The organism is Streptomyces spiralis, assembly GCF_014654675.1.
Taxonomy (GTDB): domain Bacteria; phylum Actinomycetota; class Actinomycetes; order Streptomycetales; family Streptomycetaceae; genus Streptomyces; species Streptomyces spiralis.
Genome location: NZ_BNBC01000001.1, coordinates 309,815 through 367,485, shown reverse-complemented (window position 1 = coordinate 367,485; position 57,671 = coordinate 309,815). Strand labels below are relative to the sequence as shown.

The 57,671-nt window shown below is 72.8% G+C and carries 44 protein-coding genes (2 of these 44 running past the window's edge); 28 read left to right on the top strand and 16 right to left on the bottom strand.

Going from position 1 to position 57,671, the window contains the following annotated elements; translation table 11 throughout:
• The 7 genes from IE318_RS01650 to IE318_RS01620 form a co-directional block, all read left to right on the top strand.
• Window positions 1-1,654, top strand: partial view of a serine/threonine-protein kinase gene (locus IE318_RS01650; RefSeq protein ID WP_189895776.1) — the 3' portion only. 521 nt of this gene lie to the left of the window's left edge; the window shows 1,654 of its 2,175 coding nt (coding positions 522-2,175); its start codon lies off the left edge, out of view; its stop codon occupies window positions 1,652-1,654.
• A gap of 124 nt (window positions 1,655-1,778) precedes the next feature.
• Window positions 1,779-4,370 carry a serine/threonine kinase C-terminal domain-containing protein gene (locus IE318_RS01645; protein ID WP_229903276.1) on the top strand — a complete coding sequence of 864 codons (2,592 nt, stop codon included), beginning with the start codon at window positions 1,779-1,781 and terminating at the stop codon, window positions 4,368-4,370.
• A gap of 165 nt (window positions 4,371-4,535) precedes the next feature.
• Window positions 4,536-6,344, top strand: a complete 1,809-nt coding sequence (locus tag IE318_RS01640) for a serine/threonine-protein kinase (RefSeq protein WP_189895775.1) — start codon at window positions 4,536-4,538, stop codon at window positions 6,342-6,344.
• A 73-nt stretch (window positions 6,345-6,417) separates the two neighbouring features.
• The gene (locus tag IE318_RS01635) at window positions 6,418-8,250 is read left to right on the top strand and encodes a serine/threonine-protein kinase (RefSeq protein ID WP_189895682.1); all 1,833 of its coding nucleotides are present in this window, start codon (window positions 6,418-6,420) and stop codon (window positions 8,248-8,250) included.
• Between the two features lie 90 nt (window positions 8,251-8,340).
• The gene (locus IE318_RS01630; protein ID WP_189895681.1) at window positions 8,341-10,140 is read left to right on the top strand and encodes a serine/threonine-protein kinase; all 1,800 of its coding nucleotides are present in this window, start codon (window positions 8,341-8,343) and stop codon (window positions 10,138-10,140) included.
• A 153-nt stretch (window positions 10,141-10,293) separates the two neighbouring features.
• The gene (locus IE318_RS01625) at window positions 10,294-11,907 is read left to right on the top strand and encodes a succinic semialdehyde dehydrogenase (RefSeq protein ID WP_030174060.1); all 1,614 of its coding nucleotides are present in this window, start codon (window positions 10,294-10,296) and stop codon (window positions 11,905-11,907) included.
• 82 nt (window positions 11,908-11,989) lie between these two features.
• Complete coding sequence (locus IE318_RS01620; protein WP_189895680.1) at window positions 11,990-13,795, top strand: GMC family oxidoreductase N-terminal domain-containing protein; 1,806 nt, start codon at window positions 11,990-11,992, stop codon at window positions 13,793-13,795.
• Window positions 13,796-13,926: 131 nt separating this feature from the next.
• Here IE318_RS01620 and IE318_RS01615 read toward each other — a convergent pair whose 3' ends face one another.
• Window positions 13,927-14,700, bottom strand: a complete 774-nt coding sequence (locus tag IE318_RS01615; protein ID WP_189895679.1) for an LAETG motif-containing sortase-dependent surface protein — start codon at window positions 14,698-14,700, stop codon at window positions 13,927-13,929.
• Between IE318_RS01615 and IE318_RS01610 the strand changes: the two genes are divergently transcribed.
• The gene (locus IE318_RS01610) at window positions 14,681-15,043 is read left to right on the top strand and encodes a hypothetical protein (protein ID WP_159006996.1); all 363 of its coding nucleotides are present in this window, start codon (window positions 14,681-14,683) and stop codon (window positions 15,041-15,043) included. The two genes, IE318_RS01615 and IE318_RS01610, sit on opposite strands and share 20 nt — an antisense overlap.
• A gap of 436 nt (window positions 15,044-15,479) precedes the next feature.
• Here IE318_RS01610 and IE318_RS01605 read toward each other — a convergent pair whose 3' ends face one another.
• Window positions 15,480-15,767 (bottom strand): chorismate mutase, encoded by a 288-nt coding sequence (locus IE318_RS01605; RefSeq protein ID WP_030174069.1) that lies wholly within the window; start codon window positions 15,765-15,767, stop codon window positions 15,480-15,482.
• Between the two features lie 339 nt (window positions 15,768-16,106).
• Here IE318_RS01605 and guaA point away from each other — a divergent pair, with 339 nt between their 5' ends.
• Window positions 16,107-17,687: a glutamine-hydrolyzing GMP synthase gene (gene guaA, locus IE318_RS01600; RefSeq protein ID WP_030174072.1), complete on the top strand. Its 1,581-nt coding sequence runs from the start codon at window positions 16,107-16,109 to the stop codon at window positions 17,685-17,687.
• A gap of 19 nt (window positions 17,688-17,706) precedes the next feature.
• On the opposite strand, the gene IE318_RS01595 is transcribed toward guaA, so the two are convergent.
• Window positions 17,707-18,180 (bottom strand): pyridoxamine 5'-phosphate oxidase family protein, encoded by a 474-nt coding sequence (locus tag IE318_RS01595; protein WP_189895678.1) that lies wholly within the window; start codon window positions 18,178-18,180, stop codon window positions 17,707-17,709.
• Window positions 18,181-18,318: 138 nt separating this feature from the next.
• On the opposite strand from IE318_RS01595, the gene IE318_RS01590 reads away from it, so the two are divergent.
• On the top strand, window positions 18,319-19,113 hold the full coding sequence (locus tag IE318_RS01590) for a class II aldolase/adducin family protein (RefSeq protein WP_189895677.1): 795 nt from the start codon (window positions 18,319-18,321) through the stop codon (window positions 19,111-19,113).
• A gap of 75 nt (window positions 19,114-19,188) precedes the next feature.
• Here IE318_RS01590 and IE318_RS01585 read toward each other — a convergent pair whose 3' ends face one another.
• A complete protein-coding gene (locus IE318_RS01585) occupies window positions 19,189-20,073 on the bottom strand; it encodes a DUF4429 domain-containing protein (RefSeq protein ID WP_189895676.1) in 885 nt (294 codons plus the stop codon).
• Window positions 20,074-20,234: 161 nt separating this feature from the next.
• On the opposite strand from IE318_RS01585, the gene IE318_RS01580 reads away from it, so the two are divergent.
• Both IE318_RS01580 and IE318_RS01575 read left to right on the top strand, forming a co-directional pair.
• Entirely contained in the window at window positions 20,235-21,500 is a 1,266-nt protein-coding gene (locus tag IE318_RS01580) for a hypothetical protein (protein WP_189895675.1), read from the top strand.
• Between the two features lie 192 nt (window positions 21,501-21,692).
• Window positions 21,693-22,220, top strand: coding sequence for a DoxX family protein (locus tag IE318_RS01575; RefSeq protein WP_189895674.1), 528 nt, complete (start codon window positions 21,693-21,695; stop codon window positions 22,218-22,220).
• 67 nt (window positions 22,221-22,287) lie between these two features.
• On the opposite strand, the gene IE318_RS01570 is transcribed toward IE318_RS01575, so the two are convergent.
• Window positions 22,288-22,530 (bottom strand): hypothetical protein, encoded by a 243-nt coding sequence (locus IE318_RS01570; RefSeq protein WP_189895673.1) that lies wholly within the window; start codon window positions 22,528-22,530, stop codon window positions 22,288-22,290.
• Entirely contained in the window at window positions 22,517-24,172 is a 1,656-nt protein-coding gene (locus tag IE318_RS01565) for a PspC domain-containing protein (protein WP_229903275.1), read from the bottom strand. The genes IE318_RS01570 and IE318_RS01565 overlap by 14 nt, the downstream gene beginning before the upstream one ends.
• Before the next feature lie 299 nt (window positions 24,173-24,471).
• On the opposite strand from IE318_RS01565, the gene IE318_RS01560 reads away from it, so the two are divergent.
• Together IE318_RS01560 and IE318_RS01555 are read left to right on the top strand one after the other, a co-directional pair.
• On the top strand, window positions 24,472-25,761 hold the full coding sequence (locus IE318_RS01560; RefSeq protein ID WP_189895671.1) for an ATP-binding protein: 1,290 nt from the start codon (window positions 24,472-24,474) through the stop codon (window positions 25,759-25,761).
• Window positions 25,761-26,504: a LuxR C-terminal-related transcriptional regulator gene (locus IE318_RS01555; RefSeq protein ID WP_189895670.1), complete on the top strand. Its 744-nt coding sequence runs from the start codon at window positions 25,761-25,763 to the stop codon at window positions 26,502-26,504. The genes IE318_RS01560 and IE318_RS01555 overlap by 1 nt, the downstream gene beginning before the upstream one ends.
• A 24-nt stretch (window positions 26,505-26,528) precedes the next feature.
• Here the strand turns inward: IE318_RS01555 and IE318_RS01550 are convergent, their stop codons facing one another.
• On the bottom strand, window positions 26,529-27,587 hold the full coding sequence (locus IE318_RS01550; protein ID WP_189895774.1) for a C40 family peptidase: 1,059 nt from the start codon (window positions 27,585-27,587) through the stop codon (window positions 26,529-26,531).
• Between the two features lie 486 nt (window positions 27,588-28,073).
• Between IE318_RS01550 and IE318_RS01545 the strand changes: the two genes are divergently transcribed.
• Window positions 28,074-28,427, top strand: coding sequence for a hypothetical protein (locus IE318_RS01545; RefSeq protein WP_030174108.1), 354 nt, complete (start codon window positions 28,074-28,076; stop codon window positions 28,425-28,427).
• Here IE318_RS01545 and IE318_RS01540 read toward each other — a convergent pair.
• Both IE318_RS01540 and IE318_RS01535 read right to left on the bottom strand, forming a co-directional pair.
• Complete coding sequence (locus tag IE318_RS01540) at window positions 28,405-29,379, bottom strand: tellurite resistance/C4-dicarboxylate transporter family protein (RefSeq protein WP_189895669.1); 975 nt, start codon at window positions 29,377-29,379, stop codon at window positions 28,405-28,407. The genes IE318_RS01545 and IE318_RS01540 overlap by 23 nt on opposite strands.
• 79 nt (window positions 29,380-29,458) lie before the next feature.
• Complete coding sequence (locus IE318_RS01535; RefSeq protein WP_189895668.1) at window positions 29,459-30,514, bottom strand: C40 family peptidase; 1,056 nt, start codon at window positions 30,512-30,514, stop codon at window positions 29,459-29,461.
• A 218-nt stretch (window positions 30,515-30,732) separates the two neighbouring features.
• Between IE318_RS01535 and pcrA the strand changes: the two genes are divergently transcribed.
• Complete coding sequence (gene pcrA, locus IE318_RS01530; RefSeq protein ID WP_189895667.1) at window positions 30,733-33,225, top strand: DNA helicase PcrA; 2,493 nt, start codon at window positions 30,733-30,735, stop codon at window positions 33,223-33,225.
• 82 nt (window positions 33,226-33,307) lie between these two features.
• On the opposite strand, the gene IE318_RS01525 is transcribed toward pcrA, so the two are convergent.
• Window positions 33,308-34,885, bottom strand: coding sequence for a M23 family metallopeptidase (locus IE318_RS01525; RefSeq protein WP_229903274.1), 1,578 nt, complete (start codon window positions 34,883-34,885; stop codon window positions 33,308-33,310).
• A 195-nt stretch (window positions 34,886-35,080) separates the two neighbouring features.
• Window positions 35,081-35,947 (bottom strand): esterase/lipase family protein, encoded by an 867-nt coding sequence (locus tag IE318_RS01520; protein ID WP_030165365.1) that lies wholly within the window; start codon window positions 35,945-35,947, stop codon window positions 35,081-35,083.
• A 440-nt stretch (window positions 35,948-36,387) separates the two neighbouring features.
• On the opposite strand from IE318_RS01520, the gene icmB reads away from it, so the two are divergent.
• Window positions 36,388-36,804 carry a coenzyme B12-dependent isobutyryl CoA mutase small subunit gene (gene icmB / locus IE318_RS01515; RefSeq protein WP_030165367.1) on the top strand — a complete coding sequence of 139 codons (417 nt, stop codon included), beginning with the start codon at window positions 36,388-36,390 and terminating at the stop codon, window positions 36,802-36,804.
• A gap of 149 nt (window positions 36,805-36,953) precedes the next feature.
• Here icmB and IE318_RS01510 read toward each other — a convergent pair whose 3' ends face one another.
• Both IE318_RS01510 and IE318_RS01505 read right to left on the bottom strand, forming a co-directional pair.
• Window positions 36,954-38,582, bottom strand: coding sequence for a DUF5691 domain-containing protein (locus tag IE318_RS01510; RefSeq protein WP_189895665.1), 1,629 nt, complete (start codon window positions 38,580-38,582; stop codon window positions 36,954-36,956).
• Between the two features lie 246 nt (window positions 38,583-38,828).
• Window positions 38,829-40,184 carry an SWIM zinc finger family protein gene (locus IE318_RS01505; RefSeq protein WP_189895664.1) on the bottom strand — a complete coding sequence of 452 codons (1,356 nt, stop codon included), beginning with the start codon at window positions 40,182-40,184 and terminating at the stop codon, window positions 38,829-38,831.
• Window positions 40,185-40,317: 133 nt separating this feature from the next.
• Here IE318_RS01505 and IE318_RS01500 point away from each other — a divergent pair, with 133 nt between their 5' ends.
• From IE318_RS01500 to sucD, 6 genes are all read left to right on the top strand, one after another.
• Window positions 40,318-41,478 carry an ATP-binding protein gene (locus IE318_RS01500; protein WP_189895663.1) on the top strand — a complete coding sequence of 387 codons (1,161 nt, stop codon included), beginning with the start codon at window positions 40,318-40,320 and terminating at the stop codon, window positions 41,476-41,478.
• A gap of 110 nt (window positions 41,479-41,588) precedes the next feature.
• The gene (locus IE318_RS01495) at window positions 41,589-44,162 is read left to right on the top strand and encodes a DUF5682 family protein (protein WP_373311043.1); all 2,574 of its coding nucleotides are present in this window, start codon (window positions 41,589-41,591) and stop codon (window positions 44,160-44,162) included.
• Complete coding sequence (locus tag IE318_RS01490) at window positions 44,159-45,349, top strand: VWA domain-containing protein (RefSeq protein WP_189895662.1); 1,191 nt, start codon at window positions 44,159-44,161, stop codon at window positions 45,347-45,349. Before IE318_RS01495 ends, IE318_RS01490 begins: the two co-directional genes overlap by 4 nt.
• Window positions 45,350-45,576: 227 nt before the next feature.
• On the top strand, window positions 45,577-46,605 hold the full coding sequence (locus tag IE318_RS01485) for a hypothetical protein (protein WP_189895661.1): 1,029 nt from the start codon (window positions 45,577-45,579) through the stop codon (window positions 46,603-46,605).
• Between the two features lie 557 nt (window positions 46,606-47,162).
• A complete protein-coding gene (sucC, locus tag IE318_RS01480; protein ID WP_030165386.1) occupies window positions 47,163-48,341 on the top strand; it encodes an ADP-forming succinate--CoA ligase subunit beta in 1,179 nt (392 codons plus the stop codon).
• Window positions 48,342-48,369: 28 nt separating this feature from the next.
• Window positions 48,370-49,254, top strand: a complete 885-nt coding sequence (gene sucD / locus IE318_RS01475) for a succinate--CoA ligase subunit alpha (protein ID WP_030165389.1) — start codon at window positions 48,370-48,372, stop codon at window positions 49,252-49,254.
• Between the two features lie 93 nt (window positions 49,255-49,347).
• Here the strand turns inward: sucD and IE318_RS01470 are convergent, their stop codons facing one another.
• On the bottom strand, window positions 49,348-50,268 hold the full coding sequence (locus IE318_RS01470) for an RNA polymerase sigma factor (RefSeq protein WP_229903272.1): 921 nt from the start codon (window positions 50,266-50,268) through the stop codon (window positions 49,348-49,350).
• Between the two features lie 105 nt (window positions 50,269-50,373).
• Here IE318_RS01470 and IE318_RS01465 point away from each other — a divergent pair, with 105 nt between their 5' ends.
• The gene (locus tag IE318_RS01465) at window positions 50,374-52,251 is read left to right on the top strand and encodes a cell division protein PerM (RefSeq protein ID WP_373311036.1); all 1,878 of its coding nucleotides are present in this window, start codon (window positions 50,374-50,376) and stop codon (window positions 52,249-52,251) included.
• A 60-nt stretch (window positions 52,252-52,311) separates the two neighbouring features.
• Here IE318_RS01465 and IE318_RS01460 read toward each other — a convergent pair whose 3' ends face one another.
• Window positions 52,312-53,136 carry a hypothetical protein gene (locus IE318_RS01460; protein WP_189895660.1) on the bottom strand — a complete coding sequence of 275 codons (825 nt, stop codon included), beginning with the start codon at window positions 53,134-53,136 and terminating at the stop codon, window positions 52,312-52,314.
• A 295-nt stretch (window positions 53,137-53,431) separates the two neighbouring features.
• On the opposite strand from IE318_RS01460, the gene purN reads away from it, so the two are divergent.
• Window positions 53,432-54,061 (top strand): phosphoribosylglycinamide formyltransferase, encoded by a 630-nt coding sequence (gene purN / locus IE318_RS01455; protein ID WP_030165404.1) that lies wholly within the window; start codon window positions 53,432-53,434, stop codon window positions 54,059-54,061.
• Window positions 54,058-55,620, top strand: a complete 1,563-nt coding sequence (purH, locus tag IE318_RS01450) for a bifunctional phosphoribosylaminoimidazolecarboxamide formyltransferase/IMP cyclohydrolase (protein ID WP_189895659.1) — start codon at window positions 54,058-54,060, stop codon at window positions 55,618-55,620. Before purN ends, purH begins: the two co-directional genes overlap by 4 nt.
• A 145-nt stretch (window positions 55,621-55,765) precedes the next feature.
• Here purH and IE318_RS01445 read toward each other — a convergent pair whose 3' ends face one another.
• Complete coding sequence (locus IE318_RS01445) at window positions 55,766-56,329, bottom strand: hypothetical protein (RefSeq protein WP_189895658.1); 564 nt, start codon at window positions 56,327-56,329, stop codon at window positions 55,766-55,768.
• Between the two features lie 288 nt (window positions 56,330-56,617).
• Between IE318_RS01445 and IE318_RS01440 the strand changes: the two genes are divergently transcribed.
• Window positions 56,618-57,472 (top strand): bifunctional methylenetetrahydrofolate dehydrogenase/methenyltetrahydrofolate cyclohydrolase, encoded by an 855-nt coding sequence (locus tag IE318_RS01440; protein WP_030165413.1) that lies wholly within the window; start codon window positions 56,618-56,620, stop codon window positions 57,470-57,472.
• A gap of 49 nt (window positions 57,473-57,521) precedes the next feature.
• Window positions 57,522-57,671: the start of a DUF3017 domain-containing protein gene (locus IE318_RS01435; RefSeq protein WP_189895657.1), read on the top strand. Its footprint extends 342 nt past the window's final position; only the first 150 of its 492 coding nucleotides appear in the window; it begins with the start codon at window positions 57,522-57,524; its stop codon lies beyond the right edge, outside the window.

Genomic DNA, 57,671 nt, shown 5'->3' with positions numbered 1-57,671 from the left:
CATCGCCCAGGTCGAGGGCGACCCGTCCATCACCTCGACCGGCATGCTGGTCGGCGCCCCCTCCTACATCTCGCCGGAGCGGGCCCGCGGCCACAAGCCCGGCCCCGCGGCCGACCTGTGGTCGCTCGGCGGCCTGCTGTACGCCTCGGTCGAGGGTGCTCCGCCGTACGACAAGGGCTCGGCGATCGCCACGCTGACCGCGGTGATGACCGAGCCGCTGGAGGAACCCAAGAACGCCGGCCCGCTCAGGGACGTCATCTACGGCCTGCTCACCAAGGACCCGGCCGAGCGCCTGGACGACGCGGGCGCCCGGGCGATGCTCAACGCCGTCATCAACGCGCCCGAGCCGAAGGCGGCCGAGCCGGAACCGCCCGCCGACGCCACGAAGGTCGTCCCGCTGCCCGCGCAGCCGGACCGGCGCACGGGCAAGGGCGGCTCGGCGGCCTCCGGCGCCGGCAAGGGGTCCGGCTCCGGCTCCGGCAGCACGGGCAAGCGGGGCGAGGAGGCGGCCGACCGGCTGCGCGGCGCGCTGCGCTCCGTGCGCAAGGCCGCCGCGGCGGCCGGAGCGGCGACCTCGGCGGCCACGGCCCGCACCAAGCCGGCGACGGCCGACGCGGGTGCGGACCGGTCGGCGGGCGCCGCTTCGGGGCCGGCCTCGGATGCCGGGGCGGCCTCGGCTTCGGGCACCGGGACCGCAAGCGCCGGCACCGGAAGCAGAGCCGCGGCAGGGACCGGGACTGGTACCGGGAACGGTACCGGTACCGGGAACGGCAAGGGGAACGGTGCGCAGGCCGGGCGTAGCAGTTCCGGATGGCCGGTCGTGCCGCCGCCGGACATGGATCTGCCGCCGCGGCCGGTGCCCCGGGCGCCGCTCACCGATGTGGTGCCCAAGCGCACGCTGGTGATCGTCGCGGTGGTCGTGGTGCTCGCCGTGATCGGCACCGTGCTGGCCCTCACGCTCGGAGGCGGCGACGACAAGGGAGCCAAGGGCGGCGGCAAAGGCACCGGCTCCCATGCGTCGGCCAGTGCCGACGCGAAGGCCTCCGCCAAGGAGGACACCGGCGGCGGCACGGACGGCGGTACGGCGAACGGCGAGCAGGCCGACTCCACGACGGGCACGGCCGGTTCGGGCGATGCGAACGGTTCGCCCGCCGCGAGCTCCGGCACGGGCACGTCGGACGACAACTCCGGTTCCGGCTCGGGCTCCGCGAACTACGGCTCGGCGCCGCCGGTCTCGACGTACAAGGGCAGCCAGAAGTTCACCATCGGGCTGCCCAAGGGGTGGAAGTACACGCGCACCGACACCGCCGGGGCCCGTTTCACCGGCCCGGACGGGCAGAAGCTGCTGGTCGCCTGGACCTCGGAGCCCAAGGACGACCCCGTGGCCGACTGGCAGCGCCAGGAGGGCGACATGGTGCGGCCGGGGTACCACCGCATCCGGATCGAGAAGGTGGGCTACCGCGGCTGGAACGCGGCCGACTGGGAGTTCACCTACGCCGACGGCGGAAGCAGGTACCGGGTGATCGACCGCGGGTTCGTGGTCGACGACGATCACGGGTACGCCCTGATGTACACGGCGAAGGCAGTCAACTGGGGCACCGACCTGCGCAAGGACACCTGGCGGACGCTGACGAAGACTTTCGAACCCAAGTGAGATAAGGCATCCGTACTTTGCGGGTTGTCTCCGGCACGTATCGTGAGTGGTTGCGGACCGTAAGCATCGGGAACGGGACGCGTGGCGAACGGATTTGACCGACCGTGCGGCCGGGGGAGGCAACGTGGACGACTATGCGGGCCGGGTTCTCGCCGACCGCTACCGCCTGCCGCTGCCTCCGTCCGACGAGTACGAACTCACCGAGACCCGGGCCTTCGACACCTACAGCGGTCAGGAGGTCCTGCTCCGGCAGGTGCCGTTGCCGGAGGTCGTCGAGGCGGAGGTGCTCGACGCGGACGGGCTGCCCGAGGGCTTCACGGCGCGGGACGGCGCCCTGCGCGGCCCCGCGGCGCGCGGGGGACGGGCGGGAGGAGCGGGCCGTACGGCGGGGTCGACGCGAGCGGCCCGTACGGCCACGCGGCGGCCCACCGATCCCGCCGTACGGCGGGCGGTCGAGGCCGCTCAGGCCGCGGCGCGCATCCCCGACCACCCACGGCTCGACCAGGTCTTCGACGTGTTCGTGGAGGGCGGTTCGCTCTGGATCGCCAGTGAGCTGGTCGCCGCGCGGCCGCTGGCGGCGCTGCTGGCCGAGAAGCCGCTGACGCCGTACCGGGCGGCCGAGGTCGCCTCGGACATCCTCATGGCGCTGCGGGTGCTGCACGGCCACGGCTGGGTGCACCGCAACATCACCGCCCGCACGGTCCTCGTCTGCGACGACGGCCGGGTCATGCTGACCGGTCTCGCGGTCGGCGCGGCCGAAGAGGCCCTGTGCGGATACGACCCGGTGCCGCTCCAGGACGATCAAGACGACCAGGCCCACCAGGTCCACCAGGACGACCAAGGCGGTGGCGCGGGCGCGGGGCGGGGCGGAGACGGCGGACCCCCGGGCTCGGCGGGCCACGGTGGCGGGGCTGCCTACGGCGGCGGTTCCGGTTCGCCCGTCGTGGATCCCGAGGCCGCGCGGCGGGCCGCGATCGAGGCGCGGGCCGCCGGTGCGTTGCCGCTGCCCGGAGCCGACCCGGCGAACGCCACGGGAGCACCGGGAGCGCTCGCCCGGCGCGCGCCGCAGAGCGGCGACGACGTGCGGGCGGCGCGCGCCGGAGCGATCGCCGCGTATCGCGCGGGTGCGCGCGCGGCGGCCCGCGTGCACGAGGCGCAGCAGAGTGCGCGCGCCGCCCTGCCCGGCGCCCGGCCGCCCGCCGAGGGCCGCATCGGCCCGCCGGGACAGATCGTCGACCCGTACGGCGTCCGCGCGCCCTCCTGGAACAACGGCACGCCACCACTTCCCTCACCCGCAGGATCCGGAACCGGCGGGACGGCTCCGGCCCCCGGGCGGGACGTGCCCGCCCTCGGTGCCGGAGCCCTGCCCGAGCAGTCCGGAGCGGGTGCGCCCCCGGCCCGCTGGGACGACCTCGCCGCCGGTGCGCCCGTACGACGCGGACCGGCCACCGCGCTGGCCGCCGAGCGGGCGCGGCAGGCCAGGATGACCGTGGTGGGTCCGGTGACCGAGCGCTGGGCGCCGGAGCAGGCCGGGCCCGTGCACGAGAACTGGCAGCTGGCCGCCCCCATCGGCCCCGCCACCGACCTGTGGGCGCTGGGCGCGCTGCTCTTCCGCGCCGTACAGGGGCACGCGCCCTATCCGGAGGAGTCGACCGCCGAGCTGGTGCAGATGGTGTGCGCCGAGCCGCCCGCCTTCGCCGAGGAGTGCGGACCGCTCCGCCCGGTCGTGGAGTCGCTGCTGCGTCAGGACCCCACCGAGCGACTGGACTTCGAGGAGCTCGGCGGATGGCTGCGCTCGCTCGTGCGGTCGGCGCCGGAACCGGAGGCCGGCGCCCACGTCGTGGCCGCGCCACCCGCCGACACCAACCGGCTGCCGGTCGTCCGCCGCCGTGGCGAGCTGGTACGCAGGGGGCGTGCCGGGCTGCCCGCCCATCACGGGCGGCACAAGCGGGCCCGAGAGCAGGCCGGTTCGCCGCGGCGCCTCGGGCGCACCCTGCTTCTGCTGATCCTGCTCCTGCTGGCCGCGGCGGTCGCGTACGCGATGCTGTTCATGCCGAAGGCCGGGCACAACGGCGCGACGAGCGGCGACCGCACGGGAGCGGCCGGCCAGGCGAGCCCGGCGCCGTCCGGAGCAGGAGCGGACAACAGCACCGGCCGGTCGACCGGTTCCGCCGACCCCTCCGGCTCGCCCGGCTCCTCCGACACATCCGGTTCCACCGGTTCGTCGGGGTCGACCGAGACGCAGACCACCGGCACGGACGTCGCCGACGGCTTCACCCTGCGCAAGGACTCCGCCGGGTTCCGGATCGCCGTACCCAAGGACTGGAGCCGTACGCCGAAGAACGACCGGGGCCAGGTGGTCTACTCGCACGGCGACTTCGAGCTGATCGTGGTGCCGGGACGGGACAGCGCCGCCGAGTTCGGCAGCGACCCGATGGTGTATCAGCGGGAGAAGGAGAGCGAGCTTGCGGGTTACCGCGACTCCAGCTGGGCGACCTCCTCCGGCATGCGGACCATCCAGGTGGGCGGAAGGACCATGGCCGAGGGGCAGTTCACCTGGAACGACGCGGGCGGGCGGCAGTTGTTCGTGCGCAACGTCGCCATCCTCCTCGGCGGCCGCTACCACGTGCTGCAGGTGCGGGGCCCGGAGTCCCAGCGGGACGAGGTGAGCAGACTGTACGAACAGGCGTCGGCGACGTACCGGTTCACGGGCTGAACTTCCAGGCGTCCAGGAGATATCGGGAGTTCCCAGAAGTTCCTGCGGGCACCGGGAAGCGACAACCGTCACAGTGCTGTCTCCATGGCACCCCGCTGGTTCCCTGTCAGGGGACCGGTCCTTACTCTGACCCTGTCAAGAACATTGCGGGGCAACGTGAATCAGATGCAGGGCCTGCTCCTCGCGGGCCGCTACCGGCTCGCCGACTCCATCGGCAGCGGCGGCATGGGCCGGGTGTGGCGCGCGCACGACGAGGTGCTGCACCGGGCCGTCGCCATAAAGGAGTTGACCGCCGCCCTCTACGTCTCCGAGAGCGACCAGGCGGTCCTCCTCGCACGCACCAGGGCTGAGGCCCGCGCGGCCGCGCGGATCAACCACTCCGCCGTCGTCACCGTGCACGACGTGCTGGAGCACGACGGCCGCCCGTGGATCGTGATGGAACTGGTCGAGGGCCAGTCGCTGGCGGACGCGGTCAAGGAGCAGGGCCGCCTGGCACCGCAGGAGGCGGCCCGGATCGGACTGTGGGTGCTGCGCGCCCTGCGGGCCGCGCACGCCGCCGGGGTGCTGCACCGCGACGTCAAGCCCGGCAACGTCCTGCTCGGTCAGGACGGCCGTGTGCTGCTCACCGACTTCGGCATCGCCCAGATCGAGGGCGACACCACCATCACCCGCACCGGAGAGGTCGTCGGCTCGGTCGACTACCTGGCGCCCGAGCGGGTCCGCGGCCACGACCCCGGCCCGGCCTCCGACCTGTGGGCGCTCGGCGCCACGCTGTACACGGCGGTGGAGGGCCTGTCGCCGTTCCGTCGCACCTCACCGCTGAGCACCATGCAGGCGGTCGTCGACGAGGAGCCGCGCGAGCCGGCGCAGGCCGGTCCGCTCGCGCCCGTCATCACCGCGCTCCTGCGCAAGGATCCGGCCGCACGACCGGACGTCACGGCGATCGAGCAGATGCTCGCCGAGGCCGCCGAGGGGCGCTGGCCGCGCGACGCACAGGCGTACGTGCCCACGCAGCAGGTCGGTCACCACACGGACCCTGGCCTGCAGTCCGGGAACACGTATCCCGGCGCGGAGGCCGGGACCGGCGCGTATCCCGGCGGGCAGACCGGTGCCGGTGCATATCCCGGCGCGTATCCCGGTGCGCAGGTCGGCACAGGCGCGTATCCCGGCGCGCAGCCGGGTCCGCACCCCGGCGTCGGCGCCCCCGCCTCCGGCCCTGTCGGTACGGGCGCCACGACGCCGTACCACCCGGTGACGGTGCCGACGGCCGTCGGGCCCGTGCACGGTGCCGCGAGCGGGGCGAGACAGCCCGGGCGCCGTCGTCTGCGCAATGTCGTCCTGGTGGCAGTCCTCGCCGCGCTCATCGGCGGCGGCACCGCGGTGGTGCTGCAGAAGTGGGACTCCGGCCGGCGGCACGACGCCGGTCCGTCCGTGACCACGCCCCCGGTCACCTCTCCGGGGCCGAGCCCGACCGGGACCGGGAAGAGCGGTGCGGCGGGCGACCTCCCGGCCGGCTGGGTGCGCAAGCACGACCCCTACGGTTTCAGCATCGCCGTACCCGACGCGAGCTGGCGGCGGGCGAATCCCGACGAGGCACTCCACCAGGTCGACTACACGCCCGACGGCGGCAAGCACTTCATCCGCATCGCCGTCGACGACTCGCCGGACTTCCCCACCGCCCACGATCACCAGCTCGACCTGGAGCAGCAGCTGCACCGGCTGGTCGACTACAAGCGTGTGACCCTCCAGGCCAACACCTTCCGTGACCGTGCCGGCTCCCGGTGGGAGTATTCCTGGACCGCGCTGGCCCAGGACCCGGGCTTCCCCGGACCGCGGCACGCCGTCGAGGAGACGTACTTCTCCCGCGAGGGCGTGGAGTACGCGATCTACATGTCCGGGCCCGCCGACGACTGGACGGTCACGCAGAAGCAGTTCAGGACGGTCCTCCAGAGCTGGCGGCCCGGTTCGGACTGACGACCGGCAGGCCGGCGCGCTTGGCCGGTCGGCGCCCCGGAAGCGGACGGGTCGATGCGGCATGATGGGGCGTATGGGGACCGAGGGGGCCGACCTCCGTGTGATCGCGGGCCGTTACCGCCTGGAGGCGCGGATCGGGCGCGGCGGCATGGGCATCGTGTGGCGGGCGACCGACCAGCTGCTCGGCCGGCGGGTCGCGGTCAAGGAACTCCCGTTCGACGAGACACTGTCCGCCGAGGAGGCCCGGCAGCAGCGGGACCGTACGCTGCGGGAGGCCCGCGCGGTCGCCCAGTTACGTCATCCGCACGTCATCGTCGTCCACGACATCGCGGAGCAGGACGAACGCCCCTTCATCGTCATGGAGTTGATCGAGGGCGGTTCGCTCGCCGACCGGATCGCCGAGCGCGGCCCGGTGGACGCCGCCGAGGCCGCCCGTATCGGCATCGCCCTGCTGAGCGCGCTGCGCACGGCGCACGCCGCCGGGGTGCTGCACCGGGACATCAAGCCCGCGAACGTCCTGGTGGAATCCGGCACCGACCGGGTCGTCCTCACCGACTTCGGCATCGCCCAGGTGGCGGGCGCCACCACGCTCACCGAGACCGGCTCCTTCGTCGGCTCGCCGGAGTACACCGCGCCCGAGCGTATGTCCGGCGGCGGTACGGGCCCGCAGTCCGACCTGTGGTCGCTGGGCGCCCTGCTGTGCACCGTGCTGAGCGGTGAATCCCCGTTCCGGCGTGACTCGTTGGGCGGCATTCTGCACGCGGTCGTCATGGACGAGATCCGGCCGCCCGCGCAGGCCGGGCCGATCCTGCCCGTCGTACGCGGACTGCTGGAGCGCGATCCGGACCGGCGGCTTGAGGCGGCCGAGGCGGAGCGCATGCTGCGGGCCTTCCTGGAAACGGGGCACACACCGCAGCCGTCGCGGCCGTCCTCCTCGCCGTCGCGCTACACCCCGACGCAGCGGAACGTGCCGCAGGCACCCCCGTCGACGGAGCCGACTCGTGCGACCCGGTCGAGCCGGTCGAGCCGGTCGGGGTCGGTCACTTCGGCGTCGGCGGGCTCTTCGGGAGGCGCCGACGGTTCCGGTGCGCAGGGCGCATCCGGTGGGCCGAGCAGTTCCCAGGGCCCGGGCGTGCCCGGCGGGGCCGGTGGTGCGCAGGAGGCGCCCGGCCCGCGTTCCACGCGGGGCGCGCTGGCCGTGGCGTTGCTCGTCGCCGCGCTGGCCGGGGCGGGCGTGTCCGCGGCGGCGTTGCTGATGAACGGGGGTGGCAGCGGCGGTCACCCGTCGGTGAGTTCGGCTCCGGGCACGGCCGTGGGCGTCCCGGGGAGCGACCCCGCGGGCACGGCGACCGGGTCGTCGCCCACGCCTTCGGTGTCGGTCTCGCCGTCGTCCACGGTGCCGTCCGGCCCGGCCGCCACGGTCACGGAGACCCGGTCCGCCCCGGCCGCCGCCGGCGGCCCCACCGCGCCCTCGGGCTACCACCTGCTGCACGACCGGGCGGGCTTCTCGGTCGCGGTGCCGGACGGCTTCACGCGCAGCCCGCAGGGTGTACGGATCTTCTACATGTCACCGCAGGAGACCTTCCGCCTCGGCATCAAGAGCGCCGAGCCGGAGGCCGGAGGGCCCCTCGCGGTGATGCGCCGCGCCGACGCCGCGGGCCCGGACACCAACCCCGGTTACCACGACGGCCGGGTCACCGGCACCTCGCACCGCGGACACCCGGCCGCGCTCTGGGAGTTCACCTGGAACGGGTTCAGCGCGGCGGAGGGACCGCGGCACACCTACGACCTGTGCTGGGAAGAGAACGGGCGGATGTACGACGTATGGGTGTCGGCGCCGGTCGGGAAGGTGCGGGAGGCGAAGGAGTACTTCGACGTCGCGGTCGACACGTTCAACCCGGCGTGAGCGGCAGGCGCGTCCGCCGTAGGTCACGGGTCTGTGACCGCCTGCGTCCCCAGGTGGAGCCGCGCGCGTCGGTCGCGATATGCATGGAACATGAGCAACAACGGGGGAGCCCACAACGGGGCCGAGGAGCCGACGAGTTTCGTCCTGCGACCGCCGAACGCGCAGCCCCGGGTGCCCCACCCGCAGAACCCTTACGCCGCACCGGCGCAGCCCCAACCGCAGCCCCCGCAGCCCCCGCAGGCCCAGGCCCAGCCTCAAGCCCAAATCCCGCCGCAACCCGAGGCGCAGCCCCAGACCCAGGCGCAGTCCCCGGTCCAGGCCCAGCCCCAGACCCAGCCTCACGCGCAGGCGGAGCCCCCGGCCCGGACGCAGGTCCAGCCCCAGCCGCAGGACCCCGGTGCCGGGCGGCTGATCGCCGGGCGGTACCGGCTGCTGGCCAAGCTCGGACACGGCGGCATGGGCACGGTGTGGCGGGCCAAGGACGAGACGGTGGACCGCGAGGTCGCGGTCAAGGAGCCCCGGGTCCCCGACCACCTTCCCGAGCGGGAACGCGCCAACGCCTTCGAGCGGATGCGCCGCGAGGCCCGCGCGGCGGCCCGGCTCGACCACCCGGCGGTCGTCAACGTCCATGACGTGGCCGTCGTGGACGACCGGCCGTGGATCGTGATGGAGCTGGTTCAGGGACGCTCCCTCGGCAGCGTTCTTCAGGAGGGCACGCTGGACGCCCGCGAGGCGGCGCGTATCGGTCTGGAGGTGCTCGGCGCACTTCAGGCCGCGCACGCCGCGGGCGTCCTGCACCGGGACGTCAAGCCCGACAACATCCTTCTCGGGCGGCACAACCGGATCGTCCTCACCGACTTCGGCATAGCCCAGATCGAGGGCGAGACCAACCTGACCGACACCGGCGGCTTCGTCGGCTCGCCCGAGTACATCGCGCCGGAGCGGGTGCTGGGCCGGCGCCCCGGCCCGGCGAGCGACCTGTGGTCCCTGGGTGTGGTCCTCTACGCGGCCACGGAGGGCGTCTCGCCGTTCCGCCGCAGCAACACCCCGGCCACTCTCCAGTCGGTCCTCAACGCCGTCCCGGCGCCTCCGGCCACCGCGACCGGCCCGCTCGCCGAGGTCATCACCGGCCTGCTGCAGAAGGACCCCGCGCACCGCCCGGACGCCGCCCGTGTCCGCACCCTGCTGGAGGCCGCGGCGACCCCGCCGCCCCCGGCGCCCACGCAGGTGGTCCAGTACGTCGAGGGCGGCAGGCGCTCCCTGCGGCTCGGCCGCCGTGCCTGGCTCGGGATCGGCGCCGCGGCCGTCGCGGTCGCGGTGGCGGCGTACGTCGGTATCGCGCACCCGTTCGCGGGTCCGCTGCCGGGCGGCTGGACCACCCACCACGAGAAGGACGTCGCCGCGACGCTCGCCGTGCCCGAGCACTACAAGCGCACCGGGCCCGACCGGAGCTCGGACGACACGCACTGGGTCACCTACAGCGACGTGAGCGGCAGTGTCTGGATCACCCTGTCGCTCGACAGGAAGACCGACGACGACAACGGCGACATCGCGGACTCGGCGGCGGCCGAGATGTACGACGACGACGCCAAGTTCAAGCAGCAGGGCGACTACGACCTCGACATGCCCTCGGGCAAGGGCACCGCGACCAGTCCCGACGACAACGCGACGTTCCACGGCCGCAAGGCCGCCGAGAACACGATCACCTACAAGACGGACGACTCGGAGAACCCCCGCCCGCGCGCGGTGCGGATCTTCTACTACAAGACGTCCAAGAACGACATGTACAAGCTCACCATCGCCTATCCCGGCAAGGACAGCGACTTCAACGAGCGCGGCATGGAAGTGGCGAAGACGGCGATCGACAACCTGGACCTCGACAACCTGTGAGATCCGGCTGTGACGGCCGAAGACAAAAAGTGAAAGAAAAGAGCCCTGATCAGCGCGTTTGTTGCCACTGATCACTGGCGTCGTGTGAGCACTCGGTGAATCCCCGTTACCGACGGGTACACAAAGCTCCGGTCGCGTCATACCCTGCGCTTCATGACGGACGCGCAGGCCCCGGCACAGACCGGCACGAATCCTCTTGCCCCCGCCCCGGCGGGTGCCCGCACCGCGGCCGACGTGGTGACCCCGGAGCTGGTCGCCCAGCTCACCAAGGGAGTCGTCGGATCCGGCCGGACCGCCAACCACACGCCGTTCACCGGTGAGAAGCTCGCCGACCTGCCCGAGTCCACCCCCGAGGACGTGGCCCTCGCCTTCGAGCGGGCCCGCGCCGCCCAGACCGTCTGGGGACAGGTCCCCGTACGGCAGCGCGCCGCCGTCCTGCTCCGCTTCCACGACCTGGTGCTCGAACGCCAGGCCGAGGTCCTCGACCTCATCCAGCTGGAGACCGGCAAGGCCCGTCTGCACGCGCACGAAGAGGTGCAGGCGGTCGCCGTCGCCGCCCGGCACTACGGCCGCCGGGCCGCCGCCTATCTGAAGCCGAAGCGGCACGCGGGCGCCGTACCGACCCTGACGAAGGTCGTCGAACTGCGCCACCCGCGCGGGGTCGTCGGTCAGATCGCCCCCTGGAACTACCCGCTGGAGCTCTCGGTCGGCGACGCGCTGCCCGCCTTCGTCGCGGGCAACGCCGTGGTGATGAAGCCGGACACGGAGACCTGCCTGACCGCGCTGTGGGCGCGCGACCTGCTGATCGAGGCCGGGCTGCCCGCCGAGGTGTTCCAGGTCGTCATCGGCGACGGCCCGGTCGTCGGCCCGGCGGTCGTGCAGCACGCCGACTACGTCTCCTTCACCGGCTCCACCCGCACCGGCCGCGAGGTCGCCCAGGGTGCCGCCGCGCGCCTGGTGGGCGTCTCCCTCGAACTCGGCGGCAAGAACGCCATGCTGGTCCTCGAGGACGCCGACATCGAGAAGGCCGCGGCCGGAGCGGTCCGCGCCTGCTTCTCCTCCGCCGGTCAACTCTGCATCTCCATCGAGCGGTTGTTCGTCCACGAGTCGATCGCGGACGTTTTCCTGGAGCGCTTCGCCGCCCGGACCAAGGCGATGCGCCTGGGCACGTCCCTCGCGTACGGCGCCGACATGGGCTCGCTGGTCGGTGAGCGGCAGCTCAAGACCGTCACCCGGCACGTGGAGGAGGCCGTCGCCAAGGGCGCCAAGGTGGTGGCGGGCGGCGTCGCCCGCCCGGACGTCGGCCCGTACTTCTTCGAGCCGACCATCCTCGACGGCGTCGAGACGCCGATGTCGGTCTGCACCGAGGAGACCTTCGGCCCGGTCGTCTCGATCTACCGTTTCTCGACCGACGACGAGGCGGTCGAGCACGCCAACTCCACGCCGTACGGCCTGAACTCGTCCGTGTGGACCAAGGACGCCCGCCGGGGCCGCGAGATCGCCGCCCGGCTGCGCACCGGCACGGTCAACATCAACGAGGGCTACGCGCCCGCGTACGGCAGCGCCCAGTCGCCGATGGGCGGCATGAAGGACTCCGGCCTGGGCCGCCGGCACGGCTCCGAGGGCATCCTCAAGTACACCGAGGCCCAGACCATCGCGCACCAGCGGCTGCTGCCCATGGCTCCGTCGCTCGGCATGGACGACGCGGCGTACGCGGCCTTCATGAGCCGGAGCCTGAAGCTGATGAAGGCCTTCCGCTTCCGCTAGACCACACCCGACCACCTCCGAACACCCCGCCCCCACACCCCGCCCCACCCCGTCCACCCCCCGTTCTCGACGAGGAGAGCACGTGTCGCAGGAGCAGACTGTCCAGACCCGGGACGAGGACGGGTACGACTACGACGTCATCGTGGTCGGATCGGGGTTCGGCGGCTCCGTGTCCGCCCTGCGCCTGACCGAGAAGGGCTACAGGGTCGGCGTACTGGAAGCCGGCCGCCGCTTCACCCGCGACACCCTCCCCAAGAACTCCTGGGACCTGAAGAACTACCTGTGGGCCCCGAAGCTCGGCCTGTACGGCATCCAGCGCATCCATCTGCTGGGCAACGTCATGGTGCTGGCCGGCGCGGGCGTCGGCGGCGGCTCCCTCAACTACGCCAACACCCTCTACGTACCGCCGAAGGCCTTCTTCGACGACCCGCAGTGGCGTGACATCACCGACTGGCAGGAGGAGCTGGCCCCGTACTACGACCAGGCCAGGCGCATGCTCGGCGTGCGGCTCAACCCCACGATGACCCCCTCCGACGTGCACCTGAAGGCGGCGGCGCAGAGCATGGGCGTCGGCGACTCCTTCCATATGGCGCCGGTCGGGGTGTTCTTCGGGGACGGCGAGGACGCCGACGGCAAGGCGAAGGCCAGGCCGGGCGAGCAGGTCGCCGACCCCTACTTCGGCGGGGCGGGACCGGACCGCAGGGCCTGCACCGAGTGCGGCGAGTGCATGACGGGCTGCCGGCACGGCGCGAAGAACACGCTGAACGAGAACTACCTCCACCTCGCCGAGAAGGCGGGCGCGGTGGTCCACCCCATGACGACGGTCGTGTCCGTCACGGACGACTCCCGCGGCGGCTACGCGGTCGCCACGCTCCCGACGGACGACAGGAAGAAGGACGCCGGCCGGATCTTCACGGCCCGCCGGGTCGTCCTGGCCGCCGGCACCTACGGCACCCAGACGCTGCTGCACCGCATGAAGGCGGGCCGGCAACTGCCGTACCTCTCGCCCCGGCTGGGCGAGCTGACCCGCACCAACTCCGAGGCCCTGGTGGGCGCCCAGACCGACAACCGGCGCTACCGCAGGGCGACCGGCGAGCCGAGCGCCGACTTCACCCGCGGGGTCGCCATCACGTCCTCCATCCACCCCGACGAGAACACCCACATCGAGCCGGTCCGCTACGGCAAGGGCTCCAACTCGATGGGCGGCCTGTCCATCCTTCAGGTCCCCTACGTGGACGGCGGTTCGAGGATCGCGGCCTGGCTGGCGAACGCCGCCCGTCATCCGCTGCTGGTGCTGCGCTCGCTGTCGAACCGCCGCTGGTCGGAGCGGACCATCATCGGTCTGGTGATGCAGTCCCTGGACAACTCCCTGACGACGTACCTGAAGCCGGACGGCGTCGGCAAGGGCCTGCTCACCGCCCGCCAGGGCCACGGCTCGCCCAACCCCAAGCAGATCCGCGCCGCCACCGAGGCCGCCTCCGCGCTCGCCGCCGAGATCAACGGCTTCCCCGGCTCCAACGTGGGCGAGCTGATGGGCACCCCGCTCACCGCGCACTTCCTGGGCGGCTGCCCGATCGGCGACTCGGCCGAGACGGGCGTCATCGACCCGTACCACCGCCTGTACGGCCACCCGGGCATCTCGGTCGTCGACGGGGCGGCGGTGTCCGCGAACCTGGGCGTGAACCCGTCCCTGACCATCACCGCGCAGGCCGAGCGGGCGATGTCGTACTGGCCCAACAAGGGCGAGGCCGACCCGCGCCCGGCGCAGGGCGCGGCCTACGAGCGGCTGAAGCCGGTCGAGCCCCGCCGTCCGGCGGTCCCGGCGGACGCGTTCGGCGCGCTGCGGCTGCCGTTCCTGGGGATACCGGCGGTGCCGCCGAAGAAGTAGCCCCTGGGCGAACCCCTGGGCGGACATGGAACAGGGGTCCTGCACGGTGTTCGCACAGGACCCCTACCCAGGGATTTCAGAGAAGGCGGGACGCGTCGGAAGAAGCGTCACGCGCCGTCCGTCAGGTCGCGTCAGGCGTTCGAGGCGCCCTTGCGGCGACGCACGGCGACCAGCGCACCGGCACCGACGACGACCGCGACACCGCCGACGAGACCGATGGTCGGCACCATGGAGCTGGAGCCGGTCTCGGCGAGGCTGCCGGTGGCGTGCTGGGTGTTCTTCTGGTTCGGCTTCTCGCTGGGAACCGGGACCTTGCCGCCTTCCTGCGGCTCGGTCCCGCCGGTGTCGGTACCGGCCTTGACGATCTGGATGATGTAGTGCGCCTCGTCCGAGCCGAGGCAGTTCTCCTCCTCGTCGAAGTAGAGCCCGCCGCCGATGGTCAGACCCTCACCGATCGGGGCGTTCGCCTTGACGTTCACCCGGAGCTGGTACGTGACCGTCTTGCCGCCGGCGATGTCGGAGAGGTCGAGATAGCCCACCGAGTGGCCCTCTTCGTCGGTGACGTCGACCCAGACTCCGTCGTACTTCACCTGCAGCTGCACCTGGCTGGTGCTGAACGCGTTCGGCGCGTCCGGGTCGTTGGGGCCGACACCCGCGTAGAAGACGACGTCCTTGACGTCGGTCTGCGTCGGGTTCTTGACGGTGAGGGTGAAGGGGTGCCAGCCGCTGCCGACCGCTATCTTGCCGGGCAGGCCGTTGAGCTGGGCGTCGAGCTTCGACTTGTAGTCGGCGTCGTCCTCCTCGCAGACGCCGGTCGGCGGCTCGTCGGTCGGCGAGGCCGAATCGCTCGGCGTCGTCGACGCGGAGGCGCTGTCGGAGGGCGACGTGCTGTCGGACGGGGACACGCTGTCCGAGGGCGACGTGCTGTCGGACGGGGACACGCTGTCGGAAGGCGACGTGCTGTCGGAGGGAGACGTGCTGTCCGACGGGGACGTGCTGTCGGAGGGCGACTGGCTGGCGGACGACTCGCTGGCGCTCGGTGAGACGCTGGGCGATTCCTGGGCGAAGGCCGTCGTCGCGGACAGGAGCGCCAGCGGGGACAGGGCAGCCGTCGCGGCCGCAGTGACCATCGCGCGGCGAAGCTTCATGGAGACCTCGGAGAGTTCAGGCGTACCGCGCGTCGGCGCGATACGAACTGGCGAGCCACCGCGTGGCGGCGCGGGATCAGACCCTTTTCAACAGGTGTGACCCGGGGCGCGTCCGAATGGTTGTGCCGACTCTCACAGGATCTTTATGTGACGCGCGCCATGCATGGCCGGTGCCGCGTCGTCGGCCCCGTACGCGCTGCAGGAACCTTGTGCCCTCGGGGACTTGGGGCCGAGGGGCCCCTGTTTCCGCCGGTCGGCCCCGGGCGTCCCCGGAGCCGACCGTTATCTGGGTGACCGGGCTGCTGTCCCCTGCCGTCCGGTCACTTCCCTGGAGCGAGGTCCCACGACGCGCGGCACGGCCGCCACGTCTCATCGCTCCAGAGAGCCACGCGTGGTTCTATCGGGCCCGCCCCTGGCTGGCACGGACACCGATACCAACGAGGTGGCGCACGCGGCGGTCACGCGCCGTACGGGTGAGATACGGCGGATGCGGGACGCGGACGCGGGCGAAGTGGCGGGCGGAGCCGCGGGCGGGCTCAGATCTTGCCGCGGCACAGCTCCAGCAGGGTCATCGCCAGGGTCGTGCCCGGCTTGCCGAGCGCGTCCCGGTAGTGGCCGAGGATCTCCATCTCGCGGGAGAGGTTCACCCGCCGGCCGCCGGAGGAGATCCGGGCCTCCTGGATGACGGCGGAGACGGCCATGCGTTCCTGGATCAGGCCGATGATCCGGTCGTCGAGCGCGTCGATGCGCTCACGGGCGCCGGTGATCACATCGGCGGCGTCGGGGGTGCGCGCGCCGGTGACGTCGGTGGCGGTGGCGGTCATAGGGGGCTCCTCGTTGGACGGGGTGCCCCGGAGCGGCAAGATCCGGAAAACACCAGGCGCCCCGGACCTTGTCGGCCCGGGGCGCCTGGGAAGTCGCTTGTCAGTTGCTCAAGCAGCACGACCATGGCAGCCGGCGGGCCGGTTGCCATAGGTAAAGACGAAGGTCTGGTGCTGAAGCATGGGTCCAGTATGCCGGGTGCCGGGGGCGAGTCCAACACGGTTCGCATGGTGAGACGGGGGTTCCGGGTGCGGGCCCGAGGACGACGTCGGGGTCACGCACGCCCACCCCGGTAGAATTGGCCAGCACAGAGACCCCGCCCGATCCGCCGGAAGGCTCCCGTGTCATCAGCGCCCCCCGCTGCCGCCACCCCCGACACCGTCCTGGTCGTCGACTTCGGTGCGCAGTACGCCCAGCTCATCGCCCGTCGCGTCCGCGAGGCCCGGATCTACAGCGAGATCGTCCCCAGCAACATGCCGGTGGCCGAGATGCTCGCCAAGAACCCGGCGGCGATCATCCTCTCCGGCGGCCCCTCGTCCGTGTACGAGGAGGGCGCCCCCCGCCTGGACCGCGAGATCTTCGAGGCCGGCGTCCCCGTCTTCGGCATGTGCTACGGCTTCCAGCTGATGGCCCAGGTCCTCGGCGGCACCGTCGACAACAGCGGCGCCCGCGAGTACGGCCGTACGCCGCTGCACGTCTCCAAGACGTCCTCCACCCTCTTCGAGGGCACCCCGGCCGAGCAGCCGGTGTGGATGTCGCACGGTGACGCCTGCTCCGCCGCCCCCGAGGGCTTCTCCGTCACGGCCTCCACGGACGTCGTCCCGGTCGCCGCCTTCGAGAACGACGAGAAGAAGCTCTACGGCGTCCAGTACCACCCCGAGGTCATGCACTCCACGCACGGCCAGCAGGTGCTGGAGCACTTCCTGTACCGCGGCGCGGGCCTGGAGCCGAACTGGACCACGGGCAACGTCATCGAGGAGCAGGTCGAGGCGATCCGCGAGCTGGTCGGCGACAGGCGCGCGATCTGCGGCCTGTCCGGCGGTGTCGACTCCGCGGTGGCCGCCGCGCTGGTGCAGAAGGCCATCGGCTCCCAGCTGACCTGCGTGTACGTCGATCACGGCCTGATGCGCAAGGGCGAGACCGAGCAGGTCGAGAAGGACTTCGTCGCGGCCACCGGCGTGCAGCTGAAGGTCGTCGACGCCGAGGAGCGCTTCCTGAAGGCGCTCGCCGGGGTCAGCGACCCCGAGGAGAAGCGGAAGATCATCGGCCGCGAGTTCATCCGGGTCTTCGAGCAGGCCCAGGCGGAGATCATCGCGGACGAGGGTCCGGCCGTGGAGTTCCTGGTCCAGGGCACGCTCTACCCGGACGTCGTCGAGTCCGGCGGCGGCACCGGCACCGCGAACATCAAGTCGCACCACAACGTCGGGGGCCTGCCCGAGGACCTCGAGTTCAAGCTGATCGAGCCGCTGCGCAAGCTGTTCAAGGACGAGGTCCGCATGGTCGGCCAGGAGCTCGGCCTGCCGGAGGAGATCGTCCAGCGCCAGCCGTTCCCGGGTCCGGGTCTCGGCATCCGGATCGTCGGTGAGGTGACGAAGGAGCGTCTGGACCTGCTGCGCGAGGCCGACGCCATCGCCCGCGAGGAGCTGACCGCGGCCGGCCTGGACCGGGACATCTGGCAGTGCCCGGTGGTCCTGCTCGCGGACGTGCGCAGCGTGGGCGTCCAGGGCGACGGCCGCACCTACGGCCACCCGATCGTCCTGCGCCCGGTCTCGTCCGAGGACGCCATGACCGCCGACTGGTCCAGGCTGCCGTACGACGTCCTCGCGAGGATCTCGACGCGGATCACGAACGAGGTGCGGGACGTCAACCGGGTCGTCCTCGACGTGACCTCGAAGCCGCCGGGGACCATCGAGTGGGAGTAGGCCCCTGCGGTGGAGGGGCTCAGGTGCGTTTGATCGTGCGCACCGGCTCGCCGGGCTTCCAGACCTGGGCGACGAGGTACTTGTCGTCCTCGACGTAGGTCCGCACGACCTCCGTCAGCTCGGTGCGGAAGAGGTGGAACGGCTGCGGCGGTTCCACCTCTTCCGTGTAAGCGGACTTCTGCGGGCCGTCGGCCACCTCGATCGCCCGCCCGCTGATCCGTACGTCACCGCCGCCCATGCCGGTGCCCTCCCCGGGGTTCGCCTGGAGCGCGAAACGGGGGTCACGGCGCAGGTCGCGGGCCTTGAGCGAGTCCCACATCATCCCCAGCCACAGCTCGTCGCGGCGGAAGTCGACCTCCAGACCGGAGGTGCGCGGCGAGCCGTCCTTGCGCAGGGTGACGAGGACGTGATGGGTGAAGGCGCGGAAGCGTTCCTCGACCGTCCTGGCGAGGTCCGGTTCGGCGGTGACGAAGGATTCCCAGTGCGCTGCCATACGGCGAGTGTGGCGCCGAAACCCGACATCTCCTGTCGCCTTTCGGCACGGCCGGTTCTCCACTGCCGGCAAGGTCTGTTCTCCTCGGCTGACCGACGGTAACTTCCCGCCCGTACGCAACCGAGTGCCGGAGGACCGATGCCCGGGCCCACTCCGCCCCCACCCCTGCCCACGGACCAGCTGCGGTTCGCCATGCCGCCCAAGCACGAGTCGGCCGAGGACGAGCGCCGGTACCGCAAGGAGCGGCTCACGGGCGCGCTGCGGCTCTTCGGGCGGTACCGGTTCGAGGACGGCGTCTCCGGGCACATCACCGCCCGCGACCCCGAGTTCAGCGACTGCTTCTGGGTCAACCCCTTCGGGATGCCGTTCAAGTACGTCACCGTGAGCGATCTCGTCCTCGTCAACCAGGACGGACAGGTCGTGGAGGGCCGCTACCACGTCAACCAGGCCGCGTTCACCGTGCACGCCCAGGTCCACGCGGCCCGCCCGGACGTGGTCGCGGTCGCCCACTGCCACTCGGTGCACGGGCGGGCTCTCTCGGCCCTGGGCGACCTCCTGGAGCCCATCACCCAGGAGAGCTGCGCCTTCTACGAGGACCACGCTCTCTACGACGCCTACACCGGTGTCGCGGTCGACGCGGAGCAGGGCCGCCGGATCGCGGCCGCGCTGGGCTCGCACAAGGCGCTGGTGCTGCGCAATCACGGCCTGCTGACGGTCGGCGACTCGGTGGACGCCGCCGCCTGGTGGTTCCTGTCCATGGAACGCTCCGCCCAGGTGCAGCTCACCGCCCGCGCGGCAGGGAGGCCGGTCCTGATCGACCACAAGGCGGCGGTGGCGACGCGCGAACAGCTCGGCGGAGACCTGGTGGCCTGGATCAACTACCAGCCCCTGTGGCAGGACATCAGCCGCAGCGAGCCGGACCTGCTGAGCTGAGCCTCCCGGGCGGCCGGGACCCCGGTCGCCCCGGTCGCCCCGGTCGCCCCGGTCGCCCCGGGCGGTCCGGGTGGTCTAGAACCACCGCAGCACCGCCGCCTTGGTCATCGCGAACTCTTCGTCGGTGAGCACCCCGTCCCGGTGCAACTGGCCCAACTCCCGCAGGCGGCGCAGCAGTATGTCGTGGTGGTCGGCCCGCGGCGGGACGGCGGCCGCGAGTTCCCGGCGGTCGGCGAGGCCGGCTCCGGCGCGGGTCGAGGGGTGCGGCAGCCGGGCGGTGACGGCGGTCGCGACCAGCGCCGTGAGCAGATCCCGGCGGGCGTTCCCCCACAGGTCCAGGGCGTAGGGGTCCTTCTCGGGCGGCAGCTTGGAGAACACGGTCTCTCGGGTCACGAAACGCAGGAAGCCGTCCTCGTAGCCGGAGTTGGGCAGCCACTCGACCTGGACCAGCTCGCCGAGTCCGATGACGCGCGGGCCGGTGGCACGCTTGACCCGGTCGGAGGTGTCGGCCCAGTCGACACGGACCTGGGTGCCGTCGAATGAGACCGTGCCGTCGGAGGAGCGGACCGAGACCGGGACCGGTGGCCCGGCCAGCAGATAGGCCTTGGCCGGCTCCTTGGGGACCTGGTCCAGGAGCAGCGCCTGGCGGATCTCCTCGGCGATGTACTCGGCGACCGAGGATCGGTCGAGGTCCACCGCCAGCCGATAGGGGTCGGCCGCCTCCGGCAGCCGTCCGCCGGTCGCCTGGAGCAGGGGGTCGGCGCCCTCCCGCAGGCGCATGCGCAACCGGCCGCGCCTGCGCTCGGGTTCGTAGACCACGCCTGCGACGGCTTCCAGCGGCACGGCGATCTCCCCGTACGTCTGCCGGAACAGCGAGACCGAGCGGTGGAGCCCCGGCGTGATCCTGACCGTGCTGCCGTCGAAGGCCCAGCTTCCGTCCCGCTGGATGATCTCGGCCATAAGGGAATTCTCGCAGCCGGGTCAACACGACGAGCCGGGCTTCACCCGTGCTGACCAGACCGGGCGGACGGGGACGGGGTGAGGTAGGGCACAATTCGCTGTCGGTGGCGGGGTGTTGTCGGCAGGACTTCTGCGGTTCCTGGGGAAGGCGGGCGTCGGGCGTGGCGGTGCAGGAAGCGAGAGACGGCGCGGTGAAGGGCGCCCACGCAGGCGGCTGCACGTGCGGGGACTGCCCGCACGGGGCGCGAACGGGGCACCGGCGGGCCGTGGCCGAATTCCTCCTCAAACGGGAGGAGTTCGCCGCCGGGCAGGGTCTGCCCGCGGCCGTGGCCCACTCGGCGTCGGCCTCCCGGCAGTGGGTCTCGGAGGAGCTGACCCAGTCCGCGGAACTCGTCGCCGAACGCGGCCGTGCCGAGGGCGAGGCCTGGCTGGCGAGGCTGTGGTGCCGGACGGCGGTCGCGGTGGGGGCGGCGGTCGTGCTGCTGCTCCTGGTGCAGGCGCTGACGGCGATCGGCGCGGGCTGGAGCACCGCCCGGACGGCGGGACTGCTGGCGGCGGTCATGGTGGGCGGGGCGCTGACGGCCGCCTCCTGGTTCCACCGGGCGCGCGGCGGTGCCCTGGCCCCGGTCATCGGTGAGGACAACCGGCTGTCCACCTCCCGCGCGATCGCCGCGGGCTGGGTGCTGTTCGTGGCGTACGCGGTGCTGGTGCTGGTGGGCCGCCTGGCGGCGGCCTCCGGCCATGCGGAGCGCGACGCGCTGATCTCCGGGCTGGAACTGGCCCGCGGCGCCGGTGTGGTCACCGTGCTCGCCGTGGTGTGCGGGATCGCTGTGCTGGTACGGCGGGTGGTCGGGCTGCGGGTACTGGGACAGCGACTCCAGAAGGTGCGCGCCGACCGGCCCCGAGCGGCCGACCTGCTGACCGACGACGCGGGCCGCGGCACCTTCACGGACATCCAGTACGTCCTGATCAGCGCCGTTGCGCTGGTGTTCGCGGCGGTGCGGCTGGCCCGGCGGCCCGACCTGCCCTGGGGGCTGGCGGTGGTGGTCCTGGTGTCGGCCGCCACCTACCTGGCCGGCAAGTACGCGGAGGGCGGGCGCCCGGTGATCCTCTCGGTGGTCCGGGCACGGGAGGCCGGCGACCTGGACGCGCCGATCCGCACCGGCGACGACATCGAGATCCGCGGCGCGGGGTTCGTCCCGCCCGGGGCACAGGCCGCCGACCGGCTGTCACGGATGGTGGTCCGCATCGGCGCGGTCAACGTCCACGTGCCCCTGGTCCCCGTGACCGGAGGCTTCAGCAACCCCACGGACACCGTGCTGACCGTGCCCGTCCCGGCGGACGTGGAACCGGGCCGGGTCGAGGTGCAGCTGGTGACCGCGGCGGGAGTGGAGACGAACCGGTATGCGATCGACGTGACCGAGTGAGCCACTCGCGCCGTAACCATCCGAGTGAGCCACTCGCGCCGAAACCATCCGAGTGAGCCATGCGCGCCGAAACCATCCGGAAGGCGGAAAGAAATCGGGAAAACGGCCGAGCGCGGTTGAACGGGTCCTTTCTTCCGTACGTATGGTCGGTTGAGTGGTAAACGGCCTTGCGGTGAGAGGTGGCTGAGAGTGATGACTCACGGTCTTCGTACGGATACACAGACGTCGTATGCGGATCGACGAGGTACCTGGCGGGACGCCGCCGCCCGCTACTCCCTCCTTCCCCTCCGCGTCTTCCTGGGCGTCACCTTCGTCTACGCCGGCCTGGACAAACTCACCGACAGCGCCTTCATGAAGGCCTCCGGGCCCGGCTCGCTCGGCGACACGATGCACGCGGTCCGTGGCTCCTCCGCGATCCCGGCCCTCGTCGACCTGGCCCTGAAGAGCCCCGTCGGCTTCGGCTACGCCATCGCCCTCGGTGAACTCGCCGTCGGCATCGGTGTCCTGGTCGGCCTGCTGGGCCGCCTGGCCGCGCTCGGAGGCGCGCTGATCTCCCTCAGCCTGTGGCTGACGGTCAGCTGGGCCACCACCCCCTACTACTTCGGCAACGACCTCGCCTATCTGATGGCCTGGCTGCCCCTGGTCCTGGCCGGCACCCCGATGTTCTCCCTGGACGCCGCCCTGCGGGCGCGGCGGCGGGGGACAGGGAACTACCGGTAGGTCCGGGAACCGCCCCGGTGGTCGGGATGCCGGCGGTACGCGCGGCATCCCGACCACCGCCGGCGGCTCAGCCCACGCCCTCCGCCCGGGTCTCGCGGATCCCGCCACGACGGGTCCGGCGGCGCCGCCGCACGGCCGCGTTGAGGCCCGCCACCACCCCGGCCAGGCACAGGCCGCCCACCACCAGCGGGACCCCCACGAACCACGGGGTCTGCCAGAGGCCGCGGGCGTCCCCGGCGTAGACGACGCCCGCCGCGATGAGGAAGAGCCCGCCCACCAGCTTCCCCGGCTGGAACTCATGACGCAGCACGGCTCACCTCCGCCTGTCCCATGCCGACCTGAAGGTCGAGATCGAGTGTCCCGGCGTTCTTCACGCCCGCCGGTGGCGCCAGGGTCACCTGCTGGTGCCTGCCCGGAGCCACGTCCACGTCCTTGGAGCCGTCTCCCGGCAACCGGATGTCGCCGACTCCCACGTCGATGGTCGCCCGCACGGTCACGCCCCGGGGGACGATCACCCGCAGCCGTCCCATCCCCACCTGGGCCCGCGCGGCCACCGTCCGGCCGCTGCCGACATGTATTCGGGTCAGGTCCAGGGTGCCCTCGCCGGTGCCGAGGTCGTACTTCGGCTTCACCTCCGCCGCCGCGGCGGGCCGCCAGGTCGTGTGCGACCAGTGCGTGGTGATGTCCTTGGGAAGCGCCGCCGAGCCGGCGAGCAGTCCCGCGGTGATGAGCGCCAGCAGGATCGAGCCCGCACCCGTGCGGCCCAGGAAGGCACTGACCGCTATGCCCAGGCCGAGGACGCCGAGCGCGCAGGCCAGACCGGTCTGGAGGCTGGTGCCGAGCGTGTGGTCGCTCCAGGTCAGGCCGGTGCCCAGGCCGCCCGCGACCAGGGCGAGCAGGAAGACCCAGCCACCGATCCAGCGCGGAGCGCGTGGGCGGGGCGGCTCGGAGCGCGGGGTGCGCACCTCTTCGTCGTCGCGACCGCCGAGACTGATGTTGACGGCCGCCGCGATGTCCCGGTCGCGCGAGTCCCTGGGGCCCCACAGATAGCCGGTGCCGCCGACATGGGTGCCGTCCTTGACGATCGGGTCGCGCCACCAGGACGGATAGGCGGCCGGCGCCGGTGGCGCCTGGGCCTCCGGCGGGGCGTCGGCGACGGCCTGGGCGGCCAGCGGGTCGGGGTCGGGTGCACCGCGGTACCGCGACCAGTACCCGGCGCCCGCGAGCAGCAGGGAGAGGACGACCGCGAAGGTCAGCACGCTGCCGTTGCGCAGCATCGACAGGAACACTCCGCAGCCGACCAGCGCGAACAGCACGGCCGCCAGCGCCTGGCCGTCCACCCGGCCGGTGAGGAGCTTGCGCACCTCGTTCTCGTCCTCGTCGTCGTACGGCACGAAGAGCCAGGCGAAGCCGTAGAAGATCAGGCCGATACCGCCGGTCGCGGCGAGCACGGCCAGCGTGATGCGGAAGATCACCGGGTCCATGTCGCACAGCCGGCCCAGACCCGAGCAGACCCCGCCGAACAGCTTGTTCCGCCGGTCCCGCCGGAACCTCGGTGGGCCCGCGGCGGCTTCCGGCCCCTCGGCAGCCGGGGAGCCGACTCCCGCTCCCGCTCCGGCCGCCGCCGCGGCAGCCCCGCCCCGGCCGGGCTGCTCGTCCCGGCCGGGGCGCGGCTCCTCGGCCGTCTCCGGCCGGCCCGTCGCCCCCGTCGTCCCCGTCACACTCGCCTCTCCGGTCCGTCCGGGCCCGTCGTCCGCACCCGGTTGTCCGACTGGTTGCTCTGTCCCTGTTCTCTCTGTTCTCTCTGTTCCGTGCACGCCCGTGGGCTCGTGCGCGCACGGTTCCTCACCCGCACCCGTGCCGGGCGCGGTGTCCCGCGGCCCGGCGCCCGGGACCGGGCGGGGGCCGGGGCCGGGTTCCGGACCCGTCGCGGCGTGCTGGTGATTCCTCATGCGTCCATGGTGACGGGCGCGCCGCCGCGGCGGCAGTCGGGACGACCCTGGCCGAACCCTGATTCGCCCCTGAGCCACGGCCGGGGATGCGTTCGACGGGCTTCCGGCGCGCCCTCCGACTCGGCCTTCGACCCGCCCTCGCCAGGCGCTCGCCAGCCCCTCGCCAGGCCCTCGACGGGCTCTCGGCCCATGGACGGTACTGCGCCGCCCGGGATCCCCCGAAGATCATTCCAAGATCAGGGGCGTCTCGGGGGCCGACCCTGATGACCCGGCCCCGCGGGCATGTGACCATCGATGACATGCCGGAAGCCGCAGCACTGCCCCTCGACGACCCGCGGCCGCCGCGCAAGCTCTACCGGAGCAGCGACGGACGCTGGCTCGGCGGAGTGGCGCGGGGCCTCGCCGGGCACCTCGGGCTGCCCGTGGTCTGGGTGCGGCTCGTCTTCGTCGGCCTGTTCATGGCCGACGGCCTCGGCGCGCTGCTCTATGCGGCCTTCTGGTTCTTCGTCCCGCTCGGCGTCGGCGGCGTCGGCGACCAGAAACCGCCCTCGCTCGTCACCACGGAGACCTCGCCCGACGGCCGGCGCAGACTCGTCGCCCGCAAACCGGACAAGGGCCAGATCGTCGCCCTGCTTCTCATGGTCGTCGTGGCGACGGTCTTCGTCGGCAGCGTGAACCTGGGAGGCGGCGCCAAGGCGTACCTCCTGCCGGCCGTCCTCGTCGCCGCGGGCGTCGCCCTGGTCTGGCGTCAGGCGGACAACGCCCGCCGGGCCCGCTGGGTCGAGGTGGGCCGCCACCGCCGTACGCTCACGCTGCTGCGCGCCGGCGCGGGAGTCCTGCTGGTCACCGCCGGTGTCACGGCCATCTTCGTTCTGCAGGGATCCGCCGCCCACCTCGGCTCGGTGCTCCAGGCGGCCCTCGCCGTCCTCGTGGGCGTCACACTGCTCGCCGGACCGTACCTCGTGCGCATGACCCAGGACCTCTCCGAGGAGCGCCTGATGCGCATCCGCGCCCAGGAGCGCGCGGAGGTCGCCGCCCATGTCCACGACTCGGTGCTGCACACCCTGACCCTGATCCAGCGCAACGCGGAGAACGCGGGCGAGGTCCGTCGCCTCGCCCGCGCCCAGGAGCGCGACCTGCGCGCCTGGCTGTACAAGCCGGAGGGCAACGGCAAGGACGAGGCCGACGAACCGACCACCCTCGCCGAGGCGGTCAAGCGCAACGCCGCCGAGGTCGAGGACAAGCACGGCGTCCCCATAGAGGTGGTCGTGGTCGGCGACTGCCCGCTCGACGAGCGGATCGGCGCCCAGATGCAGGCCGCGCGCGAAGCCATGGTGAACGCCGCCAAGTACGGTGGCGAGGGCGGCGCCGTGCAGGTGTACGCCGAAGTCGAGGGCAGGACGGTCTTCGTGTCCGTACGGGACCGCGGCCCAGGCTTCGACCTCGACGCGATACCCGCCGACCGCATGGGCGTCAGAGAATCGATCATCGGCCGCATGGAGCGCAACGGAGGCACGGCCCGGCTGCGCGCCGTGCCGGACGGCGGCACGGAGGTCGAGCTGGAGATGGAGAGGGCGGAGAACACGTGATGAGCGACCCGACCGAGGCGAACGGTACGGCGGGAGCGGAGACGACGGAGGCGGCCGCGGCCGCCGAGGGCGGCGCGGGCCGGCGGCATGTGCGGGTGGTCCTCGTCGACGACCACCGCATGTTCCGTACGGGCGTCCAGGCCGAGATCGGCCGGACGGAGGAGACCGGGGTGGAGGTCGTCGGCGAGGCCGCCGACGTCGACCAGGCCGTCACGGTCATCACCGCGACCCGCCCCGAGGTGGTCCTGCTCGACGTCCACCTTCCCGGCGGCGGCGGTGTCGAGGTGCTGCGGCGCTGCTCCGCGCTGATGGGCGACGCCGAGCAGCCGGTCCGATTCCTCGCGCTGTCCGTCTCGGACGCGGCGGAGGACGTGATCGGCGTGATCCGCGGCGGGGCGCGCGGTTATGTGACGAAGACGATCACCGGCTCCGACCTCATCGACTCGATCTTCCGGGTCCAGGAGGGCGACGCCGTCTTCTCACCGCGCCTGGCCGGCTTCGTGCTCGACGCCTTCGCCTCCACCGACGCCCCGCCGGTCGACGAGGACCTCGACCGCCTCACCCAGCGCGAGCGCGAGGTCCTGAGGCTGATCGCCCGCGGCTACGCCTACAAGGAGATCGCCAAGCAGCTGTTCATCTCCGTGAAGACGGTCGAGTCCCATGTCTCGGCGGTCCTGCGCAAGCTCCAGCTGTCCAACCGCCACGAGCTGACCCGCTGGGCGACCGCGCGCCGGCTGGTGTGACCGGCCGCCGCCCCGCCGGCTCTTCTACGCCACCCGGGTCGCCCCCGCGAACGGCATCTGGTCGATCGGGGCCAGGCGGACCGGGGCCGAGGGGTTCGGCGCGTGGATCATCTGGCCGTTGCCCACATAGATGCCGACGTGGCTGATCCCGGAGTAGAAGAACACCAGGTCGCCGGGGCGGAGATCGGACCGTGAGACACGGCGGCCGGCGTTGATCTGGGTGTAGGTGGTGCGGGGGAGGGAGATTCCGGCGGCCCGGTAGGCGGCCTGGGCCAGGCCCGAGCAGTCGAAGGCGTCGGGGCCGGTCGCGCCCCAGACGTAGGGGCTGCCGAGCTTCTGGTATGCGTAGGCGACGGCCGCCGCCGCCCGGGAGCTGGGAGCCGCCGCCGAACCGGGGACATCGAGCGTCTCCCTGGGGGAAGTCGAGCGGGAGGCGTGCGAGGAGCCCGTGCCGTCGCCGAGCGCGGCGCGTTGCTGCGGGGAGAGCCCGGCCAGCAGCCGCCGGGCCTCGTCGAGTTTGCGGGTGATCGTCTTCTTCTGCCGGCGCAGCTCCGCCTGCCGCGACCTGAGCGAGGACAGCTCGATGCGCGCGGCGCCGCGCAACTGCTCGATCTCCCGCAGCTGCCTGCGCACGTCGGACACCACGGCCGTCTGCCGGGCACCGGCCCGTTCCGCGAACTCGGCGCCCTGCAGATACCGCCCGGGGTCGTCGGAGAGCATCAGGCGCACCGAAGGGTCGATCCCGCCCTCCCGGTACTGCGCCGCGGCGATCGAGCCGAGGGCGTCCCGTGCCGCGTTGAGTCCCTGCTGCCTGCGGGCCGCCTCGTCGCCCAGCGTCTTGAGCCGTTTCTCCGCGGCGTCCGCCTTCTCCTTCGCCCCGTCGTACTTCTCGGTGGCGACCTCCGCCTCCTGGTACAGCTTGTCCACCCTGGCCTTGACCTGCTCCGGCGTGAGCTGTGGCGTCGCCTGCCCGATGCCGTCGAGGCCGGTGGCCGTCGCCGCGCCCGCGAGGGCGATCGTGGCGGCCGTACGCGCCGTACCGCCGTTGAGCGAGCGCTGTCGGGGCCTGCGGTGCGCTGCCACGTGGACCGTCACGTCCCTTCGTCGGGCCGCGGAAGCGGGCGGGGAGGCGTCCGGCGGCGGCCCACACAGGGGGAGCGCGCCGCCGCCGGACATTCTGGCGGGGGTTTCCGGCTGCCGCCCCTGGCCCGGGCGGCGGTGGGGAGCCGGTTACCTGGGGGAGGACGCTAGAGCGCTCCGTGTCGACCCTGTGACTCCATGTACGGAACTGACGTGAGGGGACCAACCGGTGACCGTATGTGACCGTGATCCGAGGCTGAGGGTGGCGACTTCACGCAGAGCGATGACCGATGCGACGGTTCGGGGGGAGGCGCGGACGCTCAGGTGCTATGGGGCGCATATATGCGGCGGCGGTCGGCGGGCCTCCGGCGGGCGTCCGAACCGCGTACGCACCTCTCGCGCGAGCGCTGACCGAGGTGCCGGTCCGTATGGACCGAGCTGCCGGGCCGGTGTCCGAGGCGACCGGGCCGCTGGCTAGGCTCCGGCCTCATGGACGTACTCATCCATCTCTTCGTCGGCCTGCACATCATCGGGATCGCGGCGCTGCTCGGCGGTTTCCTCACCCAGATGAAGGCGATGGGCCAGGGCACGGCCCGGTTCGTGCCGGCCATGCTGCACGGCGCGCTGACCATGCTGGTCACCGGTGTCGTCCTGGTCGGCCTCAACGAGGCACAGGACCACCACGTCAACACCGTCAAGATCGGCGTGAAGCTGGCGCTGCTGGTCGTGATCCTGGGCCTGGTCTACGTCAAGCGCGACGACGAGAAGGTCGACAAGAGCATGTTCGGCGTCGTGGGCCTGCTGACCATGGCGAACATCTTCATCGCGGTGCTGTGGACCTGAGCTCGGCGCGCGCGTCCGTGACGGCCGCGGCGGCGACGACCACCCAGGCCGCCACGGCCACCCACAGCACCGCCTCGCCGACCACCGTGAGCTGCGGGATGTCCAGGGCGGAGGCGACGGACAGCATCGCCGCCGCCGTCATGCCCAGAGGGAAGACGGTCGACCAGCGGCACACGTCGTAGCCGAGCCGGGGCCGTGCCAGCTCGGCCACGAGCAGGACGGCGCACCAGCACACGTCGAAGGCGAGCAGGGCCAGGGTGGCGGTGTGCAGGACGTCGCGGTCGTCCTCGTTCCACAGGTACGGGCCCCCGCTGCCGGCGGCGAGCAGTTTCGCCCCGGCGAGCGCGGAGATCGCCAGTGCTCCGCCCGCGACCCAGTGGTCACCGCGCCCCACGACGACCTGCCGCAGGTCGAAGAGGGTCAGCGCGAAGACGTAGAGCACGAGTCCGAGCCAGAAGAACACCAGCGCCGTGTGCGCGAGCCACGCCGTCGCCTCCGCCCTGGCCACCGACGCGCCGAGCACGCTCAGCCCCTCCGTGGCCACGCAGCACAGGAAGACCGACCCCGGCATGGGACGCCGTGAGATGCGCACGACCCGCACGAGCAGCCACGGCCACATCACCACGGCCAGCGCAAGCGCCGCCTCGGCGACGTGCTGCCAGCCCATCGCCGAGAAGCGCGTGCCCAGCACGGAGGTCGCGGCGATGCCGGTCAGCGCGCCCGGTGTCCCCGCCTCCTGGACCCAGCGTGCCCGCTCGCGCAGCAGCCGTACGACGAAGTCCGCCGCCAGCGCCAGCCAGGCGACGCAGGCCACCGCGAGGACGGCGAGCGACAGCGCCTCGTAGCCCGTCAGATGAAGCCCGACCGACAGGATGCCGGTCGCCATGACGGCGGCACCGGCCGCCGGCGGATGCTGCGCCAGCCAGGCGCGAAAGGGTGAGGTGGCGGGCATGATCCTGATGCTAAGAGCTGCGCGCGCCGCGCGAGCGGGGTACGCGCGCGGGCGCACGCAAAAAGGAGCCGGGGCGCTCTCAGGCCGGACGCACCACGCCCAGGATCGCCGCCGCCCCCTCGAAGAAGATCGATTCCTCCCGGACGTGGGCGCCGGGCCGCGGAGCGTGGATCATCATGCCGTCGCCGGCGTAGACCCCGACATGTCCGGCCTCTCCGTGGAAGAAGACCAGGTCGCCGTGGAGCGCCTCGGACAGCGGGACCCGCCTGCCCGCACGGGCCTGATCGTGGACTGCGCGCGGCAGGGCGACCCCTGCGGCCTTCCACGCGGCCTGGGCCAGGCCGGAAGAGTCGTACGAACCGGGACCGGCCGCACCCCAGACGTACGGCTTGCCGATCTGCGCACGGGCGAAGGCGAGGGCCTTGGCCATCTGCGCCTCTCCCTGCGGTCCCTGCACGGCCCCGCTTCCCGCGGACTCCACCGCCGGCGCCTCGGCCCCGGCCCGCTCCGGCGCGGCGGCCGCGTCCGCCAGCAGCGCACGAGCGTCGGCGAGCTTGTGCTGGACGGCGGCCTTGGCCGCCCGGATGCCACGCTGAGCCCCGGCCGGCTGCCCGGTCGGCGCCTCGGCCCCCTGCCCGGACGACGACGGCCCGGACGACGACGACCCGGGGCTCGCGGAGCCGGCGGCGGCCTCCCGCCGCCTCGTCCCCGTCGCCGGGCTCCCGGCCCTCACGGACCTCGCCGACCGCTGCGTCGACGAGTGGGTCACCAGACTCTTCTGGCGCGCGATCAGCCGGCTCATCAGCTGAGCCTGGTCGAAGTAGCCCTGCGGGGTCTCCGGGAGGAGGGCGGTGGCGTCGGGAGCGGCGGGCTCGGTGCGGGCCTGGCTCCCGGCGATGGCCTGCAGCATCTCGCGCGCCCTGCCGAGCATGTCGGTGCGCCTGGCCATGTCGTCGAGGAGTGCGGCGACCCGGCCGCGCTGTCTGGCGGGCTCCTCCCGGGCCGCGGTGTGGCCGGCCGGGCTGTACGGCCCGGCGTCCGACCCGGCGTGCCGGTACAGCTCGTCGATCTTCTTCTCGACCTCTTCCGCCGAGGCGGACGGCGATACCGGCGTGGTGGTGTGGTGCGACGCCAAGGGACGGCGACTCCTTCGGGCTCCGGGGCAAGGTCCGGGCGGAACGGTAACCAACTGGTGTGGCTTGTGTGAAGGTTGATGCGTAATATGCCCGATACGTTTTCGTGACCTGTGCTCGCCGTGCCCTTTGACGTGACGGTCCGGCTCCGGAACGTGAGGCCGGCGATGTTCCAGGGCGGCCACGGGTTGTCGGTGCGGCGCCCTAGACTCGTAGAGCGATGAGCAGCCTCTTTGACGACAGCTTCCTGGCGGATCTCCAGGCCCCGCGGGGCCACGAGGAAGAGCCCCCGCCGCCGCCCGAGGACGATCACGTTTCGGAGTCGATTCCGGACGATCTGTTCGGCGGGAAGTTCGACGTGCCCCCGAGCCAGGACGCCCACCGGGACGCGTACTACCGCGACGGCGCCCACCGTCCCGCCGTGGACGCGGCCGCACTCCTGGAGGGGCTGAACGACAACCAGCGCGCCGCCGTCGTCCACTCCGGCTCCCCGCTGCTCATCGTGGCCGGCGCCGGCTCCGGCAAGACCCGCGTGCTCACGCACCGCATCGCCCACCTGCTGGCCGAGCGGGGCGTCCACCCCGGCCAGATCCTGGCGATCACCTTCACCAACAAGGCCGCCGGCGAGATGAAGGAGCGCGTCGAACAGCTCGTCGGCCCGCGGGCCAACGCGATGTGGGTGATGACCTTCCACAGCGCGTGCGTGCGGATCCTGCGCCGGGAGAGCAAGAAGCTCGGCTTCACGTCCTCCTTCTCGATCTACGACGCCGCCGACTCCAAGCGCCTGATGGCCCTGGTCTGCCGCGACCTTGACCTCGACCCCAAGCGCTACCCGCCCAAGTCCTTCAGCGCGAAGATCAGCAACCTCAAGAACGAGCTGATCGACGAGGAGGACTTCGCCGCCCAGGCCGCCGACGGCTTCGAGAAGACCCTCGCCCAGGCCTACGCCCTCTACCAGTCGCGGCTGCGCGAGGCCAACGCCCTCGACTTCGACGACCTGATCATGACGACGGTCAACCTGCTGCGCGCCTTCCCGGACGTCGCCGAGCACTACCGCCGCCGCTTCCGGCACGTCCTCGTCGACGAGTACCAGGACACCAACCACGCGCAGTACGCCCTCGTCCGGGAACTCGTCGGCACCGCCGAGCACCCCGCGGACGTACCGCCCGGCCCGGACGACCTCCAGCCCGCCGAGCTGTGCGTCGTCGGTGACGCCGACCAGTCGATCTACGCCTTCCGCGGCGCGACCATCCGCAACATCCTCCAGTTCGAGGAGGACTACCCGGACGCGACGACGATCCTGCTGGAGCAGAACTACCGCTCCACGCAGACGATCCTGTCCGCCGCCAACGCGGTCATCGAGCGCAACGAGTCGCGCCGCCCGAAGAACCTGTGGACCAACGCGGGCGCCGGCGCCCGCATCACCGGCTACGTCGCCGACACCGAGCACGACGAGGCGCAGTTCGTCGCCGAGGAGATAGACCGCCTCACGGACGCGGGCGAGGCCAAGTCCGGCGACGTCGCCGTCTTCTACCGGACCAACGCCCAGTCCCGTGTCTTCGAAGAGATCTTCATCCGCGTCGGCCTGCCCTACAAGGTCGTCGGCGGTGTCCGCTTCTACGAGCGCAAGGAGGTCCGGGACGTCCTGGCCTACCTGCGGGTGCTGGCCAACCCGGAGGACTCCGTCCCGCTGCGGCGCATCCTCAACGTGCCCAAGCGGGGCATCGGCGAGCGCGCCGAGGCGATGATCGACGCCCTCGCCCAGCGGGAGAAGATCAGCTTCCCGCAGGCGCTGCGCCGCGTCGACGAGGCCTACGGCATGGCCGCACGGTCGACGAACGCCGTCAAGCGGTTCAACACGCTGATGGAGGAGCTCCGCACGATCGTCGAGTCCGGCGCCGGTCCGGCCACGGTCCTGGAGGCCGTCCTGGAACGCACCGGCTACCTGGCCGAGTTGCAGTCCTCCACCGACCCCCAGGACGAGACCCGCATCGAGAACCTCCAGGAACTCGCCGCCGTCGCCCTGGAGTACGAACAGGAGCGCGGCGAGGGCGAGTCGGTCGCGCTGTCCGACTTCCTGGAGCAGGTCGCCCTGGTCGCCGACTCCGACCAGATCCCCGACGAGGAGGAGGGCGACGGCGTCATCACGCTGATGACCCTGCACACCGCCAAGGGCCTGGAGTTCCCGGTGGTCTTCCTCACCGGTATGGAGGACGGCGTCTTCCCGCACATGCGGGCCCTCGGCCAGACCAAGGAGCTGGAGGAGGAGCGGCGCCTGGCCTACGTAGGCATCACGCGCGCACGGGAGCGGCTGTATCTGACCCGCTCCGCGATGCGCAGCGCGTGGGGACAGCCGTCGTACAACCCGCCCTCCCGCTTCCTGGAGGAGATCCCGGCGGCGCACGTGGACTGGAAGCGCACGGGTGGCTCGGCGCCCGTCTCCTCCGGTCCGGCCTCCGGTGTGGCGGCCTCGCTGTCGTCTTCCCGCTCCCGCTCGTCGGCGGCCGGCGCCTCGGGCTTCGCCACGCGCCGCGCCTCGGAGAAGCCGGTGGTGTCCCTCGCCGTGGGCGACCGGGTCACGCACGACCAGTTCGGCCTCGGCACGGTGGTCGCGGTCAAGGGCACGGGTGGCAACGCCGAGGCGACCATCGACTTCGGTGACGCCAAGCCCAAGCGGCTGCTGCTGCGGTACGCGCCGGTCGAGAAGCTGTAGCGCGAGAAGCCGTACCGCTCGCACAGCGGTGAGCCCCCGCCGGAAGGGCGGGGGCTCCGTGGTGTTCAGGGTGCTCAGGTGCTCACGTGGGGTCCAGGCCGTGGCTGCGCAGCCACGGCAGCGGGTCTATGGGCGCCCCGCCGGCGGGCCGTACCTCGAAGTGCAGGTGCGGGCCGGTGGAGTTGCCCGAGTTCCCGGAGTACGCGATCGGCTGCCCGGCCTTGACGACGGCACCGGAGGGAACCTGGTACCGGGAGAGGTGGCAGTACCACGTCTCCGTGCCGTCCTTCGCCGTCAGGATCAGCATGTTGCCGTAGGCGCTGTTCCACTGGGTGCGGACCGTGCCGTCGGTCGCGGCCATGACCGTCGTCCCGTAGGAGACGGGGAAGTCGATGCCGGTGTGCACCGACATCCAGTTCACACCCGCCTGGCCGAAGTAGGCGCTGAGCCCCCTCTGCAGGACCGGAAGGACGAACTTGGGGCGCAGCCGCTCCTTGCGGGCCGCCTCCTCCGCCGCCTTCTTCTTCTCGGCCTCCTGCTGCGCCTTGAGGTCGATACGTTCCTGCGTACGGCTGGCGCGGTCGGCGAAGTCGTCGGCGCCTGCGGACAGGCTCTGCAACTGGGTGTCCAGCTTGTTGTTCGCGGTGGCCGGCTGCACGGGGTGCGCGTCGGACGCGGACGCCGAGGTGTCCTTGCCGTCGTCGGTGAGACCGCCGACGGAGGCGGCGGCGATGCCGGCGACGCCCATCACGCAGGCCGAGGGAACCGCCACGGTCAGCAGCGCGGAACGCTTGGCCGGGCGGCGCCGGGAACGGCCCGCGCTGCGGGAGCCCGCGCGGGGGGAGCCCGCGCGGGGGGCCGGAGGCGGGGCGGTCTCTTCCTGGTCCTCGAGCAGGCCGGGGACGGCGGGCAGCTCGCCGGTGGCGGCCGGCTCGGCCTCGCCGGAGCCGGTTTCGCCCTGCGGCTCGGGGCCGCCGTACTGGTCGTACTCGTCGTATCCCGCGGTCTCGCCGAACTGGTCGCCGTCCGCGGAGGGCGCGGATGGTGCGGTGACGGCGGCCGTGGCTGTGGTGTCTCCTGCCGCGCCGTCGGTGTTCCACTGCGTGGCGTCGTACGCGCCTGAGTCGAAGATCTGCGTGCCCCAGTCCCACTGCTGGGTGTGGCCGGCCGCGGCATCGGCCTGGCCCGCCCCGCCGAGCGGGTCGGTCTGCTCGGCCCCGCCGGGCTGGAGCCAGGCGCTCGCGTCCCACTGGCCGCTGACGTCCACCGGTCCGGACTGCTGTGGTACGGCGGCGAGTTGCTGGTATCCGGTGGCCCAGGCCGTCGTGTCGTACGCGCCGGTGTCGTAGGCGGCGGCGTGGTGCTGAGCCGCGTACGCGTCGTAGGTCGGGGTGTGCTGGGTGTCCGTGGACCACTGGGTGGCGTCGTAGGCGCCCGTCGACTGCGCGCCGTCGGCGGAGAAGTGGCCGAAGAGGGGGTCCGTCGCGAAGCTCGCCGTGGCGTGCGTGCCGGTGTGATATCCGGTCGCGGCGTAGTCGCCGTACGTGGTGAAGTCACCGTACGCGGCTTCCTGTCCGCCGTAGGGCGCGTAGGGCGCCGAGGCGTCATCGGAGGCCGGAGCCGGGGTGGTCGCGGTCCCCGACGGGTGACGGTCGTTCACCAACTTCTCTTTCGCCTCGACAACAGGGGCTGCCAGAGCAGTGCGGCGACTGTACCCGGCGGTACGCGGGCGCGACAATCTTCCGCAGGTTTCCCGCACCGGGAATCGGGCAATCAACCGCGATTCGCCGAAGTGCGGACACTCCCTTGGGACTGTGTTCGAGGCGGGGTTCGACCCTGATGGGTCAATGTCCTGTCAGGCCACGGTGAGGCCGTCGGCGCGCGTGGCGGACGGGTCGCCCGGCCGTACGGTGTCCAGGGCCTGCCGTATCCCGCTGGCGACGGCGGGGTGCACGGGCAGGGCGAGATGGCCGATGCCGCTCACCTGGATGTTCGTGGCCTGGAGGTCCGGGTGCTCGACGCAGGCCGACTCCAGCGGGTCCATCAGGTGGTCGAGGTCGCTCCAGAAGCTGACGAAGTGCGTGCGGCAGCCGGGAGCGGGGCGGGACAGCTCCTCGATGAGCTCCGAGCCGGGCCGCATCTGGCGCACGATCGGATGGGCGTTGGCCAGCGGCGCGACGCGGGTGCCGGAGTGCGGGGTGCCGAGCGTGACGAGGGTGCGCACCCGCAGGTCGCCGCCGAGCCGCTGCACGTAGTAACGGGCGATCAGGCCGCCGAGGCTGTGACCGACGACGTCCACGCGCTCGCTGCCGGTGCGCTCACAGATCTCCTCTATGTGCCGCCCCAGCAGTTCCGCGGCGGTGCGGATGTCACAGGTCAGCGGCGAGTAGTTGAGGGACTCCACCCGATGACGGCCGTGCTGGGCGAGGTTGCGGCGCAGCAGGACGAACACCGAGCGGTTGTCGATGAACCCGTGCAGCAGCACCACCGGGGGTTTGGCCTCGGTCGGCAGCTGCGCGGTGCCGTCGGGCGAGGTCATCGCTTGGGCCTGGGCCCGGCGCTCCTGGATGATTCCGGAGGGATAGAGCAGGACGTGCCCCGCGAGGATCGCGAGTTCCAGGGCGGTCGCCTTCAGAAGGGCCAGCGACAGTCCCGCGATCTTGATCGGGAGGAGGCGCTGCGCGAACGGAAGGATCGGGTCTGCGACGCTGGTGACCTTCATGGCCGACCTCCTGTCGGCACGCGGGAGGACGGCTGTGTCCCCCAGGTGCCCTCGTGGGCAGCCGCGGCGAAGGCGCGGGACGGGGCATGAGCGGGGTACGCGGGGCGGATCGCGCGACGCGCGGCGTGCCAGACGCCGAAGAGGTGACGGGGCTCCCCGCCGGTGTGGCGACGAGGGCCCCCGTTGTCGTGCCGTACCCGTCCGGTGTGTCCTTCGTGCCCGAGACGACCTTGTTGCGGCTCCCGTGGCGCTTGTTCCCACAGCCTCACTCGTGCCCGGAGCCTGGGGAAGTGTCCCACCGTGTGATTTCCCCCTCGGTCCGCACCGTGAAACTGCCGGTTGCGGGATGCTGGCGATAACGTTCGTTCACTTCCCCGGACGATGTGGTGCCGGGCGTCCGTCCCGCAGGGCACGGATGGAATCGCTTCATGGAGGCAGTGATGGGTGTGGCAGCCGGTCCGATCCGCGTGGTGGTGGCCAAGCCGGGGCTCGACGGCCACGATCGGGGTGCGAAGGTGATCGCGCGGGCGCTGCGCGACGCCGGCATGGAGGTCATCTACACGGGGCTGCACCAGACCCCGGAGCAGATCGTCGACACCGCCATCCAGGAGGACGCCGACGCGATCGGGCTCTCCATCCTCTCCGGCGCGCACAACACGCTGTTCGCCGCCGTGATCGACCTGCTCAGGGAGCGTGACGCCGAGGACATCGTGGTCTTCGGCGGCGGCATCATCCCCGAGGCGGACATTCCGCCGCTGAAGGAGAAGGGCGTCGCGGAGATCTTCACCCCGGGCGCGACCACGCAGTCCATCGTGGACTGGGTCAGGGCGAACGTCCGCCAGCCGGCCGAGGCCTAGGAGCTCCGCCGGCCGGCCAGGGGCCTGCGCCGGTCGGCGCGGGCCGCGGGGCACCGGCCCGGCCGGCGTGCGAGGACGGGGCTGCTCGGGCCCACCGAGGGTCTGCGCGCACAGCCGCCGGGGACGGCCGTCCGGACGCGGGCTGGGGCTCAGCCGGCCCGGTCGGCGAGTTCCTCGGCCATGGCGTGGCGCAACCGCAAGGTCGTCACGAGCCGCTGGAACGCCTCCGCCCAGTAGCCCCCGGCCCCGGGCGACGCGTCCTCCGCCTCGTCCGGCACCGCCAGAAGTCCGTCGAGCCGGTTCGCCTCCGCGGGGTCCAGACACCGCTCGGCCAGTCCCATCACTCCACTGAAACTCCATGGGTAGCTCCCTGCGTCCCGCGCGATGTTGAGCGCGTCGACCACCGCCCGTCCGAGCGGCGCGGCCCACGGCACCGCACACACCCCGAGCAGCTGAAACGCCTCGGACAGCCCGTGCGCCGCGATGAATCCGGCGACCCAGTCGGCCCGCTCGGCGGCGTCCAGCGTGCCGAGCAGTCTGGCGCGCTCGGCCAGGGACACCGCGCCCGGCCCGCCGGCCCCGGGTGCCGCGGGCGCCCCCAGCAGTGCCCGCGCCCACTGTGCGTCCCGCTGCCGCACCGCCGCCCGGCACCAGGCCGCGTGCAGCTCGCCCTGCCAGTCGTCCGCCACCGGCAGCGCCACGATGTCCTGCGGGGTCCGCCCGCCCAGCCGTGCGGACCACGTGCCGAGCGGGGCCGCCTCCAGCAGCTGCCCCAGCCACCACGACCGCTCTCCCCTCCCCGCCGGAGCCTTGGGTACGACACCGTCGCGCTCCATGTTCGCGTCGCACTCGTGGGGGGCCTCGACGGCGATCGTCGGCGTGCCGCGCATGTGGTCGACGGCCACACAGGCCGCTGCCCGGTCCGCCATCCGGGCGGCGAGCGCCGAACCGGGCAGCGCGGAGAGCAGCTCCGCGGCCGTGGCCCGTACGTTGCGGCTGCGGTCGGCGAGCGCCTGCTCCAGGAACGGCTCGTCGTCCGGGCCGAGCCCGGTGCGCAGCGAGTCGAGGAACATCAGCCGGTCCTCGGCCCGCTCCGTCGCCCAGGTGGCGGCGAGCAGCTCCCGCCCGGCCGCGGGCCGGCGTTCCCGCAGCGCGGCCAGCAGGGCGACCCGCTCGGCGAACAGGCCCTCCTCCCACAGCCGCCGGATCCGCTCCGCGTCGTCGGGGCCGGGCAGCGCCGAGCCGCCGCCCGGGGCCGCCCGCAGGGCGAACCGCCACTCCGGGTTGAGCCGGGCCAGCCACAGCGCGCGGGGGCCCGCGAAGGCCAGCGCGGCCGGGCGCAGGTCCGTACGGCCCCGGGCCGCGTCCAGCAGCGCCGGCAGGGCCTCCGGGGGTGCCGCGTAGCCGTGCGCGTTCGCCGCCGCGAGCCACTGCGGCAGCAGCTCCATCAGGTCGGGTGCCGTGCCTCTGCGGCCGCCGCCCGCCGGGCCGGGCCGGTCGGCCAGCAGCACCGAGAGTCTGCGGGCAGCCGCCTCGGGCAGCGCCGGGCGCGGATCCGGGGCCGCCGGCTGCGGGCGCTCGGCCGCCCGCCCGGGACGCAGCCCCGCCCGTCGGCGCAGGGTCTGCACGGCCGCCGTGTCCAGCAGCGCCACCGGAGCCTCCCGGCCGGGCGTGCCGCCCGGGGGCGTACGGCGGTCCGTGCCGAGCAGGGCGGCGGTGACCGACTCCTCCCAGGCGCCCGCGGCGGGCGCCTCCACCGGGGCGGAGGTCCTGATCATGAGCTTCCTTTCCGTTGCCGGTGCCGGAGGGTCACCCGGTCCGGGTTTCCCCTGGCGCGGAAGAAATTCGTGAATCGGTGAGAAAGGACGGGTGGGTGGGTGAATCGCGGTGGTGGTCGGTGTGCGCCTTTCGGGTGATGTTTCCCGCTGTGCCGAGGACGCCCCGCCCGCCGCGGTGACGTCACTCCAACGCCGGACAGGAAAAGCCGGTAACAGGCACCGATGTCACGGACGGTGGGCGGCCGGTCAGCAGAGTGCGACCGCCGGTCCCTCGGTTCGCGGCCACGCCGTCAGGGGAGTGAACCCGCGGTGTCCGCATTCGCCGAAAACCGTGAGGGGCGCCCCGCCCGACAGCGCGACCAGCCGCCACAGCCCCGGCCTGCCGAGGGCCGGCGGAGTCAGGGGCAGCGCGGAGTCGGACACGGCGTCGGCCAGCTGCCAGGTGTCGCCGTCCGGCACCGGTATCACCTCCTCCAGCGTCACCGGCACCGACTCCAGCCACGGGTCGTCCCGCAGCGCCTCCCCGTAGCGCGCGGCCGCCTGCGCCGTCGTCACACCGGGCGGGCGTATCCGCGTGGGCTCCGGCGCGGCGAACCGCTCGCCCAGGGCCGCGCGCAGCTGCCCGGCACCCGGATACGCGGCCACCTCCGCGTCCAGGGCCAGCCCCACCGGCAGCGCCAGCTCCGGGGCGCGCCCGGCGGCTCCGTAGGACAGCAGCAGGACCGTACGGCCGGAGTCGGCGCCGTGCAGCCAGATCCTGCGCGTGGTGAGCTTCGCGTCCGCGGTGTCGTACTGGGCCAGGACCAGCCAGCGGTCCCGCACCGGGGGGCCGTCCGCGGAGCCGGGCAGGCCGACGCGGGAGCGGACCGTCGCCGCCAGCGACTCAGGCAGCCGCTCGCGGCGCAGCCAGCCCTGGTCCAGAAGGTGCAGCAGCGCGCACTCCTCCAGCAGCCGCACCGGCCAGCCCGGACCGGACGACGGGATGGCCCCCAGCTCCCGCACCCGGGCCGCCAGTCCGGGGGCCTGCGCGTCGACCATGCGGGCCGCCGTCTCCTCCCACAGCCCGTACCCCGCCTGCTCGGCCGCGGCCAGACCGCCGCGCAGCAGATCCGCCAGGCGCTGCTCCAGCTCCGTCGCACCCGCCGTGATCCGCTCGGCCCGGCGCTCCGCCCGGCGCCGCGCCGCCTCCGGATCGGCCGCGCCCGAGCCGGCACCGGACGCCCCGGCCGCCCGCGTCTCCGCGGCCCTCCGTCTTCTGCCCGCCGTCCACTGCTCCGCCCAGTCCGGCACGCTCCCGGGCGGCACCGCATCTTCCCCTGCCGCCCACAGCAACAGCAGGCCGAGCGCGTGCTTGCACGGGAACTTGCGGCTCGGACAACTGCACTTGTACGCCGGCCCCGCCGCGTCGGCGATGTCGACGACCGTCTGATACGGCCTGCTGCCGCTGCCCTTGCACAGCCCCCACACCGTCCCCTCGTCCGAACTCCCCGCCTGCGACCACGGCCCGGCGACGCCGAGTTTGCTTCCCGCTTTGCGTGACGCGTCGTCAGGCGCCAGTGCCAGCACCTGGTCCGCGCCCCAGCGCACCCCCTGCTGAGTCATGCCTTCGACGGTAGATCCCCCCACTGACAATCGGTCCGGCGAGGGCGTTTGCGCAGGTCGGCACGGATTGTCAGTGGCGTGGTGCACGGTTGGTGACAGATCCGAACCGGCCGAGCTGGAGGGGGCCTCAGCCATGTCTGTGTCCGTGGAACCGACGTCCGTCGCACCGAGCCAGAACCACTCCGCGCCCGCGAACGCGGCCGGCGCGGAGGGTGCGGAAGCGCTGCGGCCGCACGCCGAGGACGCCTTCGCCGCCGAACTGGCCGCGCTGGCCGCGCAGGACGACCGCCCGCGCCCGGCCCGCTGGAAGCTGTCGCCGTGGGCGGTGGCGACCTACCTGCTCGGCGGCACCCTGCCGGACGGCACGGTGATCACACCGAAGTACGTCGGCCCGCGCCGCATCGTCGAGGTCGCCGTCACCACCCTCGCCACCGACCGCGCCCTGCTCCTGCTCGGCGTGCCCGGCACGGCCAAGACCTGGGTGTCCGAGCATCTGGCCGCCGCGGTCAGCGGCGACTCGACCCTGCTCGTGCAGGGCACGGCGGGCACACCGGAGGAGGCGATCCGCTACGGGTGGAACTACGCGCAGCTGCTGGCGCACGGCCCGAGCCGCGACGCCCTCGTGCCCGGCCCGGTCATGCGGGCCATGGCCCAGGGCATGACCGCCCGCGTCGAGGAGCTGACCCGGATCCCGGCCGACGTGCAGGACACGCTGATCACGATCCTCTCGGAGAAGACCCTGCCGATACCGGAGCTGGGCGAGGAGGTGCAGGCGGTCCGCGGTTTCAACCTGATCGCCACGGCCAACGACCGCGACCGCGGCGTCAACGACCTGTCCAGCGCCCTGCGCCGACGGTTCAACACGGTGGTGCTGCCGCTGCCGGAGACCCCGGAGGCCGAGGTCGACATCGTCTCCCGCCGCGTCGACCAGATCGGCCGCTCCCTGGACCTGCCGGCCGTGCCGGACGGCATCGACGAGATCCGCCGCGTGGTGACCGTCTTCCGCGAGCTGCGCGACGGCGTCACCACCGACGGCCGTACGAAGCTGAAATCGCCCAGCGGCACGCTGTCGACGGCCGAGGCGATCTCGGTGGTCACCGGCGGCCTGGCGCTGGCGGCGCACTTCGGCGACGGTGTGCTGCGCGCGGGCGACGTGGCCGCCGGCATCCTCGGCGCCGTCGTCCGCGACCCGGCGGCCGACCGCGTGATCTGGCAGGAGTACCTGGAGACGGTGGTCCGCGAGCGCGACGGCTGGAAGGACTTCTACCGGGCCTGCCGGGAGGTGAGCGCGTGAGCGGCATGAGCATCAGCGTGAGCCCGGGCGGGGCGGGGCGGCTGACGGGCGGCGCCGCGCGGGGCCGCTCCGACGACGAGCCAGCTGGACGGGCGGGCGAGCCGGACGGCATGGGCCGTACGGAAGGAGCCGACGGGGCGGACGGCAGGAACGAGGGGGACGGTGTGACAGGGGTTGACGGGGCACTGGGCCGCCGGGCCGCCGCGCAGCCGCTGCTGCTCGGTGTGCGGCATCACGGGCCGGGATCCGCGCGGGCGGTGCGGGCCGCGCTGGAGGCCGCGCGGCCGAAGGTGGTGCTGATCGAGGGCCCGCCGGAGGCGGACGCGCTGATCCCGCTCGCCGCCGAGGAGGGCATGCGGCCCCCGGTCGCCCTTCTCGCCCATGCCGTGGACGAGCCGGGCCGTTCCGCGTTCTGGCCGCTGGCCGAGTTCTCCCCGGAGTGGGTCGCCCTCCGCTGGGCGCTGGAACACGGCGTTCCGACCCGCTTCATGGACCTCCCGGCCACGCACACGCTGGCGTGGGGGAGGGACGACGCCGGCACCGACCCGGATGCCGAGAAGGCCGAGACCTCCGGGGACGGCCGGGGCTCCGCGGGGGAGGGGACCGCGGAGCACCCGGCGGGAGCCGGATCGGACGGGGCCGGGTCGGACGGGGCCGGATCGGACGGAACCGGATCGCCGGAGGCCGACGTGCGCGTCGACCCGCTCGCCGTGCTCGCCGAGGCCGCCGGATACGACGACCCCGAGCGCTGGTGGGAGGACGTCGTCGAGCACCGCGGCCCGGGGCAGGGCGACGCGTTCGCCCCGTTCGCGGCGCTGGAGGAGGCCATGGGGGCGCTCCGGGAGACGTACGGAAGCGGGGGTGGCGGCGACCGGGACCTCGTGCGGGAGGCCCATATGCGGCTCCAGGTGCGAGCCGCGCAGCGGGAGTTCGGGGACGGGGTGGCCGTGGTGTGCGGGGCGTGGCACGTGCCCGCGCTGCGGCGCAAGGCCGCCGTCGCCGCCGACCGGGCGCTGCTGAAGGGACTGCCCAAGGTCAAGGCGGACATGACATGGGTGCCGTGGACGCACCGCCGGCTGTCCCGGTTCAGCGGCTACGGCGCGGGCATCGACGCGCCGGGCTGGTACGCCCACCTGTTCGGCGTGTCGGACCGGCCCGTCGAGCGATGGCTGACCAAGGTGGCCGGGCTGCTCCGCGAGGAGGACCGGATCGTGTCATCCGCGCACGTCATCGAGGCGGTGCGGCTGGCGGAGACCCTCGCCGCGATGCGCGGCCGTCCGCTGCCCGGACTGAGCGAGACGACCGACGCCGTACGGGCGGTCATGTGCGACGGCTCCGACGTGCCACTGGCACTGGTGTGCGACCGGCTCGTGGTCGGGGACGTGCTGGGCGAGGTGCCCGAGTCGGCGCCGGCGGTCCCGTTGCAGCGCGACCTCGCCCGCCTCCAGCGGCGCCTGCGGCTCAAGCCCGAGGCCCTGGAGCGGGAGCTGGAGCTCGACCTGCGCAAGGAGACCGACGCGGGGCGGAGCAGGCTGCTGCACCGGCTGGGGCTGCTGGGCGTCGGCTGGGGCGAGCCGACGGACTCGCGGGGCAGCACGGGCACGTTCCGGGAGACCTGGCGGCTGCGCTGGGAGCCGGAGCTGTCGGTGCGGGTCGCCGAGGCCGGGGTGTGGGGGACCACCGTGCTCTCCGCGGCGACCGCCAAGGCCGAGGCGGACGCCGTCGGCGCGCAGGCCCTCGCGGACGTGACCGCTCTCGCCGAGCGCTGCCTGCTCGCCGAACTCACCGACGCGCTGCCCGTGGTGATGCGGGTGCTCGCCGAGCGTGCGGCGCTGGACGCGGACGTCGGACACCTCGCCCAGGCGCTCCCGGCCCTGGTCCGCTCCCTGCGCTACGGCGACGTGCGCGGCACGGACACCGGGGCGCTGGCCGAGGTCGCCGCGGGCCTGGCCGAACGCGTCTTCGTCGGCCTTCCCCCGGCCTGCTCGGCCCTGGACGCGGACGGGGCCGAGGAGATGCGGCGCCATGTGGACGCGGTGCACACGGCCGTGGGCCTGCTGGGCGACACCCTCACGGCCGGTCACGCGGACCTGCGCCTCCGCTGGCACGGTGTGCTGCGGGTGCTGTCGGGGCGCGACACCGTTCCCGGAGTCATCCGGGGGCGCGCGGTGCGGCTCCTGCTCGACGACGGGGAGGTCGAGCAGGAGCAGGCGGCACGGCTCATGGGGCTCGCGCTGTCACCGGGCACCCCACCACCGGACGCGGCCGCCTGGATCGAGGGCTTCGTCGGCGGCGGAGGCGGAATGCTGCTCGTGCACGACGAGCGGCTGCTCGCACTGGTAGACGCCTGGCTGACCGGGGTGCCGGCGGCGGCGTTCACCGATGTGCTGCCGCTGTTGCGCCGCACCTTCTCCGCGTACGAGCCGGGAGTACGCAGAACACTCGGTGAGCTGGTCCGGCGCGGGCCGGGACGGGGCGGCGGCATCACCGGGGCCACGGCGGCCGGTGTGCCCGGCTTCGCCGCGGACCTCGACCAGGAACGGGCGGACGCCGTACTCCCGGTGCTGCGGCTGCTGCTGGGCTCGGACGACGTACAAGACGTGGATGACGTACAAGACGTACAGGCAGCCGGGACGGCGGCGCAGGGGGCCCTCGGCGAGGAGCTCGCGGGGGTGGCGCGATGACGACGGCGGAGGGCTACGACGCGGGCGTGGCGGACCCGGCGCAGGAGCGGCTGCGGCGCTGGCGGCTCGTGCTCGGCGGCGACGCGGCCGACGGCACCGGATGCGCGCTGTCCGGCAGGGACGCGGCGATGGACGGGGCGCTCGCCGCGCTCTACGGCAAGGGCGACAAGCCGCAGTCGGGCCGGACTGCCCGGGACCGTTCGGCGGGGCTGGGGGCGTCGGCGCCCTCGGTGGCGCGCTGGCTGGGGGACGTACGGACCTACTTCCCGTCCTCCGTCGTGCAGGTCATGCAGCGGGACGCCATCGACCGGCTCGGCCTGGCGACGCTGCTGCTGGAGCCGGAGATGCTGGAGGCGGTGGAGGCGGACGTACACCTCGTCGGCACCCTCCTCTCGCTCAACAAGGCGATGCCGGAGACGACGAAGGAGACGGCGCGCGCGGTGGTGCGCAAGGTCGTCGAGGACCTCGAGAAGCGGCTCGCCACCCGGACCAGGGCCACGCTCACCGGCGCCCTCGACCGCAGCGCGCGCGTCAACCGGCCCCGCCACCACGACATCGACTGGCACCGCACGATCGCGGCCAACCTCAAGCACTACCTGCCCGAGTACCGGACGGTCGTGCCCGACCGGCTCATCGGCTACGGGCGGGCGTCGCAGTCCGTGAAGAAGGAGGTGATCCTCTGCATCGACCAGTCCGGGTCCATGGCGGCCTCCGTCGTGTACGCGTCCGTGTTCGGGGCGGTGCTGGCGTCCATGCGGTCGATCAGCACGCGGCTGGTCGTGTTCGACACGGCGGTCGTCGACCTCACCGACCAGCTCGACGACCCGGTCGACGTGCTCTTCGGCACCCAGCTCGGCGGCGGCACGGACATCAACCGGGCGCTGGCGTACTGCCAGTCGCAGATCACCCGGCCCGCGGAGACGGTGGTGGTGCTGATCAGCGACCTGTACGAGGGAGGCATACGCAACGAGATGCTGAAACGGGTCGCGGCGATGAAGGCGTCGGGAGTGCAGTTCGTGACGCTGCTCGCGCTCTCCGACGAGGGGGCGCCCGCCTACGACCGGGAGCACGCGGCAGCGCTCGCGGCGCTCGGCGCACCGGCGTTCGCCTGCACACCCGACCTGTTCCCCGAGGTGATGGCGGCGGCGATCGAGAAGCGCCCGCTGCCGATACCCGACACCGCATGAGGAACGGCGCCGCACGGAGGACCGCCCATGGGAGGACCGCTCAACGGACGACCGCCCAACGGAGGGAGACTGACGCGACGGTGACGACTTGTCGACCGCTTCCGGCCGGCAAAACGGACATGCCTACCCATCGGTAACAGCGGGCTTGCGCGACCGCTGGACTCCCGTGCGAGGATCGATGCCTCGTTCGGCGGTGTGTCGCCCGCTTGGGAAGGAACCGTCCCCTCTTGACCGTGCCAGCAGCCCTGACCGCTGCCGTCCTGCGCGTGATGCGCACGGCGGCCGGGCGGCGTGCGCTGCAACTGGTCCTGTTGGTGGGGGCCTTGTTCGCCCTGGGATTCCTCTGCGGGGAGCGGGCGCATGCCGCGGAGGGCGGGCCGAGGGTGCCCTTGCCCGACGCGGTCCTGAACGCGGCCACCGGACGCGACGCGGCCACTGACCGCCCGGATCACGGCCAGGAGGCCCTGCCGGCCCTCCCGGTGCAGGTCCGCGTCGTCCGTCCGGCGACCGAGCCGGCGGTGGCCACGGCGAAGGCGAAGGCGAAGGCTCCTAGGGCGGTGTCCCTACCGGCTCTCCCGGACCTCCCCGGCCTGCCGGCTCTCCCGGACCTGCCCGGCCTGCCCGACACACCCGTGACCGGCCCGTCCGGGCTCGGGGACGCGGGAAGCGTGCTGCCGCTCCCCGCGCTGCCCACGTCCATCGCGCTGCCCACGTCCATCGCACTGCCCTCGCCCATCGCGCTGCCCACGCCAGTCGCGCTGCCCGCACCTGTCACGCTGCCCGCGCCCGTTGCCCCCACGGCCTCCGAGTCCCGGCCCCAGCCCCTTCCGCAGCATCCGCCCGGTGCCGTCGTCGCGGCGCCCGCCGGGCACCGTGTCGACGGAGACCGCGCCGACGGACACCCCCGTGCGGCCGAGCGCGTCGCCGGGCCGACCGCGGTGATCACCTTCGGGCCGCGGTCGGCACACCCGCTGCACCTGTCCTCCGGGCAGCCCGCGACGCACGGCACCTCGCGCGCCGCGCTCCACCCCTCCGTGACCCCGCAGGCCCCCGCCCAGCAGGCGCCCGGTGGCGACCCGGACGGGGTCGTGGGCACGCGGTCGACGGCCGACTCCGGCGAGCCGGTCCACGGTGACCTGTACGCCGTCACCTCCGGCGGCCGGGCCCCGCTGCCCCGGGAGCGGAGCACCGTCACCTCCCTCGCGGCGGCCGGAACCCGGGACGTGCGCGAGGACGTCCCCGTATACCCCGGCTAGGCGAATCCGGGCATCCGGGCCCCTCCCCTTCCGTCAGCCTTCCTGGCAGCCTCCCGGCAGCCCTTCCGGGCAGCTCTGCTCGGCAGCCCTGCCCGGAGGACTTCCCCGGCAGGCAGGGGACGGGACCCGGCCCCTTCCCGCAGACCCTCGACTCCGCGGACCCGGGGGACCCGGATGGCCGAAAACCGTCGGTTCGTCCGGCAGCCCCTTGGAACTCCGCGGAAGGGCCGCTGGTCCCCATTGGGGTGGGGATCATCCGCCCTGAGCCCTTCGGGGCTGTTGAAGGGACCTCACCGGGTCAACCCCAGCCCGGTGAGGTCCCGCACCTCCGGCACGCGGTGCCAGAGAGCGCGGCATCATGTGACAGGTATCACCGCTCACGTGTGACCCCTGATTTAGGGCCCGTCCGCGAGCGGAGATAACCTGCGAGATGGACATGCCGCGCGCTCGGACACCGTGTGCGCCTCCCTTGTGACACAGAGCGGACGTCACGTTGCCCTTCGCGGCACGCCCACGCATCCAACGAACCGCGAGATCACTGATAGGGACGGAAGCGCGTGGACCTGTTCGAGTACCAGGCGAGGGACCTCTTCGCCAAGCACGGTGTACCGGTGCTGGCCGGTGAAGTCATCGACACGCCTGAGGCGGCGCGCGAGATCACCGAGCGGCTGGGCGGCAAGTCGGTCGTCAAGGCTCAGGTGAAGGTCGGTGGTCGAGGCAAGGCCGGTGGCGTGAAGCTCGCCGCCACCCCGGACGAGGCCGTCGCCCGCGCGACGGACATCCTCGGCATGGACATCAAGGGCCACACGGTCCACAAGGTCATGATCGCCGAGACGGCTCCGGAGATCGTCGAGGAGTACTACGTCTCCTTCCTCCTCGACCGTGCCAACCGGACCTTCCTCTCCATCGCCTCCGTCGAGGGCGGCATGGAGATCGAGGAGGTGGCCGCCACCCGTCCCGAGGCCGTCGCCAAGATCGCGATCGACGCCATCGACGGTGTGGACGAGGCCAAGGCCCGCGAGATCGTCGAGGCCGCCAAGTTCCCGGCCGAGGTCGCCGACAAGGTCGTGAACGTCCTGATCACGCTGTGGGACACCTTCATCAAGGAGGACGCCCTCCTGGTCGAGGTGAACCCGCTCGCCAAGGTGGCCTCCGGTGAGGTCATCGCCCTCGACGGCAAGGTGTCCCTCGACGACAACGCCGAGTTCCGTCACCCCGACTTCGAGGAGCTCCACGACAAGGCTGCCGCCAACCCGCTCGAGGCGGCCGCCAAGGAGAAGGGCCTCAACTACGTCAAGCTCGACGGCGAGGTCGGCATCATCGGCAACGGCGCGGGTCTGGTCATGTCGACCCTGGACGTCGTCGCGTACGCCGGTGAGCAGCACGGCGGCGTCAAGCCCGCCAACTTCCTGGACATCGGCGGTGGCGCCTCCGCCCAGGTCATGGCGAACGGCCTCGAGATCATCCTGGGCGACCCGGACGTCAAGTCCGTCTTCGTCAACGTCTTCGGCGGCATCACCGCCTGCGACGAGGTCGCCAACGGCATCGTTCAGGCCCTGAAGCTCCTGGAGGGTCGCGGCGAGCAGGTCACCAAGCCGCTCGTCGTCCGCCTCGACGGCAACAACGCCGAGCTGGGCCGGAAGATCCTCACCGACGCCAACCACCCGCTGGTCCAGCGCGTCGACACCATGGACGGCGCGGCCGACAAGGCCGCCGAGCTGGCCGCCGCCAAGTAAGCACCGAGGACGAGGACATCAAGACACCATGGCTATCTGGCTCAACAAGGACAGCAAGGTCATCGTCCAGGGCATGACCGGCGCCACCGGCATGAAGCACACCAAGCTCATGCTCGGTGACGGCACCAACGTCGTGGGCGGCGTGAACCCGCGCAAGGCGGGTCAGACCGTGGACTTCGACGGCACCGAGGTACCCGTCTTCGGCACCGTCAAGGAGGCCATCGAGAAGACCGGCGCCGACGTCTCCGTCATCTTCGTGCCGGAGAAGTTCACCAAGGACGCGGTCGTCGAGGCCATCGACGCCGAGATCCCGCTGGCCGTCGTGATCACCGAGGGCATCGCCGTGCACGACTCGGCCGCCTTCTGGGCGTACGCCGGCAAGAAGGGCAACAAGACCCGCATCATCGGCCCGAACTGCCCCGGCATCATCACCCCGGGCCAGTCCAACGTCGGCATCATCCCGGGCGACATCACCAAGCCGGGCCGCATCGGCCTGGTGTCGAAGTCCGGCACGCTGACGTACCAGATGATGTACGAGCTGCGTGACATCGGCTTCTCCACGGCCGTCGGCATCGGCGGTGACCCGATCATCGGCACCACCCACATCGACGCCCTCGCCGCCTTCCAGGCCGACCCCGACACCGACCTGATCGTCATGATCGGCGAGATCGGCGGCGACGCCGAGGAGCGGGCCGCGGCCTTCATCAAGGAGAACGTGACCAAGCCGGTCGTCGGCTACGTCGCGGGCTTCACCGCGCCCGAGGGCAAGACCATGGGCCACGCCGGCGCCATCGTCTCCGGCTCCTCCGGCACCGCCCAGGCGAAGAAGGAGGCCCTCGAGGCCGCCGGCGTCAAGGTCGGCAAGACCCCGACCGAGACGGCCAAGCTCGCCCGCGAGATCCTCGCCGGCTGAGCAGGCTTCGGTCTCCTGACGGAACATCGGTGGGCCCGTCCCCTTCGCGGGGGGCGGGCCCACCGCCATGTCCGGCCGGAGCCCCCACTCTCGCTACCGCGCCTCCGGTTCCAGTCGTGCCGGCCCTCCCGCCGCCTCCTTGCGCAGCTTGGTGCTCAGCTTCAGCTCCTGCTGCGACAAGGGGCCGAGCATGCCCTGCGCGGGAAGTTCCTGGACCGGACGGCCGGGGGACACCGGCGCCAGATAGTGGGTGGGGGCCGTCCGCAGCGTGAGGGCCGTCGCGCCGACGATGATGACGGTGAGCGCGATGGCGGACCGGGCCCAGAAACGGGAGGTGCGCTCCCCGGCGGCCCGCAGGGCCACCGGCCCGGCTATCGGCGGTCCGGCGGTCGGACGATTGACGGACGGGGAGGACGAGGCCGACGCGGAGGGGGCCAAGGCCGACGGCGAGGGTGACGAGGGCGGCGACCCGGCCGCCGCGAGGTGTCCGGCCGAGGCCAGCCGGACCAGGCGCCGGTGCAGTTCCGCCGGGTCGGCCAGTTCCGGCAGGCGTGCGGCGACGGCCTCCCGGGCGTGCAGCAGCCGGTTCGCCGCCGCCGGGGTGCTGGCCTCCGTCTCCGCCGCCGTCTCCGGCAGGTCGAGGCCGACCCCGTCGTAGAGCACCAGTGTGCGGCGGTACGACGGCGGAAGCCGCAGGAGCGCCCGCTGGAACGCGCGATCGACGGGATCGGGCGGCGGGTCGGGGAGGCGCCTGCGGGGTATGAAGCGGTGCCAGGGCGAGAGGGCGCACTCGTACGTCGTGGCCCGGATCCAGCCCGCCGGGTCCCGGTCGTGGGCCACTTCGGGCCAGCGCTGCCAGGCGAGTTGGAAGGCGCGCTCCACGGCGGCACGTGCCCGCTCGCGGCGGCCGGTGAGCAGGTAGGCCTGGCGTATGAGGGCCGGGGCGCAGAAGGCGTAGAGCGAGTCGAAAGCCTGAGCGGGCGTCAGCGCCTGGGCCGCGTGACCGTCCGTCATCGTGCGTCCTTCCGTATGAATAAGCACATGAACATATATTGAGCGACACTTCGGGGGTTCGCCTGTTACGCCGGGAACGCGTGTGACGTTGGGAGCATGGCGGGCGTGATCCAGACGACCCATCGACGTCCGCCCCTGCCGCACCTGCGCACCCGCGTACGGGACCGCTCACCCGGACTCGGCGCCGGCTTCGTGGGCGGTGTGGTCGCGGCGGGCCTCGGGCTCGGCTCGTTCGCCGTGCTCGTCATCGCCCTGTGGATCAGCTCGCCGTACCCCGACAGCGGACCGGGCGGCGCGCTGCACGTCGCCGCCGCGCTGTGGCTGCTGGCGCACGGAGCCGAACTGGTCCGCACCAACACGCTCACCGGGGCGCCCGCACCCCTGGGGGTGACCCCGCTGCTGCTGCTCGCCCTGCCCGCGCTGCTGGTGCACCGCGCGGCGCGCGACGCGACCGACGGCGGCGACGGCGGCCCGCTCGTCCCCCCGCGCACCGCCTGGATGGGCGTCGTCGTCGGCTACCTCGGCGTCGCCGGCGCCGCGACCGTGTACGCGGCGGGCGGCGCGCTGCGCCCCTCCTGGGTGTGGACGGTCATGTGGGTACCGCTGGTCGCCGCGGTGGCGGCGGGCACCGGGGTCTGGGCGGCGTACGGCTGTCCGCGCGCGCCCCTGGAACGGGTGCTGGGCCCGCTGTCGCCCGGCGTACGGCGTCTGCTGCTCGGGCCGGGGCCACGGGCGCGCCTCGGCGCCTCGGCACGGGCGGCGGGGGCCGGGGCGGTGGTGTTCGTCGGGGGCGGCGCGCTCGTCCTCGGGGTGTCGCTGGTGGGGCATTCCGGGGCCGCACAGGGGGCGTTCCTGCGGCTGACGGAGGGCTGGTCGGGACGGTTCGCGGTGCTGCTGCTGTGCCTGGCGCTGCTGCCGAACGCGGTCGTGTGGGCGGTGGCGTACGCCCTCGGGCCCGGCTTCCTGCTCGGCGCCGGCCATGTCGTCGACCCCTTCGCCTCCGATCCGGGACCGATGCTGCCGCCCTTCCCGCTGCTCGCGGCGGTACCGGACGCGGGCCCCGGCACCACCCTGAACTGGGCGGCCGCCGCCGTACCGGTGGCGGCCGGGCTGACCATCGGCTGGTTCGTCGCGGGAAGCGCGGTACGCGACGGACGGGACGCCGACGGGAACGTGACCGGTCCGAAGCGGGCGTGGTCCTGGCGGCGGACCGTCGCCGGAGCGGGTCTGGGCTGCCTGTTGTGCGCGATCGGGCTGGGGTTTTTCGCGGAGTTGGCGGGCGGCACGCTCGGGGACTCCGGGCTCTCCCGGTTCGGGCCGGTGGGATGGCAGGTCGCCGGTGCCGCGCTGCTGTGGACCACGACCGCGGCCGTACCGACGGCGCTGGTGTTACGGGCCTGGCGCTACTGGGGCGGCGGCCGGGCGCCAGCGCCCGACGGAACCGAGCGGCGGATCGGCCGACCCCGGGACGGCGGAGCCCAGGCGACCCGGGTGCCGGACACCGGCGCACACCTGACCCAGGGCTACGACCCCGCCCTGGAGCCGTACGACGTACTGCCCCTCGACCCGCCGGACTCCGAGCCGGCCGCCTGGCAGGACGACGAAGCCGCCCGCCGGGCTCGCTGGGAGGCCCTCAGACAGGCGGCGGCGACACCGACGACACCGGGACCGGACGCCACGGAGCCGACCACACCGGAGGAACAGCCCACCCCCGAACAACCGGCCGCACCCGCAGACCAGTCCGCCCCCGAGGCAGAGACCGAGCCCGACCGGCCGGCCGATCCCGAGAAACCGCCCGCCTCCGAGAAACCGCCCGCCTCCGAGAAACCGACCGGCCCCGATCCACAAAATCCGGCAGAACCGCTGACGGAACCGCCGGCAGAGTCGCTGACAGAACCACTGACGGAACCGCCGGCAGAACCGCCCACCGCCCCACCAGCAGCAGAAGCACCACCGGCACCCGACACCCCCACCCCTCGGTAAGAGCACCGAAGGCAGCAGCCTCGAAGGAAGCGGCGCCGCAGGCAGCAGCGCCGCCTTCGCTCAGCCGCCCACTCCCAGCACCCCCCGCAGCTCCCGCGGCAGATGCTGGTCGCAGGACTGCTTGGCCTGGCTGGTGAGGGCGTCGTTCACGCACGTGTAGTAGTCGCGGTAGGCGAACTGCGCGGCGAAGTTCGTGGCGACCAGGGCGATGGCCAGGGAGGCGGTGACCAGACCGCTGACCGCCGCCGTCGTCTGGGGGCGGCTCTCCGCCACCGGTGCGGCGTTGGGGTCGGGCCTGCGCGGCTTGGTGCGCAGCGCGCTGATGCCCCAGTACAGGGCCAGCGCGCCGAGCAGCAGGGCCACGTACTGCCAGCCGAAGAGGACGAAGAAGAAGGCCCACATGCCGCTGAGCAGCGCGTAGCGCGCGCGGCGCTGGGCGGGGTCCGTGGGGTCCCAGCGCATGCCGGGGCCGCGTCCGCCGCCCGGCCCCTCGGGGCCGCCGCCGGGCCGCTGCGGGCGCTCGCCGAAGCCGCCGGGGGAGCGGCCGGGCTGGCGGTCGCTCCACTGGCTGCCCCAGGGGGTGTACCCGCCGCCCTCGCCGGGGGCGTCTCCCTCGCCGGAGCCCTGTCCCTGGCCGGAGGGGTTCCCGCCGGAGTCGGAGCCCGAAGGGTGCCGAGGCTGCCACGGGCGGTCGGGTGTGCCCTCGGGCGGCGGTGCGAAGGGGTTGCCGTCCTGGCCCGAGCCGCCCCGGCCGTCACCGTTGTTCCCGCCCGAGGGCGCGTCCGGCGGCGAGGCGGGGCGCTCCCGCAGCAGCACGGCGCCGCGCTCCCCTCCCTGCCTGGGCTGCGGGGGGAGCGTGAGGAGTCGCAGACTGCGGTCCGGCATCAAGTGAGCGTCTTCCCCTTGTGACTGTGTGACGTACGGACGTACGCGTGAGTACGGCTGGTCTGACGTGTGAGCTGACGTGGGCTCTGTCTTGGTGAACGCACCATGCCGCCCTCGCGTTCCCGAACCCCGTCCCCCCAGACGCTACCTTCCGGCCACGCCCCCGTCCCATGGGGGCCGTCCGGAGTGCCGGTATCGTTGCTGACGGTCGGCCGGTTCGTAGGCTTCCCCGTATCCGGGGGCCCGAAGCATTCGTACGACCGTACAAAACAGCTCCCCGAGAAAGGGCCCCACCGTGGCCGCCAAGCCCGTGGCCAAGCGCCTCGTCGTGCTGGTCTCCGGATCCGGCACCAATCTGCAGGCGCTCCTCGACGCGATCGACGAGACCGGAGCCGAGGCCTACGGCGCCGAGATCGTCGCCGTGGGCGCCGACCGCGACGACATCGAGGGGCTCGCCCGCGCCGAGCGCGCCGGGGTGCCGACCTTCGTGCGGAAGGTCAAGGACTACGGCACGCGCGAGGAGTGGGACGCGGCGCTCGCCGAGGCCGTCGCCGCCCACGAGCCCGACCTCGTCGTCTCCGCCGGGTTCATGAAGATCGTGGGGAAGGAGTTCCTCGCGCGGTTCGGCGGCCGGTTCGTCAACACGCACCCCGCCCTGCTGCCCAGTTTCCCCGGGGCCCACGGCGTGCGGGACGCGTTGGCGTACGGCGCCAAGGTCACCGGTTGCACCGTCCACTTCGTCGACGACGGCGTCGACACCGGGCCGATCATCGCGCAGGGCGTGGTCGAGGTCCGGGACGAGGACGACGAGAGCGCGCTGCACGAGCGCATCAAGGAAGTCGAGCGAAGGCTGCTCGTCGAGGTCGTGGGGCTTCTCGCCCGCAACGGCTATCGCATCGAGGGACGAAAGGTAGTTATCCAGTGACCGCCGAGAGCAACAAGCGGCCCATCCGGCGCGCGCTCGTCAGCGTCTACGACAAGACCGGTCTGGAGGAGCTCGCGCGCGGGCTGCACGAGGCCGGCGTCGAACTCGTCTCCACCGGCTCCACCGCCGCGCGGATCGCCGCGGCCGGCGTGCCCGTCACCAAGGTCGAGGAGCTGACCGGCTTCCCCGAGTGCCTGGACGGCCGGGTCAAGACCCTGCACCCCAAGGTGCACGCGGGCATCCTCGCCGACCTGCGTCTGGAGGACCACCAGCGGCAGCTGGCCGAGCTGGGCGTCGAGCCGTTCGACCTCGTCGTGGTGAACCTCTACCCGTTCCGTGAGACGGTCGCCTCCGGCGCCTCGCCCGACGAGTGCGTGGAGCAGATCGACATCGGCGGCCCGTCGATGGTCCGTGCCGCCGCCAAGAACCACCCGTCGGTGGCGGTCGTCACCAGCCCCGCGCGGTACGCCGACGTCCTCGCCGCCGCCCAGGCCGGCGGCTTCGACCTGGCCGCCCGCAAGCGGCTGGCCGCCGAGGCCTTCCAGCACACGGCCGCCTACGACGTGGCCGTGGCCTCCTGGTTCGCGTCCTCCTACGCCCCGGCCGACGAGTCGCAGTTCCCCGACTTCCTCGGCGCCACCTACGAGCGCAGGAACACGCTGCGCTACGGCGAGAACCCGCACCAGCCGGCCGCGCTGTACGTCGACGGCAGCGGCGGGCTCGCGGACGCCGAGCAGCTGCACGGCAAGGAGATGTCGTACAACAACTACACGGACACGGACGCCGCCCACCGTGCCGCGTACGACCACGACGAGCCCTGCGTCGCGATCATCAAGCACGCCAACCCCTGCGGCATCGCGGTCGGCGCCGACGTCGCCGAGGCGCACCGCAAGGCGCACGCCTGCGACCCGGTCTCGGCCTACGGCGGTGTCATCGCCGTGAACCGTCCGGTCACCAAGGAGATGGCCGAGCAGGTCGCCGACATCTTCACCGAGGTCATCGTCGCGCCCGACTACGAGGACGGCGCGCTGGAGGTCCTCACCCGGAAGAAGAACATCCGCATCCTGAAGACGCCGAGCGGCCCGTGCAACCGGGTGGAGGCGAAGCAGATCGACGGCGGTGTCCTCCTCCAGGCCACCGACCGCCTTCAGGCCGACGGCGACGACCCCGCCAACTGGACGCTGGCGAGCGGCGAGGCGCTGCCGGCCGACGAGCTGGCCGAGCTGGCGTTCGCGTGGAAGGCCTGCCGGGCGGTGAAGTCCAACGCGATCCTGCTCGCCAAGGACGGCGCCTCGGTCGGCGTCGGCATGGGCCAGGTGAACCGTGTGGACTCCTGCAAGCTGGCCGTCGAGCGGGCGGGCGAGGAGCGGGCGCGCGGTTCCTACGCCGCCTCCGACGCGTTCTTCCCGTTCCCCGACGGTCCGGAGATCCTCATCGCGGCGGGTGTGAAGGCCATCGTCCAGCCGGGTGGCTCCATCCGCGACGAGCAGGTCGTGGAGGCCGCGAAGAAGGCGGGCGTGACGATGTACTTCACGGGCACGCGCCACTTCTTCCACTGAGCGGTCCGATACGCGTGACGGCCTCCGGTCCTCCCTCAGGGGAGGCCGGAGGCCGTCGGCTTTTCGACCCGGTGTCAGCTCCGACAGGTGCTCGGTGTCAGCAGCGTGATCAGTAGCGTGATCAATTGCGCGATCAGCAGCGCGATCAGTAGCGCGGCCGGTTGAACCAGGCCTTGCCCTTGGAACCGCCGACGAAGCAGGCGATCAGGATGGCGAGCACCAGGTGCACGATGCCCACAATGGTGAACGGGTACAGGCCGAGGACCGCGGTGATGATGGCGAAGACCATCAGGGTGATCCGGACGCCGTTGCCGCCCGACTTGAACTTCGTGGCCAGGACGGCCGCGAGCACGCCCCAGACGACCGCGAACACCACGAGCGCCCACAGCCGGCCGGTCGAGTAGTCGGCGATCCGCTGGAAGGCGGCGCTGTCCTTGAGGCTGTCGTCGTCCTTCGCCGCGTTGATCGTGGCCGCGCCGACGGCGAACAGCGCCGCGCCGAGCACCTGGAGGCCGACGATCACCCACATCATCACCCGGGCGGCGCTGACGTTGCCCGGCATCGTCTCCGGCACGCCGACGCCGTACGGCTGCTGCACGGGCGGGGCCTGCGGGTAGCCGTAACCGGGTGCCTGGCCGGGCTGCTGCGGGGCGCCGTAACCCGGCTGCTGCGGGGCGCCATAGGGATTGTTCGGGTCGCCGTAGCTCATGGCGATGTTTCCTCCGTGGATCACGTGCGGGGACGACGCGCGGCACCGCACGGAGGAGAGTTCTACAGAAAGCGGTCCGTCCCCCCGATGAGCTGCCCGCGGCACTGTGGCTCCTCATCGTTCTTGACCAGTTGCTTACTTGTCCAGCCGGATTTCGTAGGTGTTGTGCAAGTGCAACCTCGTGATCACGGAGGCGGAGAGGCCAAGGAGGAGCGACGGCCACCCGGCTGGGCGGGACATGCGCACCCGGATTGGAACCGTGGGGCGGTCATCCGCGAGGATGGTGGCATGACCGCCCAGATTCTCGATGGCAAGGCCACCGCAGCCGCGATCAAGTCCGATCTGACCGCCCGCGTGGCGGCGCTGAAGGAGAAGGGCGTCACGCCCGGCCTCGGCACCATCCTGGTGGGTGACGACCCCGGCAGCCGCAAGTACGTCGCGGGCAAGCACCGCGACTGCGCCGAGGTCGGCATCGCCTCCATCCAGCGCGAGCTGCCGGCCACCGCGACCCAGGAGGAGATCGAGGCGGTCGTCCGGGAGCTCAACGAGGACCCGGCGTGCACCGGCTACATCGTCCAACTGCCCCTGCCCAAGGGCATCGACGAGAACCGCATCCTCGAACTGATGGACCCGGACAAGGACGCCGACGGCCTGCACCCGATGAACCTGGGCCGTCTGGTCCTCAACGAGCCGGCCCCGCTGCCCTGCACCCCCAACGGCGTGCTGACGCTGCTGCGGCGCTACGGCGTGGAGATCAAGGGCGCCGAGGTCGTGGTCGTCGGCCGCGGGGTGACCATCGGCCGTCCGATGCCGCTGCTGCTCACCCGGCGCAGCGAGAACGCCACGGTCACCCAGTGCCACACCGGCACGCGCGACCTGTCCGCCCACCTCAAGCGGGCCGACATCATCGTCGCCGCGGCCGGCGCGGCCCATCTGATCCGGGCCGAGGACGTGAAGCCGGGCGCGGCCGTCCTCGACGTCGGCGTCTCCCGCAACGCCGAGGGCAAGATCGTCGGTGATGTCCACCCGGACGTCGCCGAGGTGGCCGGCTGGCTCTCCCCGAACCCCGGCGGCGTCGGCCCGATGACGCGCGCCCAGCTGCTGGTCAACGTGGTCGAGGCGGCGGAGCGCAGTGTCGGCTGAGGCGAGCGGCGCCCCGCGGGACGCCCGGGACGCACAGGAGGTCCGGGAGATGCCGGACGCAGTGGAGACGCGGGACGCGGGCCGGGACCAGGGACCGGAGCAGGTCCGGGATCCGGGCGGCGCGCCGGACGCCGGGGCCCCGTCGCGGCGGGTCACGCGCCGCTTCCCGCTGCTGACGAAGGACACGGCACGGCCCGAG

Coding starts and splice junctions, on each gene's coding strand:
- IE318_RS01640 (WP_189895775.1), top strand. CDS start 4,536: ATGCAGGGCCTGCTCCTCGCGGGCCGCTACCGGCTCGCCGACTCCATC.
- IE318_RS01635 (WP_189895682.1), top strand. CDS start 6,418: ATGGGGACCGAGGGGGCCGACCTCCGTGTGATCGCGGGCCGTTACCGC.
- IE318_RS01630 (WP_189895681.1), top strand. CDS start 8,341: ATGAGCAACAACGGGGGAGCCCACAACGGGGCCGAGGAGCCGACGAGT.
- IE318_RS01625 (WP_030174060.1), top strand. CDS start 10,294: ATGACGGACGCGCAGGCCCCGGCACAGACCGGCACGAATCCTCTTGCC.
- IE318_RS01605 (WP_030174069.1), bottom strand. CDS start 15,767: ATGACCGCCACCGCCACCGACGTCACCGGCGCGCGCACCCCCGACGCC.
- IE318_RS01595 (WP_189895678.1), bottom strand. CDS start 18,180: ATGGCAGCGCACTGGGAATCCTTCGTCACCGCCGAACCGGACCTCGCC.
- IE318_RS01590 (WP_189895677.1), top strand. CDS start 18,319: ATGCCCGGGCCCACTCCGCCCCCACCCCTGCCCACGGACCAGCTGCGG.
- IE318_RS01585 (WP_189895676.1), bottom strand. CDS start 20,073: ATGGCCGAGATCATCCAGCGGGACGGAAGCTGGGCCTTCGACGGCAGC.
- IE318_RS01575 (WP_189895674.1), top strand. CDS start 21,693: ATGACTCACGGTCTTCGTACGGATACACAGACGTCGTATGCGGATCGA.
- IE318_RS01565 (WP_229903275.1), bottom strand. CDS start 24,172: ATGAGGAATCACCAGCACGCCGCGACGGGTCCGGAACCCGGCCCCGGC.
- IE318_RS01560 (WP_189895671.1), top strand. CDS start 24,472: ATGCCGGAAGCCGCAGCACTGCCCCTCGACGACCCGCGGCCGCCGCGC.
- IE318_RS01555 (WP_189895670.1), top strand. CDS start 25,761: ATGAGCGACCCGACCGAGGCGAACGGTACGGCGGGAGCGGAGACGACG.
- IE318_RS01545 (WP_030174108.1), top strand. CDS start 28,074: ATGGACGTACTCATCCATCTCTTCGTCGGCCTGCACATCATCGGGATC.
- IE318_RS01540 (WP_189895669.1), bottom strand. CDS start 29,379: ATGCCCGCCACCTCACCCTTTCGCGCCTGGCTGGCGCAGCATCCGCCG.
- pcrA (WP_189895667.1), top strand. CDS start 30,733: ATGAGCAGCCTCTTTGACGACAGCTTCCTGGCGGATCTCCAGGCCCCG.
- IE318_RS01520 (WP_030165365.1), bottom strand. CDS start 35,947: ATGAAGGTCACCAGCGTCGCAGACCCGATCCTTCCGTTCGCGCAGCGC.
- icmB (WP_030165367.1), top strand. CDS start 36,388: ATGGGTGTGGCAGCCGGTCCGATCCGCGTGGTGGTGGCCAAGCCGGGG.
- IE318_RS01510 (WP_189895665.1), bottom strand. CDS start 38,582: ATGATCAGGACCTCCGCCCCGGTGGAGGCGCCCGCCGCGGGCGCCTGG.
- IE318_RS01505 (WP_189895664.1), bottom strand. CDS start 40,184: ATGACTCAGCAGGGGGTGCGCTGGGGCGCGGACCAGGTGCTGGCACTG.
- IE318_RS01500 (WP_189895663.1), top strand. CDS start 40,318: ATGTCTGTGTCCGTGGAACCGACGTCCGTCGCACCGAGCCAGAACCAC.
- IE318_RS01495 (WP_373311043.1), top strand. CDS start 41,589: ATGGGCCGTACGGAAGGAGCCGACGGGGCGGACGGCAGGAACGAGGGG.
- IE318_RS01490 (WP_189895662.1), top strand. CDS start 44,159: ATGACGACGGCGGAGGGCTACGACGCGGGCGTGGCGGACCCGGCGCAG.
- sucD (WP_030165389.1), top strand. CDS start 48,370: ATGGCTATCTGGCTCAACAAGGACAGCAAGGTCATCGTCCAGGGCATG.
- IE318_RS01470 (WP_229903272.1), bottom strand. CDS start 50,268: ATGACGGACGGTCACGCGGCCCAGGCGCTGACGCCCGCTCAGGCTTTC.
- IE318_RS01460 (WP_189895660.1), bottom strand. CDS start 53,136: ATGCCGGACCGCAGTCTGCGACTCCTCACGCTCCCCCCGCAGCCCAGG.
- IE318_RS01445 (WP_189895658.1), bottom strand. CDS start 56,329: ATGAGCTACGGCGACCCGAACAATCCCTATGGCGCCCCGCAGCAGCCG.
- IE318_RS01440 (WP_030165413.1), top strand. CDS start 56,618: ATGACCGCCCAGATTCTCGATGGCAAGGCCACCGCAGCCGCGATCAAG.